This window comes from Sphingobacterium arenae, from assembly GCF_014692505.1.
GTDB classification, from domain to species: Bacteria; Bacteroidota; Bacteroidia; order Sphingobacteriales; family Sphingobacteriaceae; genus Sphingobacterium; species Sphingobacterium arenae.
Genome location: NZ_JACNYK010000006.1, coordinates 1 through 57,671, shown reverse-complemented (window position 1 = coordinate 57,671; position 57,671 = coordinate 1). Strand labels below are relative to the sequence as shown.

The window sequence follows — 57,671 nt, the reverse complement described above, 5'->3', positions numbered from 1 at the left end:
GTATTATATAACGCCTATATGTTACAAAATGCCAAAAAACTGAATGTAAAGTTAACCGATGTACCGTTGGAAGAGGCCTTGAAGGCGTGTTTTGCTAATCAACCCTTAGCATACGCGATTAGCGATAAGACAATCGTCGTGAAGAAGAAACCTAATTCCGCAAGGCGGTCTGTGCCATCCGTTCCAGAAACAGCAGAAAAGTTGCAAAGGATAGTCACTGGGATGGTATCGGATTCTTTAGGTGTGTTGCAGGGCGTTTCCGTTTTGATTAAAGGTGATGGCGGTCAGGGAACCACAACAGACAGTCAAGGTAAATTCCAGATAGAGATTCCGGACAACAATATCATCTTACTATTCACCATGATGGGCTATGAAACGCAGGAGGTCTCCGTGCTGGATAAAACAGACATAAATATTCGATTAAAGCCCACCCAAGAAGGACTAGAAGAAGTGGTCGTCGTTGGATATGGCACCCAAAATAAAGAAGATGTGACCACAGCGATATCGACTGTAAAAGGCGAAAAACTAGCCGATTTACCTGTAACAAATCCTACACAAGCTTTGGTGGGGCAAGTATCGGGTGTTTACTTGCAACAATCTAGCGGCGCACCAGGAGAAGCCCCTAACGTCCGTATCCGTGGAAGCGGCTCGATCACCAGCGGGAACGGACCATTATATGTTATTGACGGATATCCAACCAATGATGCGTCTCTGCTGAACGCTATCGCCCCACAGGACATTGAAACTATGGATATTTTAAAAGATGCTGCATCCGCAGCCATCTACGGTTCAAGAGCAGGAAACGGTGTCATTATCGTCACCACTAAACACGGCAAATCTGGTACAACCAGATTTTCATTGGACGCTACGACAGGCTTAGAGACCGTTATGAAACGGTATGAATTGATGAACGGAGAAGAGTTTGTAGAAATGGCAAAAGAGGGGCTTACCTATCAGAATAGGCCTATTCCCGATTTTCTTAACCAACCGGAACGTTGGGCAAATACAGATTGGCAAGATGTCATTTTTCAAACGGCACCTTTTAATAATTACCAACTCGGTGCCAGCGGTGGTAGCGACAAGGTACAATACGCCATTTCAGGTTCATTTATCGATCAGCAAGGAACAATAAAAAACTCCTTTATGAAAAGATATAGTTTACGAGGCAATGTCCAAGCCAAGCTGTCTGAGAAATTAAGTATCGGGTTGAATATACAACCGTCCTACACGGAACGACGCGTACAGCAAACGACCGGAGGCAATACGTCGACTGGCGTCGATGGCATTCTGGCAGAGGCTTTAACCATGCCCCCTATCTTACCGGTCTGGCGCGATAATGGGGATTATTTTGTCATCACGCAAGATCCGGAAATGAAGACGATCTTTAACGACGAGCTTTCCAATCCATTGGTGAAGCTTGACGCAAATAAAGATTATTTTTATACCTTCAGACAAACCGGAAATGCCTACCTCGATTATACACCCATACCAGGTCTGAATCTTAATAGCCGCTTTAACGTGGGCATTGTTTCCGAAAAAGAAGAATGGTATGTTGAGCCCTTTTTGGCAAGAGGAAATGGCAATACCGGAAATATCTCTACCCCTAACCTGGCGCAGATCGATGCCCGAAGAAACAATATGACAAATATCAATTGGTATTGGTCTAACACAGCTACTTACGATTTTAATCTAGCAGAAAACCATCATTTTACTGCTTTGTTGGGATATGATGTGGCGCGGCAAAACGATTTTTACGTTATGATCGAACCAAGAACAGACCGCGATAACCCAGTAGCCTTCGTCAATTCGCAAGTAAAAAATGTCATGGGCGCTGTACTGACCCAAGGCACCTCCGAATCACGAGAGTATGTGTTTGACGCCCTCTTTGGACGGATAAATTACAACTATGATAGCAAGTATCTTTTCTCCGCATCGTTGAGACGAGACCGGTCCAGCCGATTCGGACCACAAAATCGCACAGGCGTCTTTCCCTCCGTATCCGTCGGTTGGAATATGCACAAGGAATCCTTCTTGTACGACGTCGGGTTTATTTCTATGTTGAAGGTTCGTGCAAGCTATGGTGAAACGGGGAACGATCAATTACCCGGTTATTATCCTTGGCTAACCACGATGCAGCGAGAATTTTATGTTTTCGGCCATACCGATGCGCAGGTCGTGGCGTATCGCCCAAATGGCTTTTCCAATCGAAATCTAGGCTGGGAGAAAAATAGACAGCTCGATGCCGGGCTGGACGTGGGCCTTTGGGGAAATCGTGTCAACCTTTCCCTAGATATTTATAAACGGAACAGTAACATCATTCTTGCCGCCGATTTGCCGAGCATCAACGGCAAGGCTTCTTCGGTTATTCAGAACATTGGGAATGTACAGAATAAGGGAGCAGAAGTAACCATCAATACGACTAATTTAACATCTTCGTTTCGTTGGAATACCTCCTTCAATATTTCCTTTAACCGAAATAAAATTACCAGTTTAGGAGAAGGACAAACACAGCTCGCGAACCAGGGGGTTGTACGCAACTACGTGGGCAGGCCAATGGGCGACTTGTACACCTATATTGTGGAAGGTACATTTAACAACGACGCTGACCTAGAAAACTATCCCAAACTTGGGTCGCAAGGCATAGGCGATTTACGTTATAAAGACGTTTCAGGACCGGATGGTATACCAGACGGTCGTATTACCGCAGACGACCAGACCTTAGTCGGAAACTACCAGCCCGATTTTATATTCGGTTTAGGAAACACCTTTGCCTACCAAAATTTCGACCTGAATATCTTATTAGACGGCTCTTATGGCGGTGAAGTATTTAGAAGTCAGGAATTGCCTTTGTCTTTAAGTCGATGGTTAGAAAACGGATCTAAAGAATCTTTAGGCCGGTGGCGGTCTGAAAGTGATCCCGGAAACGGACGTTATCATCGTGCAGGGACCACGAATCTGTCTTCGAATATCTCGGCAAGCACCCGTTACATATACGATGGAAGTTTCTTACGGGTACGGAATGTGACGCTGGGTTATACGTTACCCGTAGGCTTACTAAACCGCCTTAACATACAAAAATTTCGGATATTCGCTACAGGTCAAAACCTATTCACATTTACTGAATTCAATGGCTTTGGCAATCCACAAGGCAATGGCGCCGGCGACAATGCGACCAATAACGGCGTAGAGACGGGTACATATCCCATATCCAGAAACCTTTCGTTAGGGATTAACTTAATTTTTTAAATTCATTAACCTTTTTCAGATGAATACGAAACTTTTTCCAGTCATATACTTTATAGTATTGCTCAGCCTGTTTTCATGCAATGCGGATTTTTTTGATAAATATCCCATCGATGAGCCCGCCGAAGATAATTTTTACCAAGACGAAGAAAGTATAAAGCAAGTACTCAATGACGCCTACTTTACGCTTCGCGAAGCGTATCGAAATTACTTTGTCTTTGGCGACCTCGCTTCAGATGATGTATATAACAGTAAATTTAACAACTCGTCTAATCATATAACCATTAACGAATCAAATGTGGTCGCCGACAATGGTTTGGTCAGTGCGATGTGGGATAACGCTTACGCCACCATATCCAGAACGAACTTGGTCTTAGATCACATTGAGGGCATTGCGATGAGCGACGAACATCGATCTCAATATTTGAACGAAGCCAAGTTTCTCCGTGCGCTAATGTATTTCAATTTAGTACGTATTTATGGTGATGTGCCCCTCGTCCTAAAGGATATGGAAGAGCCCTCCGAAGCTTTTGAATTTGGACGAACGTCTCAAGACGAGGTGTATGCACAAATTATTAGCGATTTGACAGATGCGGAAAGCTTGCCCGAATCCTATACGAACAATCAAGACATCGGAAGAGCAACCAAATGGGCGGCAAAAACCTTGTTGGCAAAGGTTCACCTTACTTTGAAACAATACCGTGAAGCGGACAGCAAACTAAAAGAAGTGTTAACCAGTACCCATCACCTTTTACCTTCTTATGCTGCTGTTTTTGCTGCCGATAACCCCAACAACGAAGAAATTATTTTTGCCGTTCAATATGCACGGGGCTTTGATCCTTCGCAAGGGAATCCCTTTGTAGAAGGTGCTTTCGCAAACGAAGATATCGGAATGGGCGTGTTAAAGAGAGGAACCGGAACCTTCCTCATGACCGAAGAATTGTTTAATGAATTTATGCCAAACGATCAACGAACAACCATGATCGAATCGCTAGAAGGTTCTCGACGACGCTATATCTTTACCATGAAATACTATGATACCGGTATGACGTCAACGGTAGACGCCGGAAACGACTGGATCGTATTACGTTATGCGGATGTTTGTTTGATGTATGCAGAAGTACAGAATGAACTCGGTAATACCCCCGAAGCGCTTCCTTATCTGCGCGAAGTAAGGGATCGAGCGGGGTTGAATACCGATCCGGGCTTAGCTAATGCACCTCAAGCGATGCGTCTGGCGATCGAACACGAGAGAAGGCTGGAACTGTTTTGCGAGGGACATCGTTGGTTTGATCTGTTAAGGACCGGTCGATTACAACAGGTGATGAATACACATTTTGACAGCAGTCTTTCCAATGATGAGATCGGCACAAACAGCAATATTGAAGATTACGAGCTACTCTTCCCAATACCGCGGTATCAGATCAATTTAAACCCGGACAAAATCAAACAGAATACGGGGTATTAAACAGTGCATTAAACTTATTTACACGTGAAAAAGAACGATAAATATTATTTCTGGACCATTTTGAGTATTCTTTTCGTCCTGCTGATCAGTCATGTAGACAGCCAAGCCCAAACGAAAGATGTTTTACGCGAGGGATTTGTGGAACCACCCCACGCCGCTATGCCGCGGACATGGTGGCATTGGACAAAAGGTAACATCTCGAAAATGGGTATCACCAAAGACCTTGAATGGATGAAAAGCGTTGGGATTGCAGGTTTTCAGCTGGCAGATGTGGCCGTGGGAACAGGGCAGGAAACAGACGAAAAAATAGACTTTGCTTCCGATAAATGGCTAGATGCCGTACATCATGCTGGCGTCGAAGCGGATCGGCTTGATCTCGAGATGACCATGTTCAGTTCTGCTGGATGGAGCCTTACAGGGGGGCCATGGGTCAAGCCCGAACAAGCGATGAAAAAACTGGTATGGAGCGAGCTGCAACTCGAGGGAGGAATAAATGTGAACACGAAGCTCCCCCTTCCTCCGACGGAAATCGGCCCCTTTAAAAATATGGAAAGAGGGGGGCCAGGTACAATGGAGGACAAAAAATTTTATAAAGATGTGGTTGTCATCGCCTTTCGGACGCCCACCCGTGAATTACTACACTCTGATCGGATGCAGCCCACTATAACCACCTCCAGTGGAGCTGTGGCCGATAGCTTGCTTCTTCATGACGATTTCCATGAAAGCGTGAAAATTAAACCTGGAGCAGATGGCAAGGCTTGGATAACGTATACGTACGCGAACCCCATCCCAGCTAAAAATTTTACGATCGCGGGCCCTGAGGGAATACCCTACGGCCGGCTATTGACGAGCAACGACGGTGAGCATTATACACCATTGGTTATCCTCCCTGGCAAACAAGGTTATCGCGGCGGTAAAGTACGTACATTTTCTTTTCCAGAAGTAACGGCAAAGTATTATCGGTTTGAATTTACCGGTTCCCCTATGACACCAGCTGAAGTCATTTCGGAAGCCCCGCCCACGCCCGATTCCACCTATATCATCAGCCAACTTGTTGTGGAGCAAGGCGGAAGGATCAATAGATGGGAAGATAAAGCCGGATTTAATTTTCTGTTTGAATATGAACACGTGGCTACCCCGACTTACCACGATGACGCCTACATTAAAAGTGCGGATGTGATCAACATTAGCGATAAAATGAGCGAAGACGGTATATTAAACTGGGAAGCCCCTGCCGGTAATTGGACCATCATGCGATTTGGTTATTCCCTAACCGGCGCAAAAAATCGGCCTGCGACGGCAGCAGGTTTAGGTTACGAGGTGGACAAACTGAGCAAAGAACATACAATGGCTTATTTGGATACGTATACCGGCTTATTAAAGAAAGCTTTGGGTAATTTATACGGCACACGATTAACACATTTCATGCTGGATAGCTGGGAAGCAGGGATACAGAACTGGACGGATAAAATGCCAGCAGAATTTCAACAGAAACGACATTACGACTTACTACCCTATATGCCCGCCCTTACGGGAAGAATTGTGGATAACCCTACGGTAAGTGATCGCTTCTTATGGGACTTTCGAAGGACATTAGTAGACATGTTTGCCGAAAACCACTATCAGGTTATCACCGACTATTTACATAAGGATGGATTAAAAACCTATGCCGAGGCCGGTGGTGTCTCTCTCGAATCTATTGAAGATGCGTTGTTAAATAAAAAGTACGTGGACATCCCCATGGGTGAGTTTTGGGTAAGAGATCTCCATCCTACCCCTATGTATGAAGAGGACGTAAAAGGTGCTGTGTCGGCTGCGCATGTATATGGAAAGAAGATTGTAGCAGCCGAATCGTTTACCGGCGGTAATTACGAATCGCCCTACACATTAAAAAAAATAGCGGATTACTATATGGCCAAAGGACTTAACCGTCTAGTCTTTCATACGTCAGCTCACCAACCATTAGACACGAAGCCCGGCAATACCATGGTAGGAACCCATTTCCACCGTAACATTACATGGGCAGACATGGCTAAACCGTTCGTAACCTACTTATCCAGGAACTCCTATATGCTGCAGCAAGGTCTAAACGTAGCTGATATTGCCTATTTATTACCAGAAGGCGCACCTTCCACCATGCCCTTTTGGGGAGAGGGTCTACAACCCAGTCCACCTAAAGGATACCAATTCGATTACATCAACACAGATGCTTTGCTTAGTCGGATGTCGGTAAACCGGACGGGCGAGTTGGTTATGCCAGATGGCACACAATATGGCGTATTGGTTTTACCCCGCATCCAGGAGATGAGCCTGCCGCTTATTCAAAAAATCCATCGACTCGTTGATTCTGGAGCTACGATTGTCGGTCCGAAGCCCATAGCTTCCCCCAGTTTAACGGGGTATCCCGCTTCCGACAAGGAGGTGCGGCATCTTGCTACTGAGCTATGGGGCGATCTGGATGGACAAAGTCGAACAATACGGTATTTCGGAAAAGGAAAAGTATTCTGGGGTAGATCTTTATCGGAGGTTTTAAACAGAAACCAAATACAAAGAGATCTCGATTATAGCGAGCCTCTTAACGGCAAAATTTCATGGAACCATCGGAAAAGTGACGTACTGGACATCTATTTTATCGTCAATGGAAGTGATGAAGCAGAAAGGCTAGATTTACGTTTTAGAGTAGAGGGTAAATATCCAGAAATCTGGTCACCGGATAAAGGTACGATAAAAGCCATCTCCTATAAAGCAGAAAAAGGAACAACGCGGCTACAACTCTCCCTACAACAACGCGAAGCCGTATTTGTCGTGTTCAGCACCGAAAAGACAGCCCAGGTAGAACCCTTGCGGACGCATGGCGTCGAATTGCCTTTCGAATGGACCGACTCCTGGCGGGTAACATTCCCATTAAAAGAAGCAGAGAAAACACGCTCGTTGCCCGATCTCCGATCATGGACTGTCGATGAGGATGAAGACATTAAATATTATTCCGGTACCGCCACGTATTCCAACAGCTTTACAATCCAGACAGACGACCTTCCTCCCGGGGCAAAAATCATGATGGATCTAGGAGACGTTCGTGATATCGCACAAGTATCCTTAAACGGGCACCTCTTGGACACGCTATGGAAAGCCCCCTATCTTCTAGACGTAGGAGAATGGATCCGTGACGACAAGAACATCTTGGAGATTAAGGTCACAAACGAGTGGACCAATAGACTGGTCGGTGATCAACTTTTACCCCCCGAACAACGACACTTAGACGCATTTATCCGGCCATTTGGAGGTAAATACCAGCTAGAGGAAGCCGGCCTTCTGGGAAAAGTAAATTTTTATTTTGTTAAACCTATTACGTCAATAATCCATTGAGATGAAATTTCAAACTTTAATAAGAAAAGTAGGATTTGCCACTATATTCAGTGGCTTTCTATCCTTAATGTCCATTGCACAAACCAAACCAAATGCTCCCGAACTCGTTGCTGGAATTCCCGTTAATTACGAGGAAGCAAACGTAAAGCCGTACGCGCTACCCGATCCGCTTGTCCATACGAATGGAAAGGTAGTAAACAGTGCAGAAGACTGGATAAAGCGGAAACGACCGGAAATTCTGGATTGGTACCAGCGAGCGCAATTTGGTAAAGCCCCTGGGATTCCAGCGGGTTTCCGTGCGGTCGTGACGGATCAAGGGACCCCCGTATTCGGCGGGAAGGCCATCCGCAAACAAGTTACCTTATATTTATATGAAAAATCTGAAGAACCTAAAATCGACCTGGCCCTGTACCTACCTGCCCAACAAGCCGGGCCAGCACCGGTGTTAGTACGGCTGAGCTTTTTTGCCAATGCAACGACAATCGACGACAGCGACCTCCAAAAAGATTCGGTCTGGAATAGCAAGGAAAAAATAAAGGTGGCAGCAGCTTCTTTTCGACAAGACATGGCTTTCCCCGTAGAGGAGTTTATCGAAGCGGGTATTGGCGTGGTCAGCTTATACTATGGTGATATCGAACCTGATTTTAAAGAAGGCATACAATATGGGATAAGAAGCCGGTTTTTGCCACACGACGCTACAACCTTCGCAGCAGATGAGTGGGGAGCCATCAGCGCATGGGCATGGGGACTAAGCCGAGTGATGGATTACCTTGAAAAAGATAAAGATGTTGACAGTAAAAAAGTGGCGATAAACGGGCACTCCCGTTTAGGCAAAACCGTGTTATATGCAGGTGCAAACGATCCTCGTTTTTCTATTGTTATTCCAAGTTGTTCGGGCGAAGGCGGTGCTGCTTTAAGCCGACGAAATTATGGAGAGACGATTGCCCACCTGGTAGCGCCGACACGCTACGCTTATCAATTTAGTGCAAACTATAGTCAGTATCAAGATGACCCCTCCACGATGGAAGTAGATAGCCATATGTTAATTTCATTAATAGCCCCCCGCCCTATCTTATTGATCACCGGTGATAGCGACAAATGGAGCGACCCCAAAGGCGAGTTTTTAGCGGCAGTCGCTGCGGGCCCCGTTTATCGACTCTTTGGAAAAAAGGATCTCGGCACGGATACCCTTCCTCCACTTGACAAACCTATTCTGCATGATGTAGGTTTTTTGATACACAAAGGTGGTCATCAGGTGTTGCCACAGGATATACAAACAATGATTACATTTATGAAAAAGCATTGGCTGAATACGGCACCTGCTGAATAACGTAACCGAAATAAAAGAAAGGCTCAATCAAACCCGATCGGTCTCCAGATTATCCAGCCGTTCGTAGCTGTCGCCATATTTTTTTCGCAACCGTTGTTTCGCTTTTTTAATAGAATCTTGTCCTACGCCCAACAAGTTGGCCATCATTAGATTGTTCAACCCTAACTTCTGTAAAAGTACGATTCGAAGTTGCGACTCGGTGATTCCGGTCAACTCCCGCGTTACATGCTCGTAAAACGCGGGATATTCTACCATGAACGTTGTTCGGAAGCGAGACCAATTCTCCTCGGTCATCAAGTGCTCTTGCAACAATTGTTCCAGCCGTTGGCGTTGATGTTGTGCGTTTGTGGAAGAGGATTTCTGTAAGTGCTCAACCACCTCATTTAATTCCTGGATAGCGGTATTCCGCTCATCCAGGAAAGTAACGTATGTTTGAATCGTTTGCTGCGCCTGCGCGTACTTGCTTTCCGATTTCACTTTCTCCAACTCAAAATTCATAACGATGCGCTCGAACTTCAACTGATGCATCTTCAGCGCCTGCATTTTCGACCGTCGGAGGAAGATGGCTACGACCACCAATAAGAAGCATATGGACAGCAGCGCAATAGCCGTTACTTTCGACTGCTGCAACTTCACTTTCTTGAGCAAGATATCGTTATGGGCCCGAGCCCGCTGTAGCTCGAGATTCACCTTCATCACCACTTCCTTCCCATCGGTTTCTGCTAATCTATTGTTGATCGTCTGCAAATGGCGATGCAACTCCAATTGCGCATTTCGGTCGTTCGATGCTACGGCAACAGCCAACTTCAATGTCGTAATCTCCTGTTCAAAACCCGTAAGATTTGTTCTCATGGCCGCATATGCCTGCGCCCTATCCAGTAGCAAGGTGGCTTCTTCCCATTCTTCGCGATCGACGTAGATTTTCGCCAACCGGATTCGGGCGAACATAGCGTTGCGCTGATCGCCATGCATCTCCGACAACTGGATATCTTCCAATAACATGTGTTCGGCCTTCATCAGATCCTTTTCGTTCAACGCCAACTCGCCCAAAGCTTTCGCATAACGCACCGGATCCCTATCGCGTGCAGCTTCCTTCGAAAAGACAAAGTGCTGTATTGCCCGCTCTTCGTTACCCAAGCTCCGGTATTCGCTACCGAGCGCAAAATGAATAGTGGCATATGCCGAACTTGTCGTATCGACTAATAGCACCGCTTGTGAAAGATAATTCACCGCCAGATCATGATCGCCAATATTGCCAAAAAAATACGCATTCTTGATCAAACAGTCTGCCGGATCGATCAGCTGTTGGGTAGGATTAGCCGTTATACCCCGTGAAGATTTCAAAAAATACGGCAGTGCTTTCTCCAGTTTGGTGAGCTGGTAGTAATAAAAGCCAATTTGGGTATTCGTCCAGATAGAAAGGCTCGGACTCTGCAGTTCGCGCGCAATAGAATCTACCGTTGCAAAAGCTGCTTCTATCTCCGGAAGAGGTGTCGTATGATCGGAAGTAGCCTCTTGCAGACGACTTATTTCCTGGATAACGTGTTCAATTGCCCCATCCGTCGATCCGCCAGACGTGAGCACATCCCCACAGGCCGAAAGGAGCAAAAAAACGACTAAAAAAAGACACAGGTAACGGTGTTTCATCTTCTCGATAAAGCCGCGAAGATACTATATTTTCTGGCTTTCGAATAAAAAAAGTCAAAAGAGCCCTCTAATACTCTCGCTGGAATGCCCGGAAAGACGATCGCAAACCAAACGTAAAAATTGTCGAATGATGGTAATCTCCACTGGCTGTATTTTTATTGCGCCGATCGATTAAACCCAATTCCCAACGCAGGTTATACTTCGGATTCATCACATACGAAAAACGGAATTCATTGTAAAAAAGATTGTTCACATTCCCCTGTCCTATGTGGAAAGCATCGGCTGTCACATCCTCTTTAAAGAGGTCAACGCCGACGTTTTCGGTATCCGATGGGTCAAGCCCATAACGCGCATACATCGTTTGCCCATATATTTCCCACCGGTTCCAACGATACGTGGCGATGCCCAGCACCTCGCGGAAATTAGCCCCCCTGGGATGCGCCAGTGCCTCTCCATTGCTTGTATAATTAATCCGGTTGTTAGGGTGTTGATACGTATAAGGAGCGGCTTGATTATATTCCGCCGTCACATTCAAGTTCGCGACATCAAACAAATCATAGGTCTTTCCACCCAATTGAAAAGCCGTCCGATGGTTGTCGCCACTTCCGAAGCCAAATTTGGAGATATCATCCGCATACAACTGCCCATAGAAGATGTATTTTTTCCAGGGCCGGTATTTCATATTTAAGCCTAGACCGCCGTTCGCTTTTCCACCTGTACCCTGATTGTTCTGTGCCCATATTAAGGAGTGAAACAGTCCGATCGACAACTTTTCGCCTGCAAGGTAATCCACATATTGGAAAGCTCCATATTTGACACCATTTCCCAGTCGCGCTGAAAAAGGATCCTGTGCGTCGGCGACACGTGGATTCCGAAGGTCATTCATGTATGCCCATATGGAATGGTACTGCCAACGTCCGACCGTTCCGGAAAAGCGGGCATGTGTAAAATTATACGGATTATCCGATACTAAAACAGATCTATACCCCTCGCCAATATGAATTTTATCATAGGCTACACTCGCCTGAAATGCATCAGAAAAGTGATATGTCATGTTAGCCGTAGCATTCATCCAGTCGTACTTTCCGGTGTTCAGATTTTTGGAGAATCCCTGCCCCGGTAGATTGCCAATCGCACGAGCCGTACTATCAATAAAGCTTGCGTACCGCGCCTGATTCTCGTAGAAACTGACGAACAACGAAAATTTCTTATTCACCGAAAGACCAGCCTGCGCACCACGTGTATTTGTCCACAACGTTTTGCTATTCGTGCCCCGTTCCGCACCAATAATAAAATCGGGCATAAAGTCTAGATAAAAGATGTGATCGTCCTTCGCCACTTCGATCAGATGTTCATCAAACAACTTCCGGTACCACCAGTTTCTAGCGGTGTCTCTAGGGCCAATTTCGTGTCGTGGATCAATATTCGTTCCTACATAGGGTTTTACCGCAGTATGCATTAAACTATCGGTGTGTATGGAAGACATGTTCCGTTGGTAATGCTCGTAGGAATAGGGCTGGTAATGAATTTGCGATATACTTTCTTTTGCAAATAGCAAACCCAGGACCAGAAATATGAACGGTATATATTTCATTTTGTTACTCTAGCTATAAGCCCAAAAGTACTATTTTAAAAATTAAACGTCCGAAGTTGTTTCGATTTTTTCCTGAGCGTGTAATTTCCCTTCCAATTGGGTTACCTTCTCCATGAGGGTATTGCGCTGCGCTAGAATCTGCGCATTTTTCTCTTCAAGCTCCCGCAATTGATCTTGCAGGCCGATCACTTTTCTCAATAGTGAGTTCTCCTTTACCACGTATTCGTGAACATGGGGGGCTGGTTCAGTCTTCTTCTGGACTAAGGGTGAAATGGATTTCATCCAGTTTAAAATTGTTCGTTTATCTCTTATATCATATTTCTCCATGGCTTCTTCCAACAGTAGTTCTCCTGCAAGAATAGCCTTTACCACCTCTATTTGTGTGTCTTTTCTGCTCTTTTTCATCGTACACGCTCATCTGTATTCTCATAGGGTGAAAGGAATATTCCGTTCAAAAAAAGATATGTCGTATAAACAACATTCCTTCAGGAACGTAGTAATTATTTTTTCTGATTTATTTTACAGAATGCTATTTTCAATTTTTTTATGACCTAATTACACGCCCTTATCACTCTATAACAATGTTTTACGACTATATCTAAAACTACGCCAAAAAAAATATTATTTTCTATTTTATATAGTTGTCTATGCAATAATTGAGTATTTTTTTCAAAGAAAATAGAACCCAACAACCTTTATTATATTACCCTTAGGACCGGCTCATGTGGAAGGTTCGCAACTGCTACTATATATTTTGCTATAGGATGTCTTTTCACTTATTTTAACATATTTACTTTAAACAGCAAGAGACATTTTTAAGAATACGACGGGGTGTCAGTTTTTTGATATGCAGACACCTTAGGATACCTTTCACAGCAACAGCTGCAAAGAATAATCCTAAGGTTAAGCTGATTTTGATAAACTTTTAATAGCCGGGATTTTGATACATTTTGTCCGGATTCAATTGATACTCGTCAAATGGAATAGGGTAATATCTGTCTTTAGTTGAAATGTTCGATAACAAGGCATTGCCATAGTCAGCTTGACTCTTTGCCTTAAAGTAATTCACCAATTCTTGCGCATCGAAATTGCGGATCAGGTCAAACCAACGATGATTTTCGAAAGCCAATTCTACCCGGCGCTCGTGCAAGATTGCCTCTTTCAGCGTGGGGTATTTACTGTTGTAGCTGGCATTGTTCCTCGATACCGCATACGCAGGCAAACCTGCCCGTTCACGAACCTGGTCGAGTAATGCGATAGCTTCAGCATCTTTCCCTAAGTTCATTTTAGCCTCTGCCAACAGCAACATCACATCCGCATACCGAATCAGTACCCAGTCATTCCCTCCCCAACCTTGGTCTCCCGCCTCGTTACTATTGTCGCGAAATTTCGTGATGAACCAATCATTTACTTGTGCATCTGCAGCAAATTTAATGGAGAAATCTTTTCTGATGTCATTTTCTTCATAGTCCTTTACCAAATCTTTGGTCAGATTACCCCCTGATCCCGTAGAAGGGTATCTGGAGTTGACCGTTTCGCCACGCGCCTGATTATTACGAGCGATCGACGAGCTGTAGTTTTGATCGCCCTGCAAATACTGTACTTGAAAAATCAATTCCTTACAGTCCATCTTCCTATCCACATCAAAAACTTGGGCATATGGTATTTCATTCAATTTACCAAACGTACGCATGTTATATGCAGCTGTCAGGTATTGCTCGGCCAGTCTAAAATCATCGGCACCACCATTCTCAAGCGTTGCGCCCATGGTGAGATATACGTGACCAAGAATAGCGTTAACAGCTGCTTTGGATGCTCTGCCGACTTCGTATTCCTGCTGCGTATCGGGTAAATCACTACCCACTGCATCCGTGAGATCAGCGACGATTTGTTGGTATACTGCTGCTTCAGGTTGCCTGAACGCCAGCTCATTGGCCTGATCCTTACTCGTTACCTCTACCGTGGATATCGGAAGGTCACCAAATTTACGTACCAAATGAAAGTATAGCAGGGCCCGAACAAACTTCGTTTCTGCGATGTAACGTCCCTTTAAACCCTCGGTCGTGAAAGTAACCTGGTCTATTCTGGATAATATCGTGTTACAACGCGCTATTCCCTGGAACATATCCGCCCAATGATCCTTCAGATAGGGGTTACTCGGTGCAATAGAAAAATCATTGAACTGGAAAGGTAAACCCGCATTAGATTGATTATCGTTTCTACCCGTATTGTCCGAACGCTCTTCACTAAACAGCGCACTCCCTTCGCCCAGCGTGTTGCCTTTCCGTAAAACTTGGTATAAACCATTCACCGCCAGCAGCACGTCGTTTTCGGTTTCAAAAAACTTTTCTACCGTCACCCTATTCGGATCCAGTTGGTTCAGAAAATCCTGCTTACAAGAAGCTAAGCTCAACAACATAAACGGTAATATATATCTTTTCTTCATTATCTTATCTTTTAACAACATGCTAGAATGTAACTTTCAAACCTAAATTATAGCCTCTAACCAGCGGGTACAATCCATAATCTACCCCTGGTGTCAGGTTTCCACGTTGATTGTAATCGGGTTCCGGATTATATCCTTTATACTTCGTGATGGTAAACGGATTCTCTACACTCGCATATATACGCACACCGGCAATCCGCAGTTTCTCTGTCAAATTATACGGCAGATTATAGCCTAACATCACGTTGGTCATGCGTAAGAAAGAACCATCCTGCAAGTAGAAAGTAGAAAGTCGCGTATTGTTACTCTGCGTGCCTGCACGAGATGCGCGATATACCTTACCATTCCCCGGATTCTCAGCCGAACGGTACCGTTGTGCTACGTCCGCATATTGATTACCCGATCCTTCCATATTATACAAATAGTAATCATAACCATCCAACACCATATTACCCTGTGAGCCATTGAATGAAGCACGAACATCAAAATTTTTATAGCTCGCGTTAAATGCAAAACCATAGGTAAAATCAGGGTGCGGATTGCCAATAATACGCTTGTCCGCATCGTTTACGACACCATTTCCATCCACATCTTCGAAATAAAGATCACCCGGTTGGATCGGATTGGTAGAACCTGCGGATGGTGCCAGATCACGATAGTTCTCTTCGGTAGCGATACCCAACACTTTAAACCCGTAGAACATACCGATTGGACTTCCTTCCTGCGTAATATGTGTCAGGTACGAACGCTCAGCGCCATTGGTCGTGATGGTCGCGGCACCGCCTAAGTCAAGCACCTTATTACGGTTGACGTTGATATTTCCGCTAAAACCAAGTTGAAAATCCCGCTTCCTAATCAATGTGGCATCCAATTGAATATCAAACCCTTTATTTTCTACTTTACTGTTGCGCATATTCGTCAGGATGGAGGTCGTCCCTGATATAGCAGAAACAGGCTCGTTGAACAAAAGGTTAAACGAACGACTTCTGTAGAGGTTCGCCAGCACATTCACACGACCATTCCAAAGACCGATATCGATCCCGCCATTGTATTGCGAAGTAGACTCCCATCCTAAGCCTAAATCCTGAAAACTATCCGACCAATAACCCGTTACCACACGATCGTCGATAATCAATCCATTTGGCGAGCTCATCGTGGTGCTATGTCTATAATCCCCAATATTATTGTTTCCGCTCAAGCCCCAACTTGCACGCAATTTGATGGAAGAACCTGCGCCCAACCAATCCGTATAGAAGTCTTCATTGGAGAGTGTCCATCCGGCAGATACCGAAGGAAAGGTCCCCCATTTGGAGTCCGGGCCGAATCGAGATGAACCATCCGTACGGAACGATGCAGATAAAAAGTACTTCGCATCATAGTTATACATCACACGGCTAAAATAAGACTGCAATGTCGTGATCCGTTTAAATGTTTCTGGATTGGTGAGGCTTCCGGGAATCAACTCGAAATTAGTTGGATTAGCCCCTTTATCTGTTATTTCACCGATCTTATCGTGTTGGAAGCCGTTTGCGCGCATCAAGATCTGATCGATATCCGTACGTTGCGCAGAATAACCCAGCAAGGCGTTGAGTTGATGCTTTTCCTTAAACGTTCTATTAAACGTCAACGTAGCTTCCACCAGTTTGTCTATTTCGCCTCTTGTTTTTGCATCTGCGTACGCGGCATTGATTGCCTGGCTGGAGAACGGCGGATTGTTCCCATTGGAGATACTTGTCGGACGGTAATAATCGTATTTCTCATCATATGTCGATAACCCACCGTTTATCTTCAAATTTAGTCCCGATATAATTTCGAAATCGGCAAAGGCGTTATACAACCCCCGTTTACCTCGACGATTATTCTTAATTTGCGTAACATAAGCCAATGGGTTCTCCGGATTCTGGATACCGTAATTGTTTGCAGACAAATCTGCCATCAAGTATTGCGCATAGCTACCGTCTTCCTGATAGACGGGAAGCGTTGGCAAATAAATAAGCGCGGCCATAGAGGGGCTGCGATCATATCTTCCGGTCGTGACTTCATTGTTGTCGTTGTATGTAAAAGACACATTTGCCCCCACCGTTAGGCGGTCGCTAACCTTCGCGTCCAGATTCGTACGGAAATTGAAGGTCTGTTGATCCGTGCCCAGCATGATCCCTTTTTGATTTTGATACGAAGCGCTGGCTAAATAGCGTGCTTTGTCCGTTCCACCATACGCCGATAGGTTGTGTCGCTGAAACGGCGCATTGCGATACAAGGCATCCTGCCAATCCGTATCATATGTTGACGGCTTTGCTTGTCCTGTCGCAAAATCATAGTATTCTTCCGGAATGGTGACCGAACCCGCATTTCCAGGGACACGTTGTACCCGTGTTGTGTTATCATCCATACGCATCGCGTCAGACCAAGTACCTCCACCATTGACAATCAAATCCCGGTAGGCGTTGTTCCGGCCGTCGATCAACAGATCGATATACTCTTCCGCGTTGAGCAAGTCTATTTTTTTGGAAAGCTGACCAAAGCCCGTCAACAACTCGTAATCTACATTGCTCTTTCCTTCTTTACCTCGTTTGGTCGTGATCAAAACAACCCCTCCCGCCGCACGGGAGCCATAAATGGCTGCCGAAGCCGCATCTTTCAACACGTCGATCGTTTCAATATCATTGGGATTTATATTTAGATTGTTTCCTGCGGGGTAGCCATCGATCACGTACAAAGGATCGGATGAAGCATTAATAGACCCCATCCCGCGCACACGGATCTTCGTCCCATCATAAGGCGCTCCAGAAGTTTGCATAATCTGCACCCCGGCCACCTTGCCCACCAAGGCTTGCGACAATTTTGGAGACGACAAATTGAGCTCTTCCGCCTTTACACTGGCAATCGCTCCGGTAACATCCGATTTGCGTACGCGTTGATAGCCGATGGATACCAGGACCTCATCGATCTCTTGCGATTGCGACGCTAACGTGAAGAGGATATTCTGGTTCGTGGATGCTTCTTGCGTAGCTGGGCTAAAGCCGATAAAGTTGGCCGATAGCGGATCCCCTATGGTCCCTTGAATTGCAAAAGCACCATCCATACCCGTTTGCGTCGAAACCTTTGTCCGGGTATTGACGACCGTTGCGCCCGCAATGGGATTCCCCTGCGTGTCTACTACGTTTCCTCTTAAATACTGTTGTTTTTCATCAACTTGATTGATGCGGGTATTGACTTTGACGAAATGAGCGCTTGCCGGTAGAGAGGCCGCACCCAAAGAAAGCAATAACCAAAGAACTTTGGATCGTTTCAAATACATTTCTCGCTTAATATTTGCGACAAACCTAGCGGTTTATTGTTAACGCTACATTAACTTCGTTTTACGGAATAGTTAGTGATACAACAAATGAGTCTTACAACTATAAAATACTAACGTTAGTGTCAAACGAATTTTAGAATATTTTTCGATTTAAACCTTAAAGCACTGATAATGTGAGGAATTATTTTTGAAATCGTCACCATAAATTCTATATATTTAAATAATATGCAGATTATTTAAAGTAAAATGCTTTTGGATTCGTCTACCTATACATGGACCGGGCAGAGCAACAAATAATGTCAGCGAGAGATACAAAATCTTTTACAGAAACCGTCAAGACGTATGGCGCCCAATTACTACGCTTTGTGAAAGCGAGAGTCAAACGTACTGCTGAAGCTGAAGACATTCTGCAAGAAGTTTGGTATCAGTTTTCAAGGGTTACCGATATAGACGATTTGGGTAATGCCGGGGCATGGCTTTATTCGGTAACTAGAAATAAAATTACAGACTCTTATCGAAAAAAGAAGCATGAATCACTAGAAGAACTCGCTGGTGAAGGAGATGATGAATCATTCTCTATAGCCCATCTCCTCGTTGCGGATGAATCCAGTAATCCGGAACTCAAGATGTTTAAAGAGATTTTTTGGGATGAGTTGATGAAAGCCTTGGACGAGTTGCCGGAGAAGCAAAAGAAAGTATTTGTTATGAATGAAATCGAGGATATGGCCCTCCAAGAGATCGCCAATCAAGAAAATGAAAACCTTAAAACCATTATCAGTCGAAAAAGCTATGCTGTTAAACATTTGCGTCTTCGCTTGAGGGGGTTGTATGATGCGTTAAATTCTTAAAATTAAATAGTGATGAAAAGATTTATGAGTAGCAAAAGAAAGGGTAAAAAGATTTTTATAGGACTCGCCATTGTAGTCTTCTTCTTCCTGATAATTGCCCTGCTCCAATTTCTATGGAATACTTTAGTCCCTGAAATCTTTGGGTTTAAAGCTATTAGTTACTGGCAAGCCTTGGGGTTATTCCTATTATCTAAATTATTATTTGGCCGAGGATTCGGTAGGCCGGGTGGTTTCAGAAGCAGGTTTAAAAATAGAGGTATGAACAGGGAAGACATTTCGGAAGAAGATCGTCAGCGGTTGCGTGAGGAATGGAAACGGCGCTTTGATTCACGTTGTAAATTTTAGGCTTGGAGAAAAATTGGAAAAAAATCAAAAAAGTTTAAAGTAAAAGCTTCCTCTTGTACGTCTACTACTACAAAGGCCTTTACAAAATAAATAATTCAAAGAACATGAAAAATAAATTTCAATTTTTACTACCCAGATTACTCCTCATAACGGCAGGAGTTGGATTAGTTACCATAGTGATAGGGGCGATATTTAAAATCCTCCTGCTCGCAACGGCATTATTTACAATCGGTACTTTAGTGCACGCAAAGATCCAGAAGCGTAGAGTGAAAGCAGCTTCTATGTCACAAGGAGCAATACAGCCTGGCTTATATGCGCATAGCGGTCCGCAACATGCAGTTATGCCATTCGAAAATTCCTTACAGGCGAATACTCCGAAAATTGTCCCTATTTATTAACGCATTAAAAGAAAAAAAAATGTTTAGAAAAGATGCATACAACAGCGAAAATCAAGGCCTAGGCAGGAACTGCCGTGGGGATTTTAGAAGAAAGTTTGAAAAATTACAACATCACCTGTTCAACGATTCAACTCCTTTTGGCAGCAAAGGTGATCAGAAAACTTATATTCCGGTAAATATCGCGGAGAACGATGAATTCTATCAAATCCAAGTATTTGCAGCAGGCAGAAAAAAAGATCAATTTCAAGTAAATATCACAGAGCAGGTGCTCACGATTACTTGCAAAGAGGCAGAAATAGAATCGGGGTTAAAATATGTTTACCAAGAACAACACGTAGGTGCTTTTAAACGTGCATTTCGATTACAAGACGATTTACTAATTGAAAATGTGCACGCAAGCTACGAAGAAGGGATCTTGACAGTTATTTTGAAAAAAGATCCAGATAAAATGCCTGTGGGACAAGAAGTTTTAGTATCCTAACACCTAACGTAAAATGGGTACTTATAGGTACTTCAGCTATGGGTAAATCATAATGTTTAAGCCTCGGATACGACCGAGGCTTAAGCATTAAAATAAATCCGATCGTTATTGCTTGTGCAACTTACCTATTCCCTTTACATAGGAAGCTTCGATCTCAATTCCTTTTGTAGCTGTTGCTGTAGGGATATCGATTTGATAGATATGTAATGATGCCCCTACTTTCGCTGGTAGATAAGCTTTATCGCCATCCACAAAGGCAGGCTCGGAATACTGATAGATCGGTGCATCCTTCACGGGTGTAATGGTTTCCGCTTCCAAGTCCACAATAACGAACGTCAGGTTGGTTTGATCCCACTGGCCATTTTGTTCGGCTGTATACTTCTGGGCGAGTAATTTATTATTACCGATGTAGGTTGCTTTAATAAACTTACCGCCATTTGGTTTGTCTTCGGTTGTAAAATGATAGCCTTGATCAAACTCGGCCCTACCTGCTTTGATACGTAGAATACCACCTTCTTTATAATTTCCTTTTGGGTCGAATCCATAGCCACCGTGATAAACCGTATACACGTCGCCATTCTCTGCCGTGAAGATACCCGATATGTTGACAGGAGCCCCGGCTGGACCGGTACGGGTGTCTTTGATAACGGTTTCCAGTTCAAATTCTGGATAGCTATATACCGCAACGTAGTTCGTGTCTAAATTCGGGCTAACGCCGTTGGCATACGGAAAAACAGTTTGGTATGCCCGGTTGCCGCTGACCGCCAAGCCGGTATGGCGCCAGCCGTGTTTGTTTTCCGCATCTTTGTACACCTCTTTGGCTGGTATCTTCACCGTTTTATTAACGCTGTACCCATCGGCATCAACTTCAAAAAACTCCATGTTACCGTCAAATTTATCGTCCACCACCAGTTTAGCGCCCAACAAGGTTTTGTCATTGTTGACGCTCAGGTAATCGTCGGCTCCATAGCTGAAAGCGAGTCCTGTTTTGGCCGTCAGTCGGCTTTCGTTATTAATGTAATACGCATCGACGTTGTTGACACCCAATCCGCCGATGGAATAAAAGTAATTGTTGATGTTCAGGTATTCGCGGTAACCCTCTTGCAGGATACCATTATTCAACAGGGAAATCTTGCCATTCAACAGGTCCTTGGTATGCACGATATAGTTGATATAATCGGTACCGGCCTCTACACCTACGCCTAAAACGTAAGCTTGACCACCTTCAATTATCGGTTCGTTGGGGCGGTCATTACCCCCATTGTCATCTTTACTGCAAGAAGAGGCAGCCACTGCAAAGCCTAAAGCCAAGGCCACATTCCTGTATTGTTTTAACTTTCTCATCGTCATTTATTTTTGTATAAAGTATCTAATTTTTACGTTGAAGGAGCGTCCGGGTTTCTGCATCTTATAGTTGTCAAACAGCCGACTATTCGTTAGGTTATGGCATTCGACGGCAATGTTGTATTTGCCCTGGCCGATGCTGTAATCTGCCAGAATGCTGTGTGCAAACTGCCGCGGGATCATGTCGGGATTATTAGCGCCCAGCTGTTCTGGAGTAAGGTAGTATTCCTCAATAAAATTGAGGCGGTACTGGATGTTGGCCGCTCCCCCTTTGCCGCCCACTTTCGGTAACTGCAGCCCCAGATCAAAATTACCAAAGAGATAAGGTATATTGGGCACTTTGTACCCGTAATTGAGGTTCGGTTGGGTGGTCTCGCCACTCAGATTTCCACCTGTCGTAAATTCCGTTTTATCAATGATATTTTGATAGCTTAGATTGACGCTGCTGTAGAGCCTGTTTTTCCAGTTGTAGCGTATCTCGCCTTCTATACCCGTTGTTCTGACATCGCCTACGTTGATAAATTTACGGCCCGTGGGTTGGTTCCGGCCTTGCTCCTGCCGGATGAAGTCGGTAGAATTCCGGTAAATAAAATTGGCTTCCGTCTGGAAGTTATGTGCTTGATTGACGGTAAAGGCATATAATCCTCCAATATTGATGTTATCGCTTTTTTCTGGCGTTAGGGTTTCATTGCGAATGGTGAACAGTCCATCCCCCAGCAGTTCCAGCGGTTCAGGCAGACGATAAGCATGTTCGTAGGAAGCTTTTAACTGCATACGGGGCAGTAAAAAATAAGTTCCTGCGAGGCCATACCCCACATTATCCTGGTTGGTGGCTATCTCGGCATACTCTGCGGTTTGTGTTTGGGAGATATTCTCGAACGACTCGGCATGGAGCCCATAATATTTGGCAAATACGTTGGTGCGCAATGCGCCAAAACGACTGTCCAACCCGAATCCGAGGTTTTGTTTCTGCAGGCGCTGCGGCATGGTATAAGCCACATTATTCGGCTGTTCAACATCACTGGACTTCCGCTTAAAGTCTGTTATTACGTAGTTTAGGGACAGCCGGTGGTCATGGTGCAGCGCATAAGCGAGATTGGCAGTCAGCAGGCTTTCGCCATCGCGCTGGCGCAGCTGGGTACGCTGGCGTTCGGCTCCGCCACTGCGAGGCGTGGTTTCCTGCAGCCAGTTGTAGGTAAGCCCAACGGTATCGACAAAATGATTGCGGGTACTGTTGTAGGCAGCATAGAGGTTGAAATCCAATCCGTCCACAAACAGGTTGTCTTTTTTATATTTCAAGGTCGGAATGACCGAATTACTCGACTGGGTCATCGCACCAAATACTTGGTCCATCACCACACCGGTTTGGATATCTTTATCATTCTGCCCCGCTAGAAGCCCAATAAACAACTGATCGGCAAAGGGTTTATCACGCACACCGACCTCTATCTGGCCTCCCAGCGAGCTGTAGCCGTCGTGGAAGCGTTTTACCTCTTGTTCCGGGAGCTTGACATTGCCCCTGATCGGTTCCACGTTCACTTTATAGTTGTTGTCGGAGTAATTGTAAAATCCATTGAACCGGATAGCCAAACCTGTTTTTTCATTCGTATAAGCACCGTTCAAACCGGCCTTGTGGGTATTGAAGGATCCCACACTATACGAGACATCCATATAATTGAGGTTGCGGCGGGTAACCATATTGATGGCTCCGCCGAGGGCATCCGCACCCAACGAAACGGGTACGACGCCTTTATAGACTTCAATTCTTTCTGCCATGTTCGCCGGAAAATTATTGAGCGAGAACGACGAACCAAAGTTATCCATCGGGATACCATCCAGGAAAAACTTGAGGGACTTACCGCTGAAACCGTTCAAAGAAAAATTGAAATTGGAACCGAGCCCACCATCTTCGCGGACACGGATGCCCGTGGTACGCGTTAATAGCTGGTTGATATCCAATGAAGAATTAAAATATTGTTTGGTTTCTACGACATTGACATTAAAAGGTTCCTCCTTAATTTCACGGGATTCCGTTTTTTTATGGATATGAACCGCATCGATTTCTTTTTGCTGTGATACGGTTCTGGTTGTATCTTGTGCTATCGCCAAGCGGCTGTGCATTGTCCAAATTAAGGGTAGTAACAACAGAACCCGTATGCCTTTTGGATAAAGAGTCATCTTTTTTACCATCATTTTCCACCTATCTATAGAGGAGTTATTATATTTGTGGGCAAATATAATATTATTTAGACTGAATTTAAACAAAAACAAGGATCACGGCATAAAAAAAGTGATCGCGTGGCATAATGGAACGGGTGAAGAAAAAAAAAGGAAAAAAGACGACCATACGCAAGATGAATGATTGGCTGCATCTTTGGTTGGGGTTAATCTCGGGTATTATCGTATTTATTATCAGTATCACCGGCTGTTTCTATGCCTTTCAGCAGGAAATAAAAGATCGAATCGAGCCATGGCGCTTCGTGGACGAACGTACCGAGCCTTTTGTGCCGCCGAGCCGTATCTTGGATACGGCGGCGGCTTACATGCCGGGGCAGCAGCCTACCGGCCTGACCTACGGACATAGCGGCGAAGCTGCTGCTGTCGGTTATATAGGCAAGACAAATGGCAAGGCAACATTTTCGGTGGTTTTCATCAACCCATATACAGGCGAGTTTCTGAAAAAACAGACACCGCGTGGAGGGGGTGAGTTCAATTTCTTCAATTTCATCCTAGATGGGCATACCGCGTTGTGGTTGCCTTACGAAATTGGGAAGCCCATTGTGGGCATGGCTACGTTGGTCTTTGTCGTGCTGCTGTTTACCGGTTTGGTGATGTGGTGGCCAAAAAGGTGGCGTAAAGCAACTAGGAACAAGAGTTTTAAGATCAAACTTACAGGGAGCTTCAAGCGAGCCAACTATGATTTACACAATGTGCTTGGGTTCTATAGCCTAATTTTTGCATTCGTCCTCGCCGTAACAGGATTGGTATGGAGTTTTGAATGGTTCGATAAAGCCGTATATTACGTTGTTTCCGGAGGCGAAATAAAGCAGGGACACCATCACCCCCACTCCGATCTATCTCATAAAGACTTGCCATGGGAAGACACCATTACACCGCTCGACAGGGCCTGGTACACGACGCTGGAAGCCGCGGATGATATTAACGGCATGTACATGACGCCTTACCCTGCAGACGACGACGATCCTATCGACATTACCGTTTATCACCTCCGGGGCCAGTGGTACGACCATAGCGAATATTTCTATGATCGATACACGTTAGCCCCTCTGGAAATGGAGGGCAGCAAGTATAGGGAAGCTTCATTTGCTGATCAGCTGGCCATGATGAACTATGATATCCACGTGGGTTCCATAGGCGGTCTGGCGGGGAAAGTTTTCGCTTTTTTTATCAGTTTGATTTGTGCCAGCCTGCCCATTACGGGTTTTTTGGTGTGGTGGAATAAGAAGTGACAGCATTTTTTTTGATTACGTTTTCTCATTATCAACTAAAATAAAGTATCTTAGGTTGTCCAAACTTAATGGAGCAAGTCCATCTTAAAATGAATAAAGTATTATGTTAGCTAACTTCTCTAATCCTAAATTAACAGTAATTGTACTCGCCTTTGTCTTTTTTATGATATCAAGTTGTTCTAAGACAACAGAGACCGAGATTATAACGCAAGAAAATATTAAGCTGAACGTCCAAGTCATAGGAATAACGGATGTTGAAGATAATCAGCCTATGAAATCAAAGGCAAATAATGGCGCCCTGCACCAATCTCAGGGAACGGAACCCATCTCAGAGAAAATCATTCCATTCCAGTCCTTTGACACACAAGTTTCGATAAAAAAAGGCAGCCTTGACCAGGCGAATACGATAGTGCAATCGCGTAGGACGGGCAAGGTAGCCGCGGCGGGTCTTAAGGCTGCTTCAGCTCCTATGGAGGATGGCATTACCTACCGGCTATTGATATACAAAGAGGATGGATCCTTTGTGAGTTCGACCCTACTCACATCTGAAGTTCTTGGCGAGATAACACTGGATAGAGGTGAAAAGTATAATTGGCATGCGGTATCTTACCACAATTCCGATCCCATCCCGGATGTCGACAGCAACACGCCGGAATTGGATGTACCAGCGAATACAGACCTGCTATATGCCTCAGGGGCTATTGAGGTCCCGGCACAGGCAGCTGACGAGACTGTGTCCTTGGGGATACTTTTCGAGCATAAATATGCCCGTATAGCTTTGGAGATCAACTCCATGGGAATGTTTGGAGATATGAACAATGTAGGCCTCAGTATATCGGGCGTCTCAGGGGCGGAAAGCCGAATAAATTTAAGCGATGGGTCGTTATCAAATATTTCGTCTGACCCGACCACCCTAAGCTTCGACGATTTCGTCAATGTAGATCCTCTTCATGCCGATCGAAAGATCGCCTATATCTATACCGCTGTAGAAAATCCGATAGATTTAGAAGTGCGTATAAACGCGTTAGATATCCAGCTGGTTAACGGCCAAAATCGCGTATTCGCTGACCTGGCTCAAAGTCCTGCTGTTTTTGATTTTAGTCTCACACCTCAAATAGGTACAAGCTATACGGCTACAATGAACTTCATCGAGTCATTTTTGGTTGTCAATACAATAAGGTTTGCCAGAACGAACCTATATTATCATGGCGGACATAACCCCTACCGCTTTCTTCCCACAAACGAACATACAAACGCACGGAATACGTATTTCTCTTTCCGTGGTGTTCTTCCGGGCGAATACGGCAATAGCCTAGAGAGCGGCGACCCTTGTGCATTGGTATATCCTCATGGTGTATGGAGAACAGCTACGTTTAACAACTACAGATTTATTGTACCGGTGTACCCCATAGATACATATAAAGTGGAAAATGGGCTGGGATACGTTGAATATGAAGATACGCAAGGCTCCGGTGCCCCCTATTCGAGTGACAAATTACGTTTTAATATGAACGGCTATGGCACTGCAATTGGTGAGACGAACGGAGAAATTGAAATTGATTTAACCGACACTTATGGAAAAATAGCGGACCTCTGGACACCCTTTTCAGATGATTATGCTGGACTCGGCGTATTCTCCTATCAAGCTACGGCGGCGACCGGAGACAACACAGTTAAAGAACTGATTGATTATCAAGGGGACGGAGCTGTTATAACTACTTTTAAAAATATACGCTGTGTTCGGTAAGGTAGATAAATTTTAAAAACTAAATAAATTGATCAATGGCACAAGATAAAAAAATGATATACGAAACGCCAACTATTGAGGTAATTGAAATCGAACTGGAACAAGGTATTGCTGGCGGTTCAGGACTTCAAGTAGACGAGTGGCAGGACAACGGATCTGGAGAGCAAAACGGAGATTTTTAATGGTTATTGGATAGTCGTTTCAAAATCCCATAGTTTCAGCGGTGCAACGGAAGGTCCGGTCAGCAGGCTTCCATTTGGGGCATATCGTGCGCCATGACATGGACAATCCCAGCTCCGCTCCGTATTGTTCCATTTCACGATACATGCGGCGTGACGACATACGGGATCAACTGCAAACAGTTTTCCCTTCTCGTCTTTGAAGATTCCAATTCTGTCGCCCTCGTAATGCAGTATTTTTCCTTCGCCACGGCCTAGCTCTGCGAGTCCCTCTACTTTTTCTAAAAAAAACCTATCTTTTACAAAGTGCTTTGCTACATCGTAGTTTTCTACAAGTAAATCGCGGATGGTCGAGAGCGGCCCCGTCCTACTGGGCGAGTAAACATCCTGAAAGGCTGTTTTTCCATGCAATACCAGTTCCGCCATCATTGCGCCACCCAACGTGCCGAAAATCAACCCATTTCCGCCATAACCTGTAGAGAGCAGTTCCCGGTGGTGTTTCTTACCAGGATAATACCCGATAAAGGGTAAGCTGTCTTGACTTTCGTAGTATTGGGACGACCACTCGTAGGTCTTTTTATTTACCGTATAGAGTCTCCTGATATAGGCCTCCAACTCGCGGAAGTTCTTTTTTTCATTATCGTGGTGCGCCGTTTTATGATCCTGCCCTCCTACTAAAAGGTAGGATTTGCCATCCTGTTCCACTGTCCTGAAATAATGGAAAGGCTCCTGCATGTCGTAGATCAATGCTTCGGGACAATCTTTCTGGCGTTCAAGTTCCCATACCTGTATGTAACTCCTGTAAGGAGCCACGCGAAAGGTCATCAATTGTATACCCGGCGGCGTATGCGTAGCATACACAACAAAATCGGCAGAAAATATGCGATCATCGACGGTCTTGATTCGAAGTCCGCCGTCGTCTTCCTTCACCTGTTGCACAAGCGTCCCTTCTCTGATCTGGCCGCCTAGATCGGTGTACGCCTTGACCAGTCCGACAAGGTATTTGGTCGGATGAAATCTCGCTTGTTCTGGAAATTCGATAGCATATATAAATGGCGCCGGAATAGGAATCTTAGCGACTTCTGAACAGACAATTCCAACTTGCTCTAACGCATTTTTTATTTTTTTAAGCTCCTTTTCCTCTTCGTCGTTTTCTGCATACATAAACCCCGAGCAGGGTGTAAAGTCGCAATCAATTTTATAGCGCGTTATATTTTTCTGAATAATAGAGATGGCCTCTCGCGTTGATTTTAATACAGTACGTGCCTTTTCAATGCCATGTTGTTCAATGATGTCGGTATAAGGTGTGTCCAGCACCGTATTTAAATGTGCAGAAGTGCCACCAGTAGTACCAAACCCTACAGTATTAGCTTCTAAAATCACGCAAGTTTTGCCAGCCTCCCTTAGCTTTAACGCCGCTGTAAGACCTGTAATGCCCGCGCCGACAACGACTATCTCGGCATGCTCCTGATCCGGCAGGACGGGCAGTTTAGGAACGTCAACCTCCTGCCAAATGCTATTGTTTATTCCGTCTCTTTGCATATACTTCGAGTTTTACTTCTGTATAAACGTTTATCGATCTCCAGAATTCATTACTCGTTTGCGAAACCAGATGCTAGAGATGAATAAGCGGAAGACGAGGAAGATTATGCAGAAACCTGTTGATTCCCCTCGAAATAATCTTTTAAACCTACAAAAGTTTCGCTAACATGAAGGTAAATCTGATTATCAAGATTGATGACAATCTCTTCGTCTAGAATAATGTAAATACGCTCCCCTCCGTAGTCATGACCATCGTCATTCCAACAGATGTCGAGAATCTTATTTTTGAACTTTGATAGATCGGAAATATCCGCTACTTCTTTATTGTAATTATATCTTTTTGCCAACAAGTTCAGTAACAAATTGGCTTCGTTAAGCAGTACACTATTATTTTCCATTATACCATTGTCTATCATTACACCATCTTTGTTATACCTAGCGCACAAAATGAACGCGGATGTCGCAAAAAAGTTTAATAATTTAAAAACATATAGGAAATTATTTGTATTTCTCCGCGCAATAAGCCATCGAATCGACTTTTTAATGATGGAGCTTTAATTTTCCTTGACCCTAGGCTTTAATCCAAGGTTATCAAGCATAGCGATATCTTCCGAGACACCTGGATTTGGGGTGACTAACAACGTTTCTTTTTCGCCCGTGAATATGGAATTTGCTCCTGCCATAAAGCACCAAGCTTGTTCTTCCTCTTCCATTTCCATACGCCCTGCGCTCAGGCGAATCATCGTAGAAGGCATAATAATCCTTGCTGTCGCTATCATGCGTACCATATCCCAAATTTTAACTTTTGGTAGATTTTCGAGAGGTGTCCCCTTCACACGTGCAAGTGCATTGATGGGCACAGACTCGGGATGCTGGGGCATATTGGATAGGGTACTAAGCATCGCTATCCGGTCTTCAACAGTCTCGCCCAGTCCGATTATTCCTCCGGAACATACGGTCATCCCTGCCTTTCGAACATTATCGATCGTATGAAGCCGATTATCGAACTTGCGTGTCGAAATTATCTTGTCGTAATAGGCTTCAGAAGTATCTAAATTATGGTTATAGGCAAAAAGTCCAACTTCTTGCAGTCTTCTTGCTTGATCCTCGGTGAGCATGCCTAGCGTACAACAGACTTCTAGTCCCATTGCGTTTACAGCAGAAACCATCTCTAGTACCTTGTCAAAATCACGGTTATCCCTCACTTCGCGCCATGCCGCGGCCATACAAAAACGAGAAGCGCCGTTTGCTTGCGCCCGGCGGGCATGCTCTAATACCGTATCCAGTGGAAGTAATGCCTGTACTTGTATATCGGTATGATAGCGGGCAGCTTGTCCGCAGTAAGAGCAGTCTTCCGGACATCCTCCTGTCTTGATGGAAAGTAACGTCGATAGCTGAATTTCATCAGCCTTATGCCACATCCGATGGATTGTTGCCGCTTCATAGATCAAGTTCAGCAGGGGTTTATTATAGATGTCCGCTATTTCTTGCCGATCCCAATCGTGCCTAAGTTCCTTCTTGTATTCTATATTTTCATTTAATGACATAGCGACAAAGGTAACAGGCCAGCTTATCAACATCCTGCCCCAGTTTCAATATTACAGGTAGTCCGCTAATCTTCGCGTTTTTGAATCTGCACTTTTTCAAATTTCACAAATAGCCAAGTACTATGGCGCTTTTCATACCAAACTTTGTAAGTATGATTTGGCGGCACGGTGAAATTAAAAGCCAGTTCTGTCTCCGCGTCGTTCTTTGGCAAAAAAGTCGGAAGAAGGGAATCCGCAATCTCCTTGATTTGTTTATCGTTAAGCATACGTTTGTATTATTTTATTTGCAAAATAATCATGTCTGTCTATTTTTCTATGTTTTATCCGTAGATTTTTTGCTTACTTTACCGAAGTCTAATGTTCAATGAGCGTTTGGCGGCAATAATGAAAAAACAATGATAAAAATAGGAACATACAACAACCTGATCGTTAAAACAAAAAGCAACGCTGGTTTGCGTTTGTCCGATGGTAAAACAGAAATTTTATTGCCTGCTGCTGAAGCATCTCCGGAAGTAGCGATTGACGACGACATTCGTGTCTTTGTTTTCGTCAATAAAGCGGGGGAGACGGTCGCAACTACAAGAGAGGCCTTGGCCGAAGTCGGTGATTTTGCTTTTTTACACGTTGCAGCTGCCTCAGAAGCAGGTGCCTTTCTGGATTTGGGAATCGACAAAGATATTTTTGTCCCCACCAAAGAACAGCGGCAGCCCATGCGGAAAGGCGAAGGCTATGTGGTGTATTTATATCTAGACGAACGGACCGACCGTATGCTTGCCTCTTCCAGGTTGCGCAAGTTTATCGAGGAGGAAGATATCGACCTAGAAATAGGCGACGAAGTCGATCTGTTGATCTCCGAGGAGACGGACTTAGGCTTCAACGCCATCATCGACAACCGTTACATTGGACTATTATACCACAACGAGCTATTTACGAACCTTACCGTGGGCGATAAGCGAAAAGGCTGGGTGAAAAACATCACTGTAGCTGGGAAAATCGACCTTAGCTTGCAACCACAGGGCTTCGCACATGTGCTGGATACCAAGGACATGCTGTTACAAGCCCTTCAGGATGAAGGCGGGCACATTCCTTTGGGCGACAAAAGCAACCCGGAAGAAATATATGATCGCTTCCAGATCAGCAAAAAAGCATTCAAAAAAGCAATAGGGGGGCTATACAAAGAGCAACGGATCACCTTGAGTGATCATGAGATCCGGCTCCTGCCGGACGATCAATAGGAAAAGCTAATAAGTACTCGAGCCATCATCGTTTGCTATTTTTTATTTATTGACTTTAAATACTTGATCAAGTATGGGCTTCTATCCGTTTGGATAATTCTGGCATGTAGGATGTTCACCAAATATCCGTAAGACGCCCCTGGATTTTCTACTGCCTTATCGTCATCATGCCCCCCAGTCAACTTACTTTGTAAGGTATTATACCACAGCAAATTTTTCCTTCTCAGTTCCTTGGCTAACTGACGCGGTAAGGTATTGGTACTATCTGCGTATACCAATTCGAATGCGACCGGATTCAATTCCTTATTGAAATCATCAATCATCTTTTTCGCGTTGGGTTTGTCTAAATTCACAATCGGCATATAGATAACCTTATCTAAATATTTTCCAAAATCCTGCTTGACACTAGCCACATTTTTACCGCCCTTCATAACGATATGATCGATCGTATTCGTCTTCGCTAGGAGCGTATAAATTTCATCGAATATGTTATAAGCCTTGTCCAGGTTTAACATTACCCGTCCCTTGGCTAATAGAAGCGCTTCTTCCAATGTAGGAATACGATGGTGCGTAGGTGTACCTGCTCCGTTTTTTAGTTTAAGTGTTTTCAGCGAGTCGAGTGTCCAATCTACGATATTACCTTTTCCGGTGGTCGTTCTGTTAATAGTTTTGTCGTGCATAAGGACCAAGTGGCCATCTTTCGTTTTGGCCACATCGATCTCTACGATATCGGCGCCGGCCTCGATAGCCAACTCAATTGCTTTCAACGAATTTTCCGGAGCCTGCCGCCATTCGCCACGATGGGATACAACCAATACCGTGCTTTCATCACGCTCGATCAAAGCTCTTCTCACTTTATCGACCTGTCCAAAAGAGATCTGGAACTGAAGTAAAAATAAAACCAGTATTAAATAATTTTTCATTTTCTTCGATGCTTATCGTTCAGTTAATAATATCAATAATCGATGCGATCGCGAGATCAATCCAATAATAATTCGGGATAGTCTGTTATAATACCATCTACGCCCATTGCTTTCAATTCTTCAATTTCCTTTTTAGTATTCGGGGTCCAAACGACAACTTTCATGCCCATCGTCTGGCATTTTTCGACATCTTCCTGGCTGATGTATTTAAAATTGGGGCTATAGATATCTGGCTGAAACCCGAGTAATTCCAGGTCTTCCTCGACCGTAAAATCTTTCCTCCTGGCACCCACTAAATAAGAGGTCCTGACGTGTGGGTATTTGTCTTTTAATACGCGGAGGGTGCGAACATCTGCAGACTGTACAATGACATAGGGCGTAATACCTTTCTTTTCAACAACCCCCATCAATAGCTTCACAAACTCTTCCGGCACAGGGTTATATTTATGATCGCCTGCCTCCGATGATTTCGTTTCTATATTGTAGAAAACTTGTTCCCTACCTTCTTTCTCGATGACATGCTGTACAGAATCGATGACGTCTTCGAGTAAAGGGATGGAAGCTTCCATTTTACGCTGTTTCGCAAAAAGAGGATGGACTTTTAATCCAACATCAAATTGTTTTAATTCCGCATAGGTCATCTGCATAACGGGATAACGATCTTTTTCGTCTTTTGTAAGATCATCTCCATTGGGTTTCCGCGTAAACCAAGGGTTCAAATAGTTATCATGTCCCAACACCAGCTTTCCATCCGCCGTCGCTCTTACGTCCATTTCTAACGTTGTTATTCCATGCAAGGAAAGGCTATAAAGCATAGCGGGAATTGTATTTTCCGGCATCACGCCTCGCCCCCCGCGATGGCTTTCCGTATCAAAGGCTGGAAATTCCGCGGGTTGTTTTCGTGCTTGTTGTCCTTTCATAGTGGAACAGGAGGTTGTAAACCCTGCTATGATCAGGATTAAAAAAAACTTCATTCGTAATGTTGTATTATGTTTCATCAGAATAATTTATTTTTTAAAGGTGATAAAGCTATCATGAGTGGTTTATTCTTTTCGGTTTGTGAATTTAGCGAACTTATGATGGTTTCATGTTATTCTTTTTTTCTGTTTTCGATCACCATGGTTAATCGATTTTTAACAAGGTATTCCTTGCCTGCTTTGCCATAGCCCGATCTTGACTACGAGATAGTATTTCTAGCTTCTCGCGTATTTTTTCATCTATTCGGGGCTTATTATTTTCAATGATAGCCAACGCTTTTGTCATCTGCTGCTCTTGGAGGTTAGACAACGAGGAAACAAGCGCAATCATCGCCTCCGCATCCATAGGAACCGAAGCTAGTCGGTCTAACAATGCATTTTTTAGTGCATTATCCGCGGCGGGAAAATAGACCAGCAGCTCCTGTTGAATACGCGCAGCGGATAGGACGGTATCTCCCAACTGCGCTAACGCAAAGTGTGGTATATAGGGATCTTTACTCCCCACTAGTTTAACAATATCGCTCCCCAATCGATTATGCTGTTCTTCGGTCATATGTTTGAAAACAAAGCTTACATAATCCCTGTTGTTGGAAGCGAGCATATTTTTAACGACCGCATCATCGGACATGTACGACCGCGTATGTGCTTTGATCTTCGCCCGTATAGCACCATTCGTAAAATGCCAAAGCGTGTATACCGTATACAGTGCCCCTTCAACCGTTGCTGCGCTAAATGTCAAGCTCGTAGGCCGTGTAACGGCGTCAATCTGTCGAGATCGTAAATAAACGGCCGTATCGATCATGTCATTTACTTCATAGTCCCGAAGGATAGCGGCCGTATCGGAAAGTATACGGTGCAGCTGTTTATGGTCTTCCTCCGTGAATGCGATATGGTCAAATTTGGTCAGCGCATACCCATCGGCTGCATGGTACGCTATAAATTGCCCCAATAAATTCCAACTTACCTGGAGATTAATCGGTTTACATAAACCATCCGAACAAACGCCCGTCTCTAAATGGGCGATATAAAACGCCGGATAGTCCGCTTCTTTATAGGCAAGGTCAACGTCTACCTCCACGGAATCGTTGACCTTAAAATGGAATGCCGGAACTGTTTTATCAGACATTTGCACATCTTGCGCATAACAGCTCCCGCTTATCCAGAAAATCAGGAAATATACAACACTTAATTTTATCTCCTTACGCATAGCATCGGATTTCAAAAATCCTAGCCAATTTATCGTCATGTGTTTTTGTCACGGTAATCCGCACCGCATCCGCCTGCACTGGTGGAAAAGTATGGGTAAATTTACGTAAATAGTTATTTTCAAAATATTCCTCATAGACCACTTTTCCCTTGTCCATTACCTCGATTTTAAAGTCCGAAACGGTTTCAGGCTGATAACCCCTTACCTGGTTTTTTTGCACATACCGTTGTCCGGATAACCGTAGGAACCGATTTAATCCGGTATCAAAGGTACATTCTACAGTTCCTATCTGTTGCCTCTTTTTCCAACGAAGTGATATCCAAGGCGCTTCGCCCGTCATTTCTGCGCGCCATTGGTGCGTTTTACCGTCCTGTACGTCCCGATTCACACCATCAATAACTTGCACTGCGCTTCCATCCGCCGTCTCATGCGATGCTTTTACTTCCGCTGAACGTGCCAGGTCTTGCTCATCATGATTGACGATACCCAACATAGCTTGATCCTGTCGCAACAGAATTTGCTGTAATCTGGCCAGATGTCCTTTGTCCGAACACAGCTTCCGGGGTGTTAGCCCGTGCTCGATATTGTATGCCATGGCGGTACCGACTGCTTGACCAAGGACGGCACAGGTGGCCATTACCCGCGTGGTGGACAACGCTACATGGGATACACTGATGTTCCGCCCGGCCATATACAGGTTCTTAAATGTTTTGCTGTATAAAGAGCGCATGGGAATAGAATAAGGCCCTTTTAATGGTATAGAACGAAAGGGTTTTTGCGAGGTATCGTCCATACCTTCGGGGAGATGGTCGTCCAGTGGCCATCCACCATAAGCTACTCGATCTTCTAATAAAGAGGGGGCTTGGGCATCACGTTGTGTCATGACGTAATCACCCGTGATACGACGGCTTTCTCTTTTTCCCGGAATCATGCCAAACCAACTCAGGGCCCAATTGGCCGATTTAGGGTGGTCTCCGGAGTTCTTCACATAATCCCAGATACCAAAGACGACAGCCATTAAATCATCTCGGATCTTTTGTCCATCGTTTACAATATCTTCCATTCCGCCAAGCTCTATCCACCAATAACCATACTCATAAGAGCCGATCCTTCGGTGCTGAAAATCTTTGAAGGTATACTTCCGAGCCCAAGAAGGAGCGACAAAGGGCATGGGTTTATCGTGTTTTTGCGCTTCAAACATCAAGCTGTTTCCCATGGTAATGTCGTCGGCCTTTTCCAGACCTAACGATTCATTGTAGGTCGATTTTGCCTCTCGTCCACGCATAAATTCTGCACCGGCAAGCGCGGCTAGTGTTCCATCGCCTGTGCAATCCGCAAATTTTTTCGCAGTAATCTCGTACAATTCTTCCGTTGGTGAACAAAAGGCATTGATCCGACTGATATTATCGCCATCGGTGAACACTTCATACATCACCGTGTCCAACAATAGCGTGATGTTTTTCTCCGAGAATACTTTATCATACAAAACATAATCCAGCATCTCGTAAGATGCCTGCGGATTCGTCACAGATTCCGTTAACATGAGTTCTTCCAGAATACCTGTTTCCCGCCATACCTGTTTCAACTGGCTTGCGCCGACGATGTGCATTCTAATTTCGCTGCTGGCATTCCCACCAAGACGGGAGCGATCTTGTAACAAGACTACTTTTGCACCATTTCGTGCTGCTGCCAGCGCCGCGCATACACCAGACATTCCACCCCCTGCAATCAATATATCGGTATCGATCTTCCGCCGTGCATAAACGTCATCCTTTTTATCAATGACCGCAATCTCCTCTTTGATGCTTTCCGAGCTAAATCCGGCCGTAGGGTTCATCAGTAGCGCCCCTGATCCTAATCCAATGGCCTTTATAAAATCTCTTCTGTTCGCTTTAATGTTCTTCTCTTCCATATCTTCTATTTATTTATTAGGTAAGTCATATATCGTAATATCGTCCAGATTCATCCGGCAAGCCGCGGTAGTACAATCAGGCGTTTCAAGCTTGAAAAACCGAAACCTCACCGGGCCTTCGATGTCGATCGCGATCTCTCGGTGCACCAAGTTCGCCGTATTGGTAAACCCTCCGTTACTGATATCGGTCCAAGTAGCTCCCTGATTTTGCGAGGCCTCTACCCTAAACTGACTAATCCCATCCGATGAACAAGTCCCATGATTAAAAGAAATCTTCGATGCGCCGTTGGGCAGGTCATACAACATCTCAAAAATACACTGCGCCTTCGCAGAGGACCTAATCGCACCGTTACCATTTTTTCGATCGGCAGCATTCCCCCTAGCGGTAATAAACTTATCAAACCTCCACTCTCCCGAGCCTATTACCACATTTGCTGGGGTTGTCTGGCTCGTATGGCTATATTGTGTATCTTCAAAAGTCTCCGGAAATCCAAATGCGCTGTACATCCGGGCACTACGCACCGGAGATATCGGCGAATAATCTGTATAAAACGTATCGATGGCATTCGGGTGGGGAAGGAATACTGTACGGTATTCTATAGACCCTTCCATAGGTTCTTCTTCAATAATAGTTTCCATATCGCCGGCATCCACGCGGATCTGATGTGCGGTTCCATCTTGGCTTTTATATCGGATTTCGGATCGTATGGCACTTTCATTGGATTGCATATACCAGGAAATAATGACCTCCTCCTCTATTAACGATGCTTGGGAAATTAACCTGTTCGACATGGAACTGATGTATTCATCCCCATACACCTGCCCCACCGTATCGACCACAATGGAGGTATTCCCCTCTCTGTCGAAGGTCAGAAACTCAAACGTGTAGGAGCCTTCTTCTATATTGTCGATAATGACGCTCAATGTATCCGTATCAAACGCATCGGTCACGGGGACTTCGACAGCATTCTCGCGGTCATTCCAGTATATTTTAAATTTGGACACATCCCTTCGCTTGGCGACCAACCAAGCTTTAACGCGGTTATGCCCGGGGCTTATGCCGAGTGTATCGGGTTTTTGACTATAGCGGATCTCTCCATCCTTTATAAAATCTTTGTATGTAGCATCCATTTTGCTACACGCCACTACGAGGATCCCCACCAAAGCCAGCATCATCCATAAGCCTTTTCGCACTATTTTTGTTTGACTTGACATTTTTCTAATTTTATTAAGTTTCATGACCATATGATATCCCTTAGGGTTGCTCCTGTCCCCAGAGCTTCAATTCCCTAATCCATGCATCACCGACAATGGCATTTCGAGGAGCGCCAAAGGTAGAAAGAATATTCACCCGAAGATATTTCGTAGCCGGAGCATCCGGCGATACGTCGAAATCTATTCCGGCAGTTGCAATAGCCCTGTCATCAGCAGATAGTTCCCCGTCAGGTAAGCCGGAAGGCTTTACCACGGTATAGGTTCCAAGCAATTCCCATCCATCATAACTACCCTGTGGATCCGGATTATCACTTCCCCAGAGCTCAAATTCCCTTACATTTCCGCTGGAATAAAACCTGTCTTGTGTGTAAACGCCCCATAATTTAAATCGGCTCAACTTTGTTTTTGCGCCCAAATCAAATTGAAAATGTTTGGGGAACGATCCTCCTGCTGCAAAACCGCCATTATTGTCAGGGATACCGTCCCATAGGAGCGCTATATTCCATAGATTGGTCGCCTCGCCGGGAATCGACAATGATCTAAACCTCGAGGTGTTTAATGCTGCCTCATAAATAGGCGTAATTTCCCTGATTAAGGTGTCTGAACGGTTTTCCCACCGGTCGTAGATAGACACGCCAAATGTCGTAGGCACCGCTTCTACGCCCCGGACAGAATAAGCACCCGAAGGTAAAGCCGTATAATATTTATCATACTCCACCCATTCGCCATGCGCGTCTTTGACCAGGACATTGGTTACCAGATTTGCTTTCGCCGCATTTTCAAAGGTCAGGTAGATCCCACCAAAACCTTGCACATAATCCAACGTTTCAAAAGCGGTTTGCACGGGCGATGGCAGCGGCGTTACCACAACGGTCGTCTTTTCGGAACGGTTTCCACTGCGATCCACGACATATAGATCTACGGCGTATGCGTCTGTCGTCCCAAAGCCTACTACGGTCAACGAATTACTGTAATAAGACGATTTTACATTATAGCCTACCCCTGGTCGAATATTATACTCCCCAACCACATACAGGACATCCTGATCGTCCGGCAAGGAATAATTTATCTTAGCTGCACCGGGAAGATCTTCAAACGAGACATCGGTCACCGATCCCGGAGCCACGTCGTCTTGCTCCAGATTACCTCGTAATTCAACCTTATCGCAGGAAGACAGCATAAAAAGAACACCACAAAGTAACAAGACGATGTTTTTATGCCGTGTTTTTAAAATTTTCATATTCTTTATCATTTCAAATTAAATATAAAGTCTACCAACCGGGGTTTTGTACCAGATTTTTATTAATGATCAACGAGCTTTCCCGCAAAGGCCATAAATAGTTTTTCTTCCGGAATGATTGGCTGAAAAGCAAGACTTGCTGGTAATAGGGTTCTGTTTCAACCTGCGAAACATCCCAACCCTTAATCTGCTCACTGAGCACCACTTCTGCCCTTTTCCAGCGCAATAGATCCCAATAGCGTGTTCCCTCAAATGCCATTTCGATGAGCCGCTCCTGCCGGATAATCTCCCGGAGCCCTTCTTTTGTCAAGTGTTTGCCCGGCGTTTTTGCGGCGGACAACGTCCAAGATTCTTCCACATCGGGGATTCCGGCTCGTCTACGAACCAGATTGATCCAAAGATAGGCTTCTGGTGTGGGGCCATACGCTTCGTTCAGCGATTCTGAACAATACAGGTAGAGATCCGATAATCGGATTTCGGGAAAAGGATATTGCTGTACAGAATAAACACCGCTCGTCTGCAAAACACTACGGTAATCAATCAGTTTCTTGGCGTAATAGCCTGTGATCGAGTGCTCGTCTGCCCGTCTTTTACCCGCAAGCTGCCCACTTTTTCCTTCCAGGTGCCAAGCTGCATCCTGATTGTAGTTTCCATTTCCCCACCATACGCCTCCATCGAATCCCAAGTCGGCATAGAAACGGGGTTCGCGGTAGAAATTCAGCTTTGCTGTTGTATAATAAGGCTTAATGTAGTATTTATCCTCTTCCTCGGCTTCCTGCGTCTCGTATCGGTTTGCATAATCCCAAGAAAGATCTTCATCGATGGGCAAACCATTCCTGGTATAGAACATTTCTGCAATCTTCAGTGGCGGCGCCCATTGTCCTTTAGGCCGTGAACTTCCATTGGTCATGACAGAGACTGGATCAATAAAAGGCTGTGCATACCGCTGAATCCAATTGACCATACTATTGTTCAATCCCCAGATAATTTCGGAATTCCATTTTTCCGTCACGGCTGCCCGTATATCCATCTGTGTCTGTAGCTCTGGGCCAAGATTGTAAGTGTTCACCGTTGGATTAAAGTAATGCAGCTGATTCCCGTTATCGTGGATCATATTGATCGCATCGATACACGCCTGGGCGGCTTTCTCCCATTTTTCAGGGTCATTGACGGAATTAAATAGATGCACGCCTCTTTTATCTACAAAATTCGCATAATCCGGATTACCGTTAAACAAGGGACTGGCAGCCGTCACCAATACTCTGGCTTTCAGCGCCAAGGCAATGGGTTTTGTGATTCGCCCCATCTCATTCACCTGGTCCACAATGGTTATCGGAAGCGTAACCGCCGCCTCGTCCAGCAGATGGACGACATAATTAAATACATCGTCGACAGGATCCCGAAAAACCTGTGCTTCCTCGGGTGTAGCCGATATCGGCAGATTAACGTCCGTAATGGGAATAGGGCCATACATACGAAGCAGAAACCAATGGTAATAAGCCTTTAAAAATTTCACTTCGCCAATCCACCTGTCTTTTTCCGTATCATCCATATCCGGTACTTGCTGGATATTTTCCAAAAAGATATTACAGTCCCGAATGGCACGCCACATACTTTTTCCACCATTCGTACCATCCCAATAATTCAGATAAGGGTTGGCTATGTTCTGGTTCCCGCGTGCTACTTCCCACACATCGGGCGGCGTACCGTAAAAGGCTGTCGTATACGGATAGAAAAACCAAACCTCATCACCGCTCAACAATGCGGGGTTATAATTCTGGACACCCAGATCGGGCAGGTAGGAATAACAGGTAAATAAATACTTCTCCGCCTCGTTGCGTAACGCAAAGGCATGTTCGACCGTCGAAATATTATCTGGTATCATATCCAGATAATTACAGGAAGAGGCCGTTCCTAATAAGAGTATAATAATATATAGTTTGATTTTTTTCATCTTTATATATTTTTTTAAAAGGTGATGAAGTCTGAAAAATCATGATGGTTTCATGACTGAATACTTTTGGACATTAAAGAGAAATTTGGACACCCATATTAACTACCCGCTGAACGGGATAGCCCAAACCGTCTCCTGCCATTTCCACATCCCACATTTTAAAACCGCTCCACACCAATAAGTTGGTGCCGCTCAAATAAAACCTAGCCTTGGTTAGTTTTACCCGATCGGTAATCCGTCGTGGTAATGTATAGCCAATTTCTGCATTTTTGAGACGCAAGAAAGCTCCGTTTCGCATAAACCAGGTACTCGTTTGGTTGGTATTGGGGTGTAAACCCGTGCTTAGACGTGGCCATAAGGCATAGGGATCTGGATTATCCTCCGACCAATAATCATCAGCATAGGCCTGCAAAACATGGGTCTTTAGCTGCTCCCCGCTATTTTGACCCACGCGGAATGGAGAAGTAGATTCGATATCTAACCAAAAGGATTCACGTGCCAATCCTTGAAAAAACACGGAAAAGTCGAAGTTTTTATATCCTAATGATGTTCCAAATCCGTAAACAATCTCTGGTGTTTCTGGATAACCTATCGGTACCTGATCCAACGAGGTGATCCGTCCATCGCCATTAACGTCGCGGTATTTGATATCGCCTGCCATCACCGGTTCTCCAAAATTTTGGCTCGGCGAATTATACACTTCCTGATCATCAATAAACAGGCGCTCGGCGATATAGCCCCATTTCTGTTTAATAGGGTATCCTACGCGAGACTTCCAAGGTTCGTTGTCATACACCGGCTCTTCGTAGGCCAGAAAATTACTGGAAGCATAGGTAAAGTTAGCTCGTCCCTGTATCCAAAAATCGCTGCCTATATTTTGAGAATAGTCTACAGAAAAATCAATCCCCGATCCTTCCGCTTTTCCAACATTGGCCCGGGGTATAGCATCTGCTGCCAGCCCCATCGATGTCGGGATAAAAGAACGTGTCATCAGGATATCGGTTCTACGCTCTTTCCAGTAATCGACGATGACGTTCATATTATGAAACAACCCCATATCAAAACCAATATTGGCTTTGTATGATTTCTCCCAGCCGATAGCTGCGTTGGCATATCGTTTAACCAATACACCATCTCTTCGATAGAGATTTTCGAGTCCAAATACCGTCCCTCGCCCCGGATTGTTCAGATCAACTTCCGACAGATAAAAAAATCGGTCACTGGCACTGCCTATAGCATCATTCCCGATCAGGCCATAACTGCCCCGAAATTTCAAGTTCGTGATGGTTTGGGAGAGCGGCTCCCAAAACTTCTCGTTGGACACCTGCCAGGCCAAACCGGCAGAGGGAAAAAAACCAAAGCGTCTGTCTGCATGGAATCGTTCGGAGCCGTTATAGCCAAAGTTGAACTCGGCAAAATAGCGTTCATCAAAAGAATAGGTCATCCGTCCGGAAAGCCCTAAATTTCGGCTTGGCAAGGAGGTTTGTAAGGTATAGTCTACCTCGGGATCTTTAACGCCTTCATTCTGGAACTTGTTCTGCATCAAAAACACGAGCAATCCGCTGATACCATGTTTGTTAAATGTGCGATTATAGGTTGCTGTACCTTGAATATAGGTCGTTGCGGTAACATCGGGAATACTTTGCATATAATCTAAATATTCCGTTCCGGAATCTGGGTTCAACGCATCAGTCAAGGTAAACGCATTGGTCAATCTATCGTAGGAACCCACATCGTAATAAAAAGGACTGTATGATCGTCTTGTCGTGGAATAAGCATAACGCGATACATTGAACATACCCTGTAGCTTGAGCCCTTCCGTGATAAACGATAGATCCTGTTTCAATTCAAATTGTGCCAACATCGTGCTCCGGCTGTAATCCCGGTAACCACTGACGAGTCGCGCATAGGGATTTACCATTAAGGCATCACTGGAGTTACCAAAAAGAATGTGGTTGACATACTGATACTGGTCATTCGCTGGAAAATAGGCGGGAAAAGAAACCGGATCGGTTCGCATCGCTAACCGATAATAATGCGAACCGGATTCCTTTGGCCCTAGGTAATCATCAAACGTTCCGTAGAGTCTTACGCCCACTTCGGTAGATTTAGTAAGATTGACATTGACATTCGAACGAAGCTGGTAACTTTTTAAGCTGATATTATTATTAAAGTTATTTCGTTTATCCACATTCATGATCCCGTTATCGTGATTGTAAGTTGCCGCGATATAGTAACGGGCATTTTTTCCGCCCCCCGTCACGTTCAGGTTTGCTCTCCTGTTCATGGTATGATCCTTAAACAACATATTCAACCAATCGTTATTGGGATAGACATATGGATTTGCGCCAGCTATCGTATTGTCAATTTTAGCGGGGGAATATGGCACATCGCCAAGGGGGTTACGGGTCAGCACGGCCTCGTTGTTCATGCGCATATAGGTGATGTTATCCACTAGATCAACCGTACTGGTCGGTGCTGAAATGGAGTTTTCCAGACGAACAGCGATCGATGTCCTGCCTTCCACCCCTTCTTTGGTACTAATTAATATAACACCATTTGCGCCCCGCGCGCCGTATAAAGCGGTTGCGGCGGCGTCCTTCAATATGGAGAAGTTCGCGATATCATCTACCTGCATACGAGACAAATCGCGGCTGGTCATCTCGACCCCATCGATCAAGATTAAGGGATTCTGTTTGTACCCAAAGGTCGTTACACCTCGTATAAAGAAATCAGCGTCATCTGCGCCAGGTTCACCGCTTCGCTGATAAGCGACGACACCTGCCAGACGCCCAGCCAATGCTGTGGAAAGGTTGCTGGACGGAACCCGTAGCTCTCCCGGGTTGATCGTCGTGATTGCACCGACGACCTCTTTCTTCTTCTGCGTTCCAAATGCAACGACAACAACATCTTCCAAACCACTGGTCGCATAGTTCAATGCGACATCCACAACAGATTTACCTTTCACGGCAATTTCTTGGCTGTCAAATCCCACCATACTGAAAACCAAGATCGCATCGCTGCTTACTTCCAAAACATAACGCCCATTTAAGTCGGTTGTCGTTCCTACGTTACTCTTATTTTTCACGGCTACAGAGACGCCAGAAAGTGGTGATCCCAGCGAGTCAACAACTAAACCGTTTACTCTTACTTGCTGTTGAACAACGACGCTTTTCGGTTTCGAAACGGGTTCTTCTTTTTCCTTTACCAGAATATTCTTTTTCACCACCTTGTACGTAAAGGGCACGTCCTTAAAACATTCGGCTAATACATGGGTAATCATGCTGTGTTCGATATCTACACTGACGCGCGTTTTGTTAATTTTCGGGCTATTGTAAATAAAAACATAATCGCTTTGTTTCATGATGGATTTAAACACATCTCCCAATGGTGTGTTTTTGACATGCAGTGTTATCTGCTGGGCATGTACGGTGGCATTTGCTGGCGAAAACGTAACGCCCACCCAAATAAATAAAAAACTGACATGCAACGCATTACAACGGAGACCGTTCACTTTCTGTAATACGGTGGTAAACCACAGCTTTAATTTAACTGTGGAAAATGAATTTAATTTCATTAATTTTGTTATATTAAAAGTTAATACTGAATATGTTCGCAATAATATTCGTAAGCTTTTTACTCTAGAGTCTCTCACACCCATGAGAGACTTTTTCATTTCGCTAGTAACCTTCGGGAATTTTCGGATAATACTTCTCCATAAATTTATAATTTAATTGATTGTTATCGTTTATAGGTTTGAGACGACTATTTTCCATTTCGATTTCTGCTTAGCGTCTTTTATTAATCGATATTTCAGATTAAAATAATCTAGAATTTCCAGTGCTTCTGCGGCATTTACATTTCGATAGACACGTCCCCATAGATTGATAGCAGGCACATCGTCTTCAAACTCAAAATCGAAATTATACCAGCGTGCAAACTCGGCTAATACTTGTTCTACCGGTGTATTTTCGAAATAGAAAAGTCCGTTTTTCCAAGCAACAGCATTTGACAGATCTACTTTTTTAACCGCTAGCCTATGCTGTCCATTCAATACCGCCTGTTCGCCAGGCTTCAATATCCGAGAAGTCCGTTTCTCGCTGTTGCTATAATCGATCATCACACTACCTTCTAAGAGTGTTGTGCTAGTTTTTCGGGTATCTTGATAGGCATTAATATTAAAATGCGTGCCCAGTACTTTCACAGATTGATTTTGCGTCTGGACAATAAAGGGTGACAACATATTTGGAGCCACCTCAAAGTAACCCTCTCCCGTTAATTCAACGCGCCTTTCTGTTTTAGAAAATACAGGCGGGTACTTCAAGGAAGAGGCCGCATTGAGCCAAACTTTGGTGCCATCCGGTAATAACACCTGATACTGCCCTCCTTTCGGCGTTGTTATGATATGATAAGTTGGTTCTATTTCACCCGCCGACTGTGCGTTGTTGTCGGTAGCATATACCTGATACAACAACTGTCCATCTTCTGTTTTGGTAACCACAACCCCCTGTTGTTCGACAACATTTCCTGTAGGGATGTCATTTAACGAGATCATCTCCCCATTTGCTAATCTTAATGTCGCCTTATTCTCGCCCGGCAATATGTCTTCGCTCAACGTTTGCTGAACCAAATCTGCATCACGCGATTTCGCCCGATCTTTATAAAATAGGAAACCAATAGTCAATGTTACCAATAGTAACGCAGCAATTGTGGTGAATTTCAACACCCTACTTTTTGAAAAGAACGTTCTCTTTGGTTCTGGCGCAAAAGACGCCGGATTATAGTCGGGCAGAATAGCGCCTAACATCTTTGTCCTTTGAACCGTCGTAAACATTTCTTCATCAAGGTCCGGAAATTGGTATGCTTCTTCCAATAAAGACACGATCTCCTCCTCTGGTGCCGAATGAATATACTGCATCAGCTCATCCCTTTCACTCAGGCTTGCGGTTTTATCAACATATTTCCCAAATAGATAGTTAATCCGTTCTTTGTCCATTCTTTATTAGGCAAATGAGCTTCACAATTTATATAAAGACGATAGATTAGGAAAAAAGGGGTAATGGGAAATGAAAAAAATTAGAAATAAATCAAAGCCATAAAGAGCAGGCCTAAATTCATATTTTGAATTTGCAACTTTACCTGTTGTTTTAGAAAAGCCAACGCCAGTTGCATGTGTTTCTTAACCGTTTCTTTGGAGATGCCCATATGGAGGGCAATTTCCTCATATTTCAATTTTTCATACCGGCTTAAATGGTAGACTTTCTGTTGTTGTGGAGGTAATCTGGAAACGGCTTTTTCAATAATTATGTTGTATTCTTCTAAAGGAGAGGCGCTATCCATCACGTAACTTTCCTCTTTCATCTGTTGAAAAACAGCAAGTTGCTGTACACGTTTTTTGGCTATTGCTCGAAGATGATCTACTGTTTTATTCTTCGATAAGATGAAAAGATATGCTTTAAAGCTATCTATATTACCTACTATTTCTCGCTTCTCCCATACTTTGATGAATACCTCTTGTACAATTTCTTCTGCCGCTTCTTTGGATTCCGTAATTTTATAGACATAAGCGCCAAGAAGCTGATAATAGGCGTCAAAAATCATCGTAAAGGCTCGTTGATCCCCTTCAGCAAGTCTATTTAAAATCTCTTTCTCGTTATGGATGAGCGGTTTCAAGTTCAAGGCTTTAATGCGTTCACGTATCAAACAGGGATTACTTTTTATGCTGCAAACATATGTAAAACGAATAAATACGTTATTATAAAGATGTTATCAAAATATTAAGTTCACCTCAAATGTACATTAAAAAGTAGAAAGAATAAAACGATGCACAAAGCAACTGCTCTGACCACTCATTTTACCTTATAAGCCCTCCTTCAACGACGAGAAAACTTATTCACTAAACACGACTTTATACGCATTTCTTTTATCCGTTTTCCAGGCATGCCCCTGCGTGGTTGGCGAAGCGCCAAACAAAGGCGAGAAAGTCCGAACGCTAACCGTTTTGTTGTCTGGAAAAAATTCCAGAATCCTTAACCAGCCGTCACCACCATTTCCGCTACGTCCGCCTCCGCCCATGGCTTGCGCATCGAACAAAATTTGATGAACAGATTTTCCCTGATCATTTATGCCTTCTTTATAACCTTCCCCAGAATAATGTCCGCTAAGCACCATCTCTATATTTCCTGCAGGCTTCACTAATTTCTCCCAGATTTGCTTTCCATTGTTCGCGGAGGGAAGCGTAATGCCCCTGGATTTTAATATTTTTCCATCAACTTGATAGGGTTCCCATAAAAGCCAGGTGCTCGGCTTGTCCCCTAATTCATCCTTAGGGCTCAAATAACTATGGGTCAACAACACGATACGATGATCTTTATACTGCTCCATCGCAGCGACATTTTTAGCCCAAGTAATGATCGTATCTCGAGGCGCGAACTCGACCGTCATAAATAAATAGTCTTTACCGTTTAGATCCTTTAATTCGTAGACCGAATTTGCTAAAGTCTGTTGATCTTGCTCATCTCGCGCGTTTTGTACTAAATATTTCCCATTTAAAAAGTTCTTATCTACATGAAAAAATTCATTATAACGTGAGGTACGGTTTCCTTCGCGATCTACGCTATAATCGTGATTTCCGGTTGCCATCATATAAGGAACTTTTCCATCTAGGCGATCAAAAGAGCCTGCTGATGCTTCCCATTGCTTTTGGGTGGATTGATTTCCATCATAGTCTTTTGTTATCTTTTCATTCGTCTGTACTAAATCGCCTACACATACCACCATGCGGATATTGAGCGTGTCTAAATTCTCCTCAATCCATGCCGTCATGAGTTCTAAGATAGGCTGATTGCGGCCCCATTTTACATAATTCTGAATATCAGGGATCATAATCATAGACCAGGAATCCTTGTTTTCCAATGCCGGCTTTTTATATGCATTTTGAGCCACTACTGTTGAAAAATTAAAGAGTGCCAGAAAAGTCAAAAGCACGAGGGTTGCTATTTTTTTATTCATGTTTATGGTATTGATATCAACTATTTTTCTTTATCGATTTTGTCCTTGTCCTACTAATAACCGGGATTTTGTTCTAAGTTATCATTAATTAAAATTTCTTTATTCGGAATGGGCCAAAGATACTGCTTAGCATCAAATTTTCGATCACCCAACTTCGAACTGTATCCCTTGGTATATAATTCATCCAGGTTAGGGTATCCGTTCTCGTCTACGGTCGGCGTAATCGGCCAAAACCATAAGTCGGTATTTATCAACTTGCTTTTCATTTCGGTGATAGGCAACAACCCATAATATGGTCGGGCTAAAGCGTTCTCAAATTCCTTCCAACGATGAAGGTCCCAAAATCTGCGTTGTTCCCAAGCAAATTCAATTCTTCGTTCTATACGTAAAACTTTTCGAAGTTCGCTTTGATTTTTTTCGACTATAGCAGGGTACTGACTAACCTCGCCAACCCCTACTCCGTAGGCTCTTGCGCGCACTTCATTGATGGCATCATATACCGATTGATCCACATCATTCAGTTCTATTTTCGCCTCTGCGTACATTAATAGTACATCCGCATACCGCATAATAATAACGGGGTTATCGGCTTGGTAGGTAAGCCAGTTTTGATCCGCATATTTTCTTAGCTGCAGGCCGTTATAGGACGCATGTTGGGTATATCCTTTTGTATCTTTATTTTCTACCATTTGCCCGGTGTTGACGTTCAAGACACGTTCTGCTCTCGGATCAGGATCATAGATAACGCCTAAAAATTCGGATCCAAATTCGACGATGGTCGCGGCAAGTCGGGGGTCTCGATTTTCAAAAGGGTCTTTCGGATTGAATAGCGGCGATTCATCGATCAGCAATCCATCCGTACAAGGATAGATGGCCAGCAATTCCCACGACGGTTGCGCCACAGCATTACCACCGATGGTACGTGGCATAAAGTTTTTCGAACTCCAAACGATACTTAAATCACGGGATCTTGGTATAGAGAAGATCGTTTCAGACTCTGCTTTCTTTGATTGAAAATAACGTTCATAATCGGAATGCAAGGCATATTTTTCGGACGCCATCAGTTTCTGTGTTTCTTCCTTTACAACCTCCCAATCCGACATCCATAAGGCTACCCTGGCTTTCATCGCTATAGCCGCACCCTTGTTTACACGATTTACTTCCGAAGCGTTATTCTCTTCCGGCAAGTTTTCAATGGCATAATCAAAATCAGCATATACTTCTTTCAGTATCTCTTTTGCATCGTGCCGCCCTAACGCAAAGGCCTCTTCGATGGAAATGGTTTGTTTAAAGAACGGCACATCACCGTATAATGTAATTAAACGTCCGTAAAAATTCGCTCTAAAAAAGGCGGCTTCTGCTCGTAATCTATTGATGACTTCCTCGGGAAGGGTTTCTGCAGCTCGTTCTAAACTCTCCATAATCCGGTTTGCCCGACTGATTCCCTTATAGGTATTCAGCCAAGTATCCTCGCTCTCTGCCCATTCACTCGTAATCGCTCCGGCAGAATATTCGTAAACCACGAGTCGTTGCGCCCAATCATCCGTCCATCGGTCGGTTTGAAAATTGACTTCCAGATTCCATACATAAGTCCGGTATAAATCATTCAGTGACATCTCTATTTCGGTTTGATCGGTATACCAGTTTTCACTGGATCCCTCCGATGGGGGTACCAAATCTAATTTAGCACACGATGTAAAGAACAAACTAACGGCCAGGTATAGTATAGGTGATTTCTTAAAAATGTTCATCATCTTGACTTAAAATTTGATATTTAATCCAATACTATACGTACTGGATATATAAGAACTGTTAATCGATTCGGGATCATAGCCCGGCGGATAATCACTTATGGAAAACAAGTCTGTGCCGGATACGTAGAGGCGGACGGCATTCATATCAATACGATCCAAGAAACTTTTAGGCAGGTTATAACCGAGGATTACATTCTTCAGCCGGAAATAATTTCCTTTGAATAACCAAAAGTCTGACATCTCATAATTATTATTCTTGGCACTTTGATGTGATAGCCTTGGAAAACGCGCGTTTTCATTCTGCGCGACGGTATTGTATAGGCTCCAATAGTTCCCGTCATAATAGGTGGACGGGCTTGTCCAAGTCGACTCAAATGGCTGTATCATATTGGGGGCTAAGCGGCTAGATTGCTTACCGACACCCTGAAATATGGCAGAAAGATCAAAGGCTTTGTAACCAACCGAGATATTTCCGCCATAGGTATAACGGGGAAGAGAACCGCCCAACAACACCTTATCGTATTCAGGGGTAATGGCACCATCCGGCACACCGTCCGGTCCGGATATATCACGATAGCGTACATCACCCGGTTTCACGGCATTATGCAGCAGCGCGGCATTATCGACTTGTTCCTGCGTTTGAAACAGGCCGTCCGAGATATAACCAAACCATTCATGATACTGACTACCCTCCCGTATGATCTGATCTCCCGTAAAAACGGTACCTCCCAGATACCCCATGGTCGACTTAAAATCCGAAAGATTGACGGATGCGGAATAGCGAAAATCATTCCCTATGCGATCGCTCCAATTGAGAACAAATTCCCAGCCCCGTGTTTTCATAATCCCTGTATTTTGGTCGGGGTTATCAAAACCTAAATAGTCAGGAACCTCCAATTCTAACAACATATCCCGGGTGCTCTTCACGTAATAATCGGCCATTAAACTTAAACGATGCTCGAAGAAACCTCCATCCAGACCAATATTCCATGATTCTGTTGTTTCCCAACTGATATCCTGTATAGCATAAGCCACTTGCGCAGCGGTTGTTTTAGATACGATATTATCCCCTTGATAAAAAGGTGCCGTGAAGAAACCAATCGTGGATTGGTATGGGTAATACCCAATGCGTTCATTTCCGAGATTACCATACGATCCTCGGATTTTCAACAGCGAAATCCGATCTATATCTTTCATAAAAGATTCTTCAGAAATTGACCAGCCTACCGATACGGAAGGAAACAGCGCCCAGCGGTGATCGGGATGGAACCTGGACGAACCATCATAGCGAAAGTTTGCCTGTAGGTAATATCTGTTATCGTAATCATACAATAATCGACCAAAGAGGGAGCGGTAAGCCGACTCCATTGCGTTACCCGAATTAAGCATAGCATTTCGGTTTCCGAGATTCAGATAGGGAAAGCCTGACAGCTCAAAATCCTCACTTTGTGCGTTCAACGCCTCTCTTTTATACGTGAAGTCCTCATAACCTGCCATGAGGTTCAGGTTGTGCAATTCGAGTCTCTTTCCATAGTTTGCAATAAATTGCTTGGTCATCGTACGAACTTCGGCGCGGGTTTCATATAAATTTGTTTTATTATGCCCGGAGATATACCCACCTAATATCGTCGGGTCGTCGGCATCATACCAGGGCAATTTCTGAACGAAATTCTTACCTTTTTCGAAATGGAAGAAGGGGGAAAGCGTTCCTGTAAACGTCAACCCTTCTATCGGTTGATATGCTAAGGACAGGCGGCCATTAAATTTACTGTGTGTCGTTTTATCAAAACCACCGCCTTGAATATCAGCGTACATATTGGACCCATCTTTACCGCCTGCTATACGGCCGTCAGACCACAAGGCGGCATAAACGGGCGCATATTTATGCGCGGAGTTTATCGGATTGGACGTGGGGTTATTACTCAAAGAATGGTTTAAAGTAACGTCAAAATTTGCTTTAAACTTACTGGAGAACTTGATCTGATTATTTGCTCGAGCTATGATCCGTTCATAATTCCGGTTATCATATAAGGCTTCTGTATTCTCATAATTTAAAGAAATGCGATTATTTACTTTTTCGCCTCCATGAGCGAACGTTAGCCCATGTCTTTGGCGTGGTGCTACATCTTTAATCAATAAATCAATCCAATCGGTCACGGGGTAGTTATTCGGATCGGTCTTGTTATAATTCAACCAGTTTTCGACATCATCTTGCGAATACAGCGGATACTCCGCTCCTTCGGGATTGCCGGCATCATTCCACATCGCTTCATTCCCCATTTGTAAATAACGCGTGGCACCGACACTTCGGGGGAACGTGGGAATCCGATCTATCCCCATATTCAGATCGGCTTCTAGTCGGGTAGTACCTGCCACCGCATTCTTCGTTGTAATTAATATCACACCGGCCGCCGCACGAGCACCATAAATAGAGGCGGATGCTGCATCTTTTAAAACCGTAATATCCTGAATATCGTTGGACGAAATATCATCTATGTTGGTGTACGGAACACCATCAACTATAATTAAAGGGCTACTGTCGCTAATCGTGGTTACCCCTCTGATTTTTATATCGGCTCCAGCTCCGGGCAAACTACTGTTTCTTGTTACCGTGACACCGGGGATCAGCCCTTGTAACTCTTGTGACAATTGCGTTCCATTAATATACTCTAATTTATCACCGCTCAGCGTACTTACCGCGCCCGTCAGGTCTTTCTTTTTCATGGAACCATAGCCGATCACCACGACTTCGTTCAAGTCTACATAATCTTCCTGCAGAACGACATTCAAAATTTGTTGATGACCGATTTCAACTTCTTTCTCGGCATACCCAATTGCCGAAAACTTCAACTGGCTACTGCCGGTGCGCAATACGATAACATAATTTCCTGCCGAATCGGATAGGGTTCCGCGATTACTAGCAGCGTCTTTAATGGTAACTTGTGAAAGCGGTTCACCGGCTTCATTGGTAACGGTTCCTTTTATGCTTTGCGCATAAATAGTGGGGATAAAAAAGAGCAATAATACAGAAAGTAACGGGTATTTCATGGATACATTATTTGGGGCAAAGGTCTGCCTTGCGAATTACCCTATGGTTACTTCAGTATTAAGTTATGGCAAACAATCGATCTCCAATCGAGATGACGTCGCCTCGCTAAAAACATAAAACATCGTCCGGTACAGGAATATAAAATTCGGAACTGTCAGGACAAGTAAAAAGGGCTGTACCTTCGTGTAAGATACAGCCCCTGCATGTTTGTGCTTATTTTTCGTTAACCTCTAAGCTTAGGTTTATTACTCTTGCCTCTGATAATATTCCAAAGGCGTTTACGTAACGAAACCTCCTGCCCTTCTCCGTAACCATAGCCATAACCGTAACCATAGCCATAGCCCCGTTTGAAGTCCACATCGTTAATAACAACCGCCATATTCTTCAACTTGCCCTCTTCGTAGAGTTCCTTCGGAATATTCAATAAGCGTTTGTCTAAGTAGTTTGCACGGGTCACAAATATAGTCATGTCGGCATGCTCCGCAATCAATAACGTATCGGTTACCATACTCACCGGTGCCGTATCCACAATCACATAATCGTACTGCATTCGTCCAAAAGCGATCAAATCTGCAAAGTGCCCGTTCATGAGTAACTCTGCTGGATTTGGTGCGATATAGCCCGAATAGATGATATCAAAATTATACGGTGCCGGTTTCTGGATCACAATATTGGATACCGACATCTCCGGGTTTACGAGGTATTGCGTAATCCCGATGTTGGTATGCTGTAAGTGCGATAACCCTAAATAATCCAATACTTTCGGTGAACGGATATCCGCACCGATCAACAAGACTTTTTTGCCCGACATCGACAGAATCTTCGCGAGGTTGGTTGCGATGAAAGATTTACCTTCACCGGAAGTGGTTGATGTTACGTATAAGACCGCAGATTCACTTTTCTTGCTGTTGCCTAGCATAAAGGTGATATTCGTCCGCAGGATACGAATGGCCTCCGCAAGCGAAGAACGGTCGTTATCTTCGATAATCGGATGGTCAGAGGTGGGTATTTCACCCAAAATAGGTGCATGCATCGCTTCTTCGATATCTTTACGGGAGTGTATTTTGTTGTCTAGTAAGAATTTGATGTATAGAATGGCGAAGGGTATCAAGAAGCCCAGAATCAACGCGCCGAGCATTACCAGCATTTTTCGAGGAGCCACAGGCAACTTATAGCCATACGCCGCATCCACAATTTTTATATTCGCCGGAGTCGCCGCCGCTTTAATCTCCGTTTCTTCCCGTTTCTGCAATAAGAACAAATAAATCGTCTCCACAATCTGCTGCTGGCGGGAAATATCTTTAAAGCCACGCTCTTGATCCGGCATCTGATTGAGTTTACCTTCAAACTTACTTTTCTGCCCCTGTAATGCATCGACGTTGCCCTGCAATACCTTCCGATAATTGTCTAAGGAGACCTGTAGATTCCTATTAATCTGGGCAATATTACTGTTCAACTGTTGCACCACCGGGTTATCTGGTGTCGCCGATTTCAATAAATCGTCCCGTTCCAACACCAAGTCGTTGTAACTGTTGATATTCGCTTGTATCGATGGATCCGTTAAACCAATATTAGACGGCAATAAATTGTATTCTGTCCCAGAAGTCGCCTCGCCCATCATATCGGCCAAGCTTAACTGTGTCTGGTATTCTACTAATTTCTGTTCGTTGGCAGTTGCATTCTGCATATACAAGCGTGCTTCTTCCTGCATATCCATCAAGCTGTTCCGGTCCTTAAAGTCGGCTACTTTAGAGTCCGCTTCCGCTAAATCCCGAGCAATAAGATCCAATCGCGAGGTAATAAACTTCGATGTTGCTCTTGTCACCTGTGCCTTATCGTAGGTCACATCTTCATTATACTGATCGATGAGCGAGTTTAAAATCAACTCCGATTTCGCAATTAGGGGATAGTCCATCGAGAAATTCACCAAAAAGGACTGCGTTTCTTTATTCGGTGTAATTTGAACCATATTCCGTAAAATATCGACCGTAATATCTGTTGGAATATAACTCACCAGCAAATCGCCTTCCCAAAGCTTATTGGTTTCTTGGGGCACCAAACTAATCGGACCAATAGGAGTTTCTAGTTTGCTTCCCAATGTATAGTCCCTCGTCCCTTCCAACTTATCCTTTATTTTATAGCTGTCCCCTTTCTTATTTATTATAAATGTATAAGCGACTGAATCTAGTCGTGCATGATCTGGTTCGAGTAGCATCACTTTCAGCGGCGCTTGCTTTTCCAATACCTCTGACGACTTGATATTTCCTTTCGTATAATACGAAAGATAAAGTCGGTTCGTCTCTACCACCTTGCGCATCAACCGACGGGAGCGCAAGACCTCCATCTGGTCATTCACGAAAGCCGCCGAAGAACTTCCCATACCGGCCATCGTCGCTAATTCGGACAATCCCGCCATATCGCCTGAAGCCTTCTTCTCATCCTGCAGGAGGATTTTGGCGCTTGTGTTGTATACTTTTTGCGCATAGCGCAAGTAAACGAATGCTATAAATAAGCAGGCTACAACCGAAATAATAAACCACTTCCAATAGAAGGCATATTGTTCAAAAATCTGCTTGAGGTTTAACTCCTGATCGTCCGACTCTTTTACTTTAGGGTAAGGCGTATTTTTCATAAAAATGCTTGCTGCTCTTGGATATTTAAGTTAACGGGTTGCTACGGATATCACGGTAACGATCAAACCGATGACAGAAACAAAAATAGACGTGTTTGCGCTATATTTTGAGTTTTGTATACGCGCTCCATTCGGCTCCACATAGACCACATCGTTCTGCGTCAAATAGTAAGCGGGGGAATTCATCGCTTCTCGCTTTCTCAAATCCAGCCGAAATTCTTCCTTCTTTCCATCCTGCTCCCGGATGATCAATACATTATTACGTTCTCCATAGATCGTCATATCGCCAGCCAATCCTAAAGCTTCTAAAATAGTAACTCGATCATTCTCAATTGTAAAAGTACCCGGACGGGCCACCTCACCCAACACCGTTACCCGAAAATTACGTACTACCATCGAGACACCGGGGTCAACGATATATTTCCCGACTTCTTGTCGTAGCATATCCATAGCTTGGGTTCGTGTCTTACCTGCCAACTTGACCTTGCCCACTTTCGGGAAATCAATCTCGCCATTAGCATCGATGGCATAAGTTGGAATAAACGGATTTGTCGCCTGTATCGTTCCAGTGCCTCCTTGATACGGCGAAACCTGATTAAAGGGTAGCGTTGCCCGCACATCATCTGCCGTCACCGAGATCGCCAAAATATCTCCTGGCTGCAACTTGGGCGCGTTCAATTCATACATAGTATTCAACTCCACCGAATCAGGTTGAAAATATACCAGATTCTTTTTACTCGCACAAGAAGTGCAAAACAAAATAGTCACGGTGAATAGCGTTGATATCGCTCCAAGAATACGTTTAGACATATCTTTTACTTTTATATGAGATTGCAATGGCAAAAACCTTTCCAAAATTCTGTTTATTTTGCACAAAAATAGTGTTTTTCGTTAATACACGCGAATTATTATCGTATAAGTTATCCTTTATTAAAAAACTGCCTAATGACCGTTTTAATCCTCTCCGTTTCTGCGTCCGTTAAGTTTGATCCTGAAGGTAAACAAAGGCCATTATCAAACAGGGTTTCCGCAACATTTTCTCCATAATAAGGAGCTTCAGCAAAAACAGGCTGTAAATGCATAGGTTTCCATAAAGGACGGGACTCGATATTATCATTTAAAAAGGTAAGACGCAAATCCTCTCTCGTTCTCCCGACAACAACTGGATCGATTAGGATAGCCGACAGCCAATGGTTAGCGAAATAATCAGTTGAAGGTTCGGAAAATACCGATACACCATCTACATCTTTAAACAGCTCCACATAAAAATCATGCATCTTACGTCGTGCCTGAACACGATCGGCCAATACTTCCATCTGTCCACGACCAATACCGGCGCAGATGTTGGACATGCGGTAGTTGTAGCCGATGTAGGAGTGTTGATAATGCGGCGCTTCGTCGCGTGCTTGTGTAGAAAGAAATACCGCTTTATCTTTATCTTCTTGTGAATGGCAGACCAGTGCCCCACCACCTGACGTTGTGATGATTTTGTTTCCGTTAAAGCTCAATACACCAAAACGTCCAAAGGTGCCACAGGCTGTACCTTTGTATGTAGACCCTAATGCTTCTGCCGCATCCTCGATAACGGGGATATCAAACTCTTTTGCTACTGCCAAAATCTCATCCATCTTCGCTGGCATACCATACAGATGCACTACGATAATCGCTTTGGGCTTTTTGCCTTTGGAGAAGCGGTCACGGATAGCTTCTCGTAGATGATTTGGACACATATTCCAGGTATTCGGCTCCGAATCTACAAACACCGGGATCGCACCTTGATACGCAATCGGGTTAGCCGATGCCGAAAATGTCATCGATTGGCAAATGACCTCATCGCCATAGCCTACACCACATTCGATCAATGCCAAATGCAGGGCTGCCGTACCGGCCGATAATACCGCGACCTTCACATCAGCTTTCAAAAAAGACTCAATGTCGCTTTCAAATCCGTTCACGTTTGGCCCCAAGGGCGCCACCCAATTTGCATCGAACGCGTCGTGCACATACTTTAACTCGTTACCACCCATATGTGGAGAGGATAACCATATTTTATCGTTCATTACTTGCGTTGTATATAGTTATAATATAAATCTATTAATTCTATCTCTTTCTAGTTCGTTTAGATAGACGGCTCTTCATTTTTATTATTTTTTCACGAAATCCTTCGCCCGGGCAATCGCCTTGGGGAGTCCCTCGACCAATTTCCCTCCGGCCGTAGCAAAGAACGGCTGTCCGCCGCCGCCGCCTTGAATATCTTTTGCCAAATCCT

39 protein-coding genes (1 of these 39 running past the window's edge) are annotated in these 57,671 nt (G+C 44.2%); 11 read left to right on the top strand and 28 right to left on the bottom strand.

Features of this window, described 5'->3' with window-relative positions; all coding sequences use genetic code 11:
* The 4 genes in view from H8B17_RS17215 to H8B17_RS17200 are tightly spaced (at most 24 nt apart) and all read left to right on the top strand, a layout consistent with a single transcriptional unit that may run on beyond the window.
* Window positions 1-3,246, top strand: partial view of a TonB-dependent receptor gene (locus tag H8B17_RS17215; protein ID WP_190310476.1) — the 3' portion only. It extends 141 nt beyond the left edge of the window; the window shows 3,246 of its 3,387 coding nt (coding positions 142-3,387); its start codon lies beyond the left edge, outside the window; its stop codon occupies window positions 3,244-3,246.
* A 19-nt stretch (window positions 3,247-3,265) separates the two neighbouring features.
* Window positions 3,266-4,711: a RagB/SusD family nutrient uptake outer membrane protein gene (locus tag H8B17_RS17210; RefSeq protein ID WP_190310475.1), complete on the top strand. Its 1,446-nt coding sequence runs from the start codon at window positions 3,266-3,268 to the stop codon at window positions 4,709-4,711.
* A gap of 24 nt (window positions 4,712-4,735) precedes the next feature.
* Window positions 4,736-8,077, top strand: a complete 3,342-nt coding sequence (locus H8B17_RS17205; protein WP_190310474.1) for a glycosyl hydrolase — start codon at window positions 4,736-4,738, stop codon at window positions 8,075-8,077.
* Window position 8,078: 1 nt separating this feature from the next.
* Window positions 8,079-9,407, top strand: coding sequence for a glucuronyl esterase domain-containing protein (locus H8B17_RS17200; RefSeq protein ID WP_190310473.1), 1,329 nt, complete (start codon window positions 8,079-8,081; stop codon window positions 9,405-9,407).
* A 27-nt stretch (window positions 9,408-9,434) separates the two neighbouring features.
* On the opposite strand, the gene H8B17_RS17195 is transcribed toward H8B17_RS17200, so the two are convergent.
* The 5 genes from H8B17_RS17195 to H8B17_RS17175 form a co-directional block, all read right to left on the bottom strand.
* A complete protein-coding gene (locus H8B17_RS17195; RefSeq protein ID WP_190310472.1) occupies window positions 9,435-11,054 on the bottom strand; it encodes a tetratricopeptide repeat protein in 1,620 nt (539 codons plus the stop codon).
* A gap of 67 nt (window positions 11,055-11,121) precedes the next feature.
* The gene (locus H8B17_RS17190; RefSeq protein ID WP_190310471.1) at window positions 11,122-12,648 is read right to left on the bottom strand and encodes a gliding motility protein RemB; all 1,527 of its coding nucleotides are present in this window, start codon (window positions 12,646-12,648) and stop codon (window positions 11,122-11,124) included.
* A 42-nt stretch (window positions 12,649-12,690) separates the two neighbouring features.
* Window positions 12,691-13,053 (bottom strand): hypothetical protein, encoded by a 363-nt coding sequence (locus tag H8B17_RS17185; RefSeq protein ID WP_190310470.1) that lies wholly within the window; start codon window positions 13,051-13,053, stop codon window positions 12,691-12,693.
* Between the two features lie 520 nt (window positions 13,054-13,573).
* A complete protein-coding gene (locus H8B17_RS17180) occupies window positions 13,574-15,094 on the bottom strand; it encodes a RagB/SusD family nutrient uptake outer membrane protein (protein ID WP_190310469.1) in 1,521 nt (506 codons plus the stop codon).
* A 22-nt stretch (window positions 15,095-15,116) separates the two neighbouring features.
* Window positions 15,117-18,392, bottom strand: coding sequence for a SusC/RagA family TonB-linked outer membrane protein (locus tag H8B17_RS17175; RefSeq protein ID WP_190310468.1), 3,276 nt, complete (start codon window positions 18,390-18,392; stop codon window positions 15,117-15,119).
* Between the two features lie 296 nt (window positions 18,393-18,688).
* On the opposite strand from H8B17_RS17175, the gene H8B17_RS17170 reads away from it, so the two are divergent.
* The 3 genes from H8B17_RS17170 to H8B17_RS17160 all read left to right on the top strand — a co-directional run bounded on the left by H8B17_RS17170 (window position 18,689) and on the right by H8B17_RS17160 (window position 20,464).
* Complete coding sequence (locus tag H8B17_RS17170) at window positions 18,689-19,240, top strand: RNA polymerase sigma factor (RefSeq protein ID WP_190310467.1); 552 nt, start codon at window positions 18,689-18,691, stop codon at window positions 19,238-19,240.
* Window positions 19,241-19,252: 12 nt separating this feature from the next.
* Window positions 19,253-19,585: a hypothetical protein gene (locus H8B17_RS17165; RefSeq protein ID WP_190310466.1), complete on the top strand. Its 333-nt coding sequence runs from the start codon at window positions 19,253-19,255 to the stop codon at window positions 19,583-19,585.
* Between the two features lie 417 nt (window positions 19,586-20,002).
* Window positions 20,003-20,464, top strand: coding sequence for an Hsp20/alpha crystallin family protein (locus tag H8B17_RS17160; protein WP_190310465.1), 462 nt, complete (start codon window positions 20,003-20,005; stop codon window positions 20,462-20,464).
* A gap of 105 nt (window positions 20,465-20,569) precedes the next feature.
* On the opposite strand, the gene H8B17_RS17155 is transcribed toward H8B17_RS17160, so the two are convergent.
* The gene (locus H8B17_RS17155) at window positions 20,570-21,808 is read right to left on the bottom strand and encodes a DUF4374 domain-containing protein (RefSeq protein WP_190310464.1); all 1,239 of its coding nucleotides are present in this window, start codon (window positions 21,806-21,808) and stop codon (window positions 20,570-20,572) included.
* A gap of 6 nt (window positions 21,809-21,814) precedes the next feature.
* Window positions 21,815-24,001, bottom strand: coding sequence for a TonB-dependent receptor (locus H8B17_RS17150; RefSeq protein ID WP_190310463.1), 2,187 nt, complete (start codon window positions 23,999-24,001; stop codon window positions 21,815-21,817).
* 122 nt (window positions 24,002-24,123) lie between these two features.
* On the opposite strand from H8B17_RS17150, the gene H8B17_RS17145 reads away from it, so the two are divergent.
* From H8B17_RS17145 to H8B17_RS17135, 3 genes are all read left to right on the top strand, one after another.
* On the top strand, window positions 24,124-25,278 hold the full coding sequence (locus H8B17_RS17145; RefSeq protein WP_317171059.1) for a PepSY-associated TM helix domain-containing protein: 1,155 nt from the start codon (window positions 24,124-24,126) through the stop codon (window positions 25,276-25,278).
* 103 nt (window positions 25,279-25,381) lie between these two features.
* Window positions 25,382-27,025 (top strand): hypothetical protein, encoded by a 1,644-nt coding sequence (locus tag H8B17_RS17140; protein ID WP_223816649.1) that lies wholly within the window; start codon window positions 25,382-25,384, stop codon window positions 27,023-27,025.
* Between the two features lie 35 nt (window positions 27,026-27,060).
* A complete protein-coding gene (locus H8B17_RS17135) occupies window positions 27,061-27,207 on the top strand; it encodes a hypothetical protein (RefSeq protein WP_190310460.1) in 147 nt (48 codons plus the stop codon).
* 3 nt (window positions 27,208-27,210) lie between these two features.
* Here the strand turns inward: H8B17_RS17135 and H8B17_RS17130 are convergent, their stop codons facing one another.
* The 4 genes from H8B17_RS17130 to H8B17_RS17115 all read right to left on the bottom strand — a co-directional run bounded on the left by H8B17_RS17130 (window position 27,211) and on the right by H8B17_RS17115 (window position 30,559).
* Entirely contained in the window at window positions 27,211-28,746 is a 1,536-nt protein-coding gene (locus H8B17_RS17130) for an FAD-dependent oxidoreductase (RefSeq protein WP_190310459.1), read from the bottom strand.
* 104 nt (window positions 28,747-28,850) lie between these two features.
* A complete protein-coding gene (locus H8B17_RS17125) occupies window positions 28,851-29,144 on the bottom strand; it encodes a hypothetical protein (protein WP_190310458.1) in 294 nt (97 codons plus the stop codon).
* Between the two features lie 156 nt (window positions 29,145-29,300).
* Window positions 29,301-30,293, bottom strand: a complete 993-nt coding sequence (gene bioB, locus H8B17_RS17120) for a biotin synthase BioB (protein ID WP_190310636.1) — start codon at window positions 30,291-30,293, stop codon at window positions 29,301-29,303.
* Between the two features lie 65 nt (window positions 30,294-30,358).
* The gene (locus H8B17_RS17115; protein ID WP_190310457.1) at window positions 30,359-30,559 is read right to left on the bottom strand and encodes a hypothetical protein; all 201 of its coding nucleotides are present in this window, start codon (window positions 30,557-30,559) and stop codon (window positions 30,359-30,361) included.
* A 129-nt stretch (window positions 30,560-30,688) separates the two neighbouring features.
* Here H8B17_RS17115 and H8B17_RS17110 point away from each other — a divergent pair, with 129 nt between their 5' ends.
* Entirely contained in the window at window positions 30,689-31,528 is an 840-nt protein-coding gene (locus H8B17_RS17110; protein ID WP_190310456.1) for a CvfB family protein, read from the top strand.
* Between the two features lie 35 nt (window positions 31,529-31,563).
* Here H8B17_RS17110 and H8B17_RS17105 read toward each other — a convergent pair whose 3' ends face one another.
* From H8B17_RS17105 to H8B17_RS20920, 17 genes are all read right to left on the bottom strand, one after another.
* Complete coding sequence (locus H8B17_RS17105) at window positions 31,564-32,451, bottom strand: glycerophosphodiester phosphodiesterase family protein (RefSeq protein WP_190310455.1); 888 nt, start codon at window positions 32,449-32,451, stop codon at window positions 31,564-31,566.
* A 56-nt stretch (window positions 32,452-32,507) separates the two neighbouring features.
* Window positions 32,508-33,425 (bottom strand): glycerophosphodiester phosphodiesterase family protein, encoded by a 918-nt coding sequence (locus H8B17_RS17100; protein ID WP_190310454.1) that lies wholly within the window; start codon window positions 33,423-33,425, stop codon window positions 32,508-32,510.
* A 148-nt stretch (window positions 33,426-33,573) separates the two neighbouring features.
* A complete protein-coding gene (locus H8B17_RS17095) occupies window positions 33,574-34,635 on the bottom strand; it encodes a hypothetical protein (RefSeq protein WP_190310453.1) in 1,062 nt (353 codons plus the stop codon).
* Window positions 34,628-36,547, bottom strand: coding sequence for an FAD-dependent oxidoreductase (locus H8B17_RS17090; protein ID WP_190310452.1), 1,920 nt, complete (start codon window positions 36,545-36,547; stop codon window positions 34,628-34,630). Before H8B17_RS17090 ends, H8B17_RS17095 begins: the two co-directional genes overlap by 8 nt.
* A 9-nt stretch (window positions 36,548-36,556) precedes the next feature.
* Window positions 36,557-37,762, bottom strand: coding sequence for a DUF4998 domain-containing protein (locus tag H8B17_RS17085; protein WP_190310451.1), 1,206 nt, complete (start codon window positions 37,760-37,762; stop codon window positions 36,557-36,559).
* A gap of 40 nt (window positions 37,763-37,802) precedes the next feature.
* Window positions 37,803-39,002 carry a DUF5000 domain-containing lipoprotein gene (locus tag H8B17_RS17080; protein ID WP_190310450.1) on the bottom strand — a complete coding sequence of 400 codons (1,200 nt, stop codon included), beginning with the start codon at window positions 39,000-39,002 and terminating at the stop codon, window positions 37,803-37,805.
* 31 nt (window positions 39,003-39,033) lie between these two features.
* On the bottom strand, window positions 39,034-40,956 hold the full coding sequence (locus tag H8B17_RS17075; RefSeq protein WP_190310449.1) for a RagB/SusD family nutrient uptake outer membrane protein: 1,923 nt from the start codon (window positions 40,954-40,956) through the stop codon (window positions 39,034-39,036).
* Window positions 40,957-41,029: 73 nt separating this feature from the next.
* On the bottom strand, window positions 41,030-44,533 hold the full coding sequence (locus H8B17_RS17070) for a SusC/RagA family TonB-linked outer membrane protein (protein ID WP_190310448.1): 3,504 nt from the start codon (window positions 44,531-44,533) through the stop codon (window positions 41,030-41,032).
* Between the two features lie 171 nt (window positions 44,534-44,704).
* Window positions 44,705-45,952: a FecR family protein gene (locus tag H8B17_RS17065; RefSeq protein WP_190310447.1), complete on the bottom strand. Its 1,248-nt coding sequence runs from the start codon at window positions 45,950-45,952 to the stop codon at window positions 44,705-44,707.
* A gap of 80 nt (window positions 45,953-46,032) precedes the next feature.
* Entirely contained in the window at window positions 46,033-46,659 is a 627-nt protein-coding gene (locus H8B17_RS17060; RefSeq protein ID WP_190310446.1) for an RNA polymerase sigma factor, read from the bottom strand.
* Window positions 46,660-46,845: 186 nt separating this feature from the next.
* Complete coding sequence (locus H8B17_RS17055) at window positions 46,846-47,967, bottom strand: metallophosphoesterase (RefSeq protein ID WP_190310445.1); 1,122 nt, start codon at window positions 47,965-47,967, stop codon at window positions 46,846-46,848.
* Window positions 47,968-48,020: 53 nt separating this feature from the next.
* Entirely contained in the window at window positions 48,021-49,721 is a 1,701-nt protein-coding gene (locus H8B17_RS17050; RefSeq protein WP_223816648.1) for a RagB/SusD family nutrient uptake outer membrane protein, read from the bottom strand.
* Window positions 49,722-49,727: 6 nt separating this feature from the next.
* The gene (locus H8B17_RS17045; protein WP_190310444.1) at window positions 49,728-52,769 is read right to left on the bottom strand and encodes a SusC/RagA family TonB-linked outer membrane protein; all 3,042 of its coding nucleotides are present in this window, start codon (window positions 52,767-52,769) and stop codon (window positions 49,728-49,730) included.
* Window positions 52,770-52,993: 224 nt separating this feature from the next.
* Window positions 52,994-55,402 (bottom strand): GumC family protein, encoded by a 2,409-nt coding sequence (locus H8B17_RS17040; RefSeq protein WP_190310443.1) that lies wholly within the window; start codon window positions 55,400-55,402, stop codon window positions 52,994-52,996.
* Between the two features lie 30 nt (window positions 55,403-55,432).
* The gene (locus H8B17_RS17035; protein ID WP_190310442.1) at window positions 55,433-56,212 is read right to left on the bottom strand and encodes a polysaccharide biosynthesis/export family protein; all 780 of its coding nucleotides are present in this window, start codon (window positions 56,210-56,212) and stop codon (window positions 55,433-55,435) included.
* Between the two features lie 110 nt (window positions 56,213-56,322).
* Window positions 56,323-57,462 (bottom strand): DegT/DnrJ/EryC1/StrS family aminotransferase, encoded by a 1,140-nt coding sequence (locus H8B17_RS17030; RefSeq protein WP_190310441.1) that lies wholly within the window; start codon window positions 57,460-57,462, stop codon window positions 56,323-56,325.
* An 84-nt stretch (window positions 57,463-57,546) separates the two neighbouring features.
* Window positions 57,547-57,666, bottom strand: coding sequence for a hypothetical protein (locus H8B17_RS20920; protein WP_449441442.1), 120 nt, complete (start codon window positions 57,664-57,666; stop codon window positions 57,547-57,549).
* Window positions 57,667-57,671 lie beyond the last annotated feature (5 nt).

Bases quoted from the DNA above. Each gene is read 5' to 3' on its own strand.
- H8B17_RS17095 (WP_190310453.1), bottom strand. From the start codon at position 34,635: ATGCGTAAGGAGATAAAATTAAGTGTTGTATATTTCCTGATTTTCTGG.
- H8B17_RS17170 (WP_190310467.1), top strand. From the start codon at position 18,689: ATGTCAGCGAGAGATACAAAATCTTTTACAGAAACCGTCAAGACGTAT.
- H8B17_RS17110 (WP_190310456.1), top strand. From the start codon at position 30,689: ATGATAAAAATAGGAACATACAACAACCTGATCGTTAAAACAAAAAGC.
- H8B17_RS17090 (WP_190310452.1), bottom strand. From the start codon at position 36,547: ATGGAAGAGAAGAACATTAAAGCGAACAGAAGAGATTTTATAAAGGCC.
- H8B17_RS17045 (WP_190310444.1), bottom strand. From the start codon at position 52,769: ATGAAATACCCGTTACTTTCTGTATTATTGCTCTTTTTTATCCCCACT.
- H8B17_RS17100 (WP_190310454.1), bottom strand. From the start codon at position 33,425: ATGAAGTTTTTTTTAATCCTGATCATAGCAGGGTTTACAACCTCCTGT.
- H8B17_RS17185 (WP_190310470.1), bottom strand. From the start codon at position 13,053: ATGAAAAAGAGCAGAAAAGACACACAAATAGAGGTGGTAAAGGCTATT.
- H8B17_RS17140 (WP_223816649.1), top strand. From the start codon at position 25,382: ATGTTAGCTAACTTCTCTAATCCTAAATTAACAGTAATTGTACTCGCC.
- H8B17_RS17080 (WP_190310450.1), bottom strand. From the start codon at position 39,002: ATGAAAATTTTAAAAACACGGCATAAAAACATCGTCTTGTTACTTTGT.
- H8B17_RS17075 (WP_190310449.1), bottom strand. From the start codon at position 40,956: ATGAAAAAAATCAAACTATATATTATTATACTCTTATTAGGAACGGCC.
- H8B17_RS17085 (WP_190310451.1), bottom strand. From the start codon at position 37,762: ATGTCAAGTCAAACAAAAATAGTGCGAAAAGGCTTATGGATGATGCTG.
- H8B17_RS17035 (WP_190310442.1), bottom strand. From the start codon at position 56,212: ATGTCTAAACGTATTCTTGGAGCGATATCAACGCTATTCACCGTGACT.
- H8B17_RS17115 (WP_190310457.1), bottom strand. From the start codon at position 30,559: ATGCTTAACGATAAACAAATCAAGGAGATTGCGGATTCCCTTCTTCCG.
- H8B17_RS17130 (WP_190310459.1), bottom strand. From the start codon at position 28,746: ATGCAAAGAGACGGAATAAACAATAGCATTTGGCAGGAGGTTGACGTT.
- H8B17_RS17160 (WP_190310465.1), top strand. From the start codon at position 20,003: ATGTTTAGAAAAGATGCATACAACAGCGAAAATCAAGGCCTAGGCAGG.
- H8B17_RS17210 (WP_190310475.1), top strand. From the start codon at position 3,266: ATGAATACGAAACTTTTTCCAGTCATATACTTTATAGTATTGCTCAGC.
- H8B17_RS17125 (WP_190310458.1), bottom strand. From the start codon at position 29,144: ATGGAAAATAATAGTGTACTGCTTAACGAAGCCAATTTGTTACTGAAC.
- H8B17_RS17050 (WP_223816648.1), bottom strand. From the start codon at position 49,721: ATGATGAACATTTTTAAGAAATCACCTATACTATACCTGGCCGTTAGT.
- H8B17_RS17200 (WP_190310473.1), top strand. From the start codon at position 8,079: ATGAAATTTCAAACTTTAATAAGAAAAGTAGGATTTGCCACTATATTC.
- H8B17_RS17135 (WP_190310460.1), top strand. From the start codon at position 27,061: ATGGCACAAGATAAAAAAATGATATACGAAACGCCAACTATTGAGGTA.
- H8B17_RS17030 (WP_190310441.1), bottom strand. From the start codon at position 57,462: ATGAACGATAAAATATGGTTATCCTCTCCACATATGGGTGGTAACGAG.
- H8B17_RS17165 (WP_190310466.1), top strand. From the start codon at position 19,253: ATGAAAAGATTTATGAGTAGCAAAAGAAAGGGTAAAAAGATTTTTATA.
- H8B17_RS17180 (WP_190310469.1), bottom strand. From the start codon at position 15,094: ATGAAGAAAAGATATATATTACCGTTTATGTTGTTGAGCTTAGCTTCT.
- H8B17_RS17070 (WP_190310448.1), bottom strand. From the start codon at position 44,533: ATGAAATTAAATTCATTTTCCACAGTTAAATTAAAGCTGTGGTTTACC.
- H8B17_RS17190 (WP_190310471.1), bottom strand. From the start codon at position 12,648: ATGAAATATATACCGTTCATATTTCTGGTCCTGGGTTTGCTATTTGCA.
- H8B17_RS17065 (WP_190310447.1), bottom strand. From the start codon at position 45,952: ATGGACAAAGAACGGATTAACTATCTATTTGGGAAATATGTTGATAAA.
- H8B17_RS17040 (WP_190310443.1), bottom strand. From the start codon at position 55,402: ATGAAAAATACGCCTTACCCTAAAGTAAAAGAGTCGGACGATCAGGAG.
- bioB (WP_190310636.1), bottom strand. From the start codon at position 30,293: ATGTCATTAAATGAAAATATAGAATACAAGAAGGAACTTAGGCACGAT.
- H8B17_RS17105 (WP_190310455.1), bottom strand. From the start codon at position 32,451: ATGAAAAATTATTTAATACTGGTTTTATTTTTACTTCAGTTCCAGATC.
- H8B17_RS17055 (WP_190310445.1), bottom strand. From the start codon at position 47,967: ATGAATAAAAAAATAGCAACCCTCGTGCTTTTGACTTTTCTGGCACTC.
- H8B17_RS17175 (WP_190310468.1), bottom strand. From the start codon at position 18,392: ATGTATTTGAAACGATCCAAAGTTCTTTGGTTATTGCTTTCTTTGGGT.
- H8B17_RS17155 (WP_190310464.1), bottom strand. From the start codon at position 21,808: ATGAGAAAGTTAAAACAATACAGGAATGTGGCCTTGGCTTTAGGCTTT.
- H8B17_RS17195 (WP_190310472.1), bottom strand. From the start codon at position 11,054: ATGAAACACCGTTACCTGTGTCTTTTTTTAGTCGTTTTTTTGCTCCTT.
- H8B17_RS17150 (WP_190310463.1), bottom strand. From the start codon at position 24,001: ATGATGGTAAAAAAGATGACTCTTTATCCAAAAGGCATACGGGTTCTG.